46 protein-coding genes are annotated in these 48,898 nt (G+C 45.9%); 12 read left to right on the top strand and 34 right to left on the bottom strand.

All coding sequences use genetic code 11. The features are described from left to right. Positions 1-231: 231 nt before the first annotated feature. The 8 genes from fusA to fkpA all read right to left on the bottom strand — a co-directional run bounded on the left by fusA (position 232) and on the right by fkpA (position 6,207). Positions 232-2,331: an elongation factor G gene (gene fusA, locus R7P64_RS23095; RefSeq protein ID WP_213898835.1), complete on the bottom strand. Its 2,100-nt coding sequence runs from the start codon at positions 2,329-2,331 to the stop codon at positions 232-234. A gap of 75 nt (positions 2,332-2,406) precedes the next feature. Beyond that, positions 2,407-2,877, bottom strand: coding sequence for a 30S ribosomal protein S7 (rpsG, locus tag R7P64_RS23090; RefSeq protein WP_005382796.1), 471 nt, complete (start codon positions 2,875-2,877; stop codon positions 2,407-2,409). Between the two features lie 101 nt (positions 2,878-2,978). Then, complete coding sequence (rpsL, locus tag R7P64_RS23085; protein ID WP_004399892.1) at positions 2,979-3,353, bottom strand: 30S ribosomal protein S12; 375 nt, start codon at positions 3,351-3,353, stop codon at positions 2,979-2,981. A 177-nt stretch (positions 3,354-3,530) separates the two neighbouring features. After that, positions 3,531-3,806: a sulfurtransferase complex subunit TusB gene (gene tusB / locus R7P64_RS23080; protein WP_005382799.1), complete on the bottom strand. Its 276-nt coding sequence runs from the start codon at positions 3,804-3,806 to the stop codon at positions 3,531-3,533. 7 nt (positions 3,807-3,813) lie between these two features. Beyond that, positions 3,814-4,170: a sulfurtransferase complex subunit TusC gene (gene tusC, locus R7P64_RS23075; protein WP_213898832.1), complete on the bottom strand. Its 357-nt coding sequence runs from the start codon at positions 4,168-4,170 to the stop codon at positions 3,814-3,816. Continuing rightward, positions 4,167-4,562 (bottom strand): sulfurtransferase complex subunit TusD, encoded by a 396-nt coding sequence (gene tusD, locus R7P64_RS23070; protein WP_017821752.1) that lies wholly within the window; start codon positions 4,560-4,562, stop codon positions 4,167-4,169. The genes tusC and tusD overlap by 4 nt, the downstream gene beginning before the upstream one ends. Beyond that, positions 4,559-5,281: a transcriptional regulator gene (locus R7P64_RS23065; protein ID WP_005382804.1), complete on the bottom strand. Its 723-nt coding sequence runs from the start codon at positions 5,279-5,281 to the stop codon at positions 4,559-4,561. The genes tusD and R7P64_RS23065 overlap by 4 nt, the downstream gene beginning before the upstream one ends. Positions 5,282-5,424: 143 nt before the next feature. Further along, positions 5,425-6,207 (bottom strand): FKBP-type peptidyl-prolyl cis-trans isomerase, encoded by a 783-nt coding sequence (fkpA, locus tag R7P64_RS23060; RefSeq protein ID WP_017821751.1) that lies wholly within the window; start codon positions 6,205-6,207, stop codon positions 5,425-5,427. Positions 6,208-6,335: 128 nt separating this feature from the next. Between fkpA and R7P64_RS23055 the strand changes: the two genes are divergently transcribed. Next, on the top strand, positions 6,336-7,322 hold the full coding sequence (locus R7P64_RS23055; protein WP_318124012.1) for a hypothetical protein: 987 nt from the start codon (positions 6,336-6,338) through the stop codon (positions 7,320-7,322). Continuing rightward, positions 7,319-7,546: a SlyX family protein gene (locus R7P64_RS23050; protein WP_318124010.1), complete on the top strand. Its 228-nt coding sequence runs from the start codon at positions 7,319-7,321 to the stop codon at positions 7,544-7,546. The genes R7P64_RS23055 and R7P64_RS23050 overlap by 4 nt, the downstream gene beginning before the upstream one ends. 83 nt (positions 7,547-7,629) lie before the next feature. Here R7P64_RS23050 and R7P64_RS23045 read toward each other — a convergent pair whose 3' ends face one another. From R7P64_RS23045 to kefG, 5 genes are all read right to left on the bottom strand, one after another. Further along, on the bottom strand, positions 7,630-8,571 hold the full coding sequence (locus tag R7P64_RS23045; protein WP_085570109.1) for an isoaspartyl peptidase/L-asparaginase family protein: 942 nt from the start codon (positions 8,569-8,571) through the stop codon (positions 7,630-7,632). Between the two features lie 131 nt (positions 8,572-8,702). Then, positions 8,703-9,254, bottom strand: coding sequence for a peptidylprolyl isomerase (gene slyD, locus R7P64_RS23040; RefSeq protein ID WP_005381451.1), 552 nt, complete (start codon positions 9,252-9,254; stop codon positions 8,703-8,705). A 92-nt stretch (positions 9,255-9,346) separates the two neighbouring features. Further along, complete coding sequence (locus tag R7P64_RS23035; protein WP_005381449.1) at positions 9,347-9,547, bottom strand: YheV family putative zinc ribbon protein; 201 nt, start codon at positions 9,545-9,547, stop codon at positions 9,347-9,349. Between the two features lie 33 nt (positions 9,548-9,580). Then, positions 9,581-11,377 (bottom strand): glutathione-regulated potassium-efflux system protein KefB, encoded by a 1,797-nt coding sequence (gene kefB / locus R7P64_RS23030; protein ID WP_005382809.1) that lies wholly within the window; start codon positions 11,375-11,377, stop codon positions 9,581-9,583. Then, positions 11,361-11,954 (bottom strand): glutathione-regulated potassium-efflux system ancillary protein KefG, encoded by a 594-nt coding sequence (gene kefG / locus R7P64_RS23025; protein ID WP_005381444.1) that lies wholly within the window; start codon positions 11,952-11,954, stop codon positions 11,361-11,363. The genes kefB and kefG overlap by 17 nt, the downstream gene beginning before the upstream one ends. Before the next feature lie 210 nt (positions 11,955-12,164). Here kefG and R7P64_RS23020 point away from each other — a divergent pair, with 210 nt between their 5' ends. The 6 genes from R7P64_RS23020 (at position 12,165) to crp (ending at position 17,778) form a co-directional block, all read left to right on the top strand. Next, entirely contained in the window at positions 12,165-14,084 is a 1,920-nt protein-coding gene (locus tag R7P64_RS23020; protein ID WP_206954848.1) for an ABC transporter ATP-binding protein, read from the top strand. After that, positions 14,081-14,569, top strand: a complete 489-nt coding sequence (locus tag R7P64_RS23015) for a TIGR02444 family protein (protein ID WP_213964604.1) — start codon at positions 14,081-14,083, stop codon at positions 14,567-14,569. The genes R7P64_RS23020 and R7P64_RS23015 overlap by 4 nt, the downstream gene beginning before the upstream one ends. A gap of 87 nt (positions 14,570-14,656) precedes the next feature. Then, the gene (locus R7P64_RS23010) at positions 14,657-15,664 is read left to right on the top strand and encodes a hydrolase (protein ID WP_033907159.1); all 1,008 of its coding nucleotides are present in this window, start codon (positions 14,657-14,659) and stop codon (positions 15,662-15,664) included. Between the two features lie 33 nt (positions 15,665-15,697). After that, complete coding sequence (locus R7P64_RS23005; protein WP_005382815.1) at positions 15,698-15,910, top strand: YheU family protein; 213 nt, start codon at positions 15,698-15,700, stop codon at positions 15,908-15,910. Positions 15,911-16,035: 125 nt separating this feature from the next. Continuing rightward, on the top strand, positions 16,036-16,905 hold the full coding sequence (locus R7P64_RS23000; RefSeq protein WP_005381434.1) for a phosphoribulokinase: 870 nt from the start codon (positions 16,036-16,038) through the stop codon (positions 16,903-16,905). A gap of 240 nt (positions 16,906-17,145) precedes the next feature. Further along, complete coding sequence (crp, locus tag R7P64_RS22995; RefSeq protein ID WP_005381432.1) at positions 17,146-17,778, top strand: cAMP-activated global transcriptional regulator CRP; 633 nt, start codon at positions 17,146-17,148, stop codon at positions 17,776-17,778. 136 nt (positions 17,779-17,914) lie between these two features. On the opposite strand, the gene R7P64_RS22990 is transcribed toward crp, so the two are convergent. From R7P64_RS22990 to R7P64_RS22965, 6 genes are all read right to left on the bottom strand, one after another. After that, a complete protein-coding gene (locus R7P64_RS22990) occupies positions 17,915-18,706 on the bottom strand; it encodes a DUF1338 domain-containing protein (protein WP_136977021.1) in 792 nt (263 codons plus the stop codon). A 248-nt stretch (positions 18,707-18,954) separates the two neighbouring features. After that, positions 18,955-20,412, bottom strand: coding sequence for a succinylglutamate-semialdehyde dehydrogenase (gene astD, locus R7P64_RS22985; protein WP_025768787.1), 1,458 nt, complete (start codon positions 20,410-20,412; stop codon positions 18,955-18,957). Positions 20,413-20,440: 28 nt separating this feature from the next. After that, a complete protein-coding gene (gene astA, locus R7P64_RS22980; protein WP_005381422.1) occupies positions 20,441-21,460 on the bottom strand; it encodes an arginine N-succinyltransferase in 1,020 nt (339 codons plus the stop codon). Positions 21,461-21,569: 109 nt separating this feature from the next. After that, positions 21,570-22,781 (bottom strand): aspartate aminotransferase family protein, encoded by a 1,212-nt coding sequence (locus R7P64_RS22975; RefSeq protein WP_213973474.1) that lies wholly within the window; start codon positions 22,779-22,781, stop codon positions 21,570-21,572. 361 nt (positions 22,782-23,142) lie between these two features. Continuing rightward, positions 23,143-23,730 (bottom strand): aminodeoxychorismate/anthranilate synthase component II, encoded by a 588-nt coding sequence (locus R7P64_RS22970; RefSeq protein ID WP_213973489.1) that lies wholly within the window; start codon positions 23,728-23,730, stop codon positions 23,143-23,145. Between the two features lie 189 nt (positions 23,731-23,919). Next, complete coding sequence (locus R7P64_RS22965; RefSeq protein WP_062730815.1) at positions 23,920-26,874, bottom strand: ExeM/NucH family extracellular endonuclease; 2,955 nt, start codon at positions 26,872-26,874, stop codon at positions 23,920-23,922. Positions 26,875-27,417: 543 nt separating this feature from the next. On the opposite strand from R7P64_RS22965, the gene R7P64_RS22960 reads away from it, so the two are divergent. Continuing rightward, positions 27,418-27,792, top strand: a complete 375-nt coding sequence (locus tag R7P64_RS22960) for a hypothetical protein (protein WP_005381401.1) — start codon at positions 27,418-27,420, stop codon at positions 27,790-27,792. Between the two features lie 57 nt (positions 27,793-27,849). Here R7P64_RS22960 and trpS read toward each other — a convergent pair whose 3' ends face one another. The 5 genes from trpS to nsrR form a co-directional block, all read right to left on the bottom strand. After that, entirely contained in the window at positions 27,850-28,866 is a 1,017-nt protein-coding gene (gene trpS, locus R7P64_RS22955) for a tryptophan--tRNA ligase (RefSeq protein WP_005381398.1), read from the bottom strand. 116 nt (positions 28,867-28,982) lie between these two features. Then, positions 28,983-29,669, bottom strand: coding sequence for a phosphoglycolate phosphatase (locus R7P64_RS22950; protein WP_005382834.1), 687 nt, complete (start codon positions 29,667-29,669; stop codon positions 28,983-28,985). 110 nt (positions 29,670-29,779) lie between these two features. Further along, a complete protein-coding gene (gene rlmB / locus R7P64_RS22945) occupies positions 29,780-30,523 on the bottom strand; it encodes a 23S rRNA (guanosine(2251)-2'-O)-methyltransferase RlmB (RefSeq protein WP_047103967.1) in 744 nt (247 codons plus the stop codon). 67 nt (positions 30,524-30,590) lie between these two features. Then, the gene (gene rnr / locus R7P64_RS22940; protein ID WP_017821742.1) at positions 30,591-33,098 is read right to left on the bottom strand and encodes a ribonuclease R; all 2,508 of its coding nucleotides are present in this window, start codon (positions 33,096-33,098) and stop codon (positions 30,591-30,593) included. A gap of 115 nt (positions 33,099-33,213) precedes the next feature. Further along, a complete protein-coding gene (gene nsrR, locus R7P64_RS22935) occupies positions 33,214-33,639 on the bottom strand; it encodes a nitric oxide-sensing transcriptional repressor NsrR (protein ID WP_005381392.1) in 426 nt (141 codons plus the stop codon). A 157-nt stretch (positions 33,640-33,796) separates the two neighbouring features. Here nsrR and hmpA point away from each other — a divergent pair, with 157 nt between their 5' ends. Beyond that, positions 33,797-34,981: an NO-inducible flavohemoprotein gene (gene hmpA, locus R7P64_RS22930; protein ID WP_170894094.1), complete on the top strand. Its 1,185-nt coding sequence runs from the start codon at positions 33,797-33,799 to the stop codon at positions 34,979-34,981. 80 nt (positions 34,982-35,061) lie between these two features. On the opposite strand, the gene motX is transcribed toward hmpA, so the two are convergent. Next, positions 35,062-35,697, bottom strand: a complete 636-nt coding sequence (gene motX / locus R7P64_RS22925) for a flagellar protein MotX (protein WP_262654004.1) — start codon at positions 35,695-35,697, stop codon at positions 35,062-35,064. Positions 35,698-35,912: 215 nt separating this feature from the next. Next, entirely contained in the window at positions 35,913-37,229 is a 1,317-nt protein-coding gene (locus tag R7P64_RS22920; RefSeq protein ID WP_005381385.1) for an adenylosuccinate synthase, read from the bottom strand. 172 nt (positions 37,230-37,401) lie between these two features. Between R7P64_RS22920 and R7P64_RS22915 the strand changes: the two genes are divergently transcribed. Then, on the top strand, positions 37,402-37,587 hold the full coding sequence (locus R7P64_RS22915) for a DUF2065 domain-containing protein (RefSeq protein ID WP_005381383.1): 186 nt from the start codon (positions 37,402-37,404) through the stop codon (positions 37,585-37,587). A gap of 63 nt (positions 37,588-37,650) precedes the next feature. Here the strand turns inward: R7P64_RS22915 and hflC are convergent, their stop codons facing one another. The 8 genes from hflC to tsaE all read right to left on the bottom strand — a co-directional run bounded on the left by hflC (position 37,651) and on the right by tsaE (position 46,798). Beyond that, positions 37,651-38,631 carry a protease modulator HflC gene (hflC, locus tag R7P64_RS22910; RefSeq protein ID WP_005381382.1) on the bottom strand — a complete coding sequence of 327 codons (981 nt, stop codon included), beginning with the start codon at positions 38,629-38,631 and terminating at the stop codon, positions 37,651-37,653. Between the two features lie 2 nt (positions 38,632-38,633). Then, entirely contained in the window at positions 38,634-39,839 is a 1,206-nt protein-coding gene (gene hflK / locus R7P64_RS22905) for an FtsH protease activity modulator HflK (RefSeq protein WP_017633728.1), read from the bottom strand. A 45-nt stretch (positions 39,840-39,884) separates the two neighbouring features. Continuing rightward, positions 39,885-41,174 (bottom strand): ribosome rescue GTPase HflX, encoded by a 1,290-nt coding sequence (hflX, locus tag R7P64_RS22900; protein ID WP_005381380.1) that lies wholly within the window; start codon positions 41,172-41,174, stop codon positions 39,885-39,887. 38 nt (positions 41,175-41,212) lie between these two features. Next, positions 41,213-41,476 (bottom strand): RNA chaperone Hfq, encoded by a 264-nt coding sequence (gene hfq, locus R7P64_RS22895; protein WP_005381379.1) that lies wholly within the window; start codon positions 41,474-41,476, stop codon positions 41,213-41,215. Positions 41,477-41,670: 194 nt separating this feature from the next. Further along, a complete protein-coding gene (gene miaA / locus R7P64_RS22890) occupies positions 41,671-42,603 on the bottom strand; it encodes a tRNA (adenosine(37)-N6)-dimethylallyltransferase MiaA (RefSeq protein WP_047103958.1) in 933 nt (310 codons plus the stop codon). Next, complete coding sequence (gene mutL / locus R7P64_RS22885) at positions 42,600-44,612, bottom strand: DNA mismatch repair endonuclease MutL (protein ID WP_318119263.1); 2,013 nt, start codon at positions 44,610-44,612, stop codon at positions 42,600-42,602. Before mutL ends, miaA begins: the two co-directional genes overlap by 4 nt. A gap of 18 nt (positions 44,613-44,630) precedes the next feature. Continuing rightward, entirely contained in the window at positions 44,631-46,340 is a 1,710-nt protein-coding gene (locus R7P64_RS22880) for an N-acetylmuramoyl-L-alanine amidase (RefSeq protein ID WP_025768796.1), read from the bottom strand. Beyond that, complete coding sequence (gene tsaE / locus R7P64_RS22875) at positions 46,334-46,798, bottom strand: tRNA (adenosine(37)-N6)-threonylcarbamoyltransferase complex ATPase subunit type 1 TsaE (protein ID WP_005381372.1); 465 nt, start codon at positions 46,796-46,798, stop codon at positions 46,334-46,336. The genes R7P64_RS22880 and tsaE overlap by 7 nt, the downstream gene beginning before the upstream one ends. 276 nt (positions 46,799-47,074) lie before the next feature. On the opposite strand from tsaE, the gene queG reads away from it, so the two are divergent. Further along, positions 47,075-48,202 (top strand): tRNA epoxyqueuosine(34) reductase QueG, encoded by a 1,128-nt coding sequence (queG, locus tag R7P64_RS22870; RefSeq protein ID WP_318119262.1) that lies wholly within the window; start codon positions 47,075-47,077, stop codon positions 48,200-48,202. Positions 48,203-48,898 lie beyond the last annotated feature (696 nt).

Here is a 48,898-nt window from a genome sequence, read left to right as displayed (position 1 = left end):
TGTTTTACCGTGGTCAACGTGGCCGATAGTACCAACGTTAACGTGCGGTTTCGTACGTTCAAATTTTTCTTTAGACACGATCGTGTTCCTTCCTAGTTATGATTCGTCGTGATCATTATTGATCGACGACGCGCCAGAAATTGTTATTTTATGCGCCAACGCCCGTTAGCGCAATATTTGGACGCCCTGATCTCGCAAAAAGTCGTAAACTTTTTGCAGTTCAATCGTCAATTAGTAACCACGCTCTGCAATAATTTTATCTGCGAAGTTTTTCGGCACTTCAGCGTACTCGTGAAACTCCATAGAGTAAGACGCACGGCCTTGAGTTGCAGAACGTAGATCAGTTGCGTAACCGAACATTTCGGATAGTGGTACTTGAGCACGGATGATCTTAAGACCAGCCACACCTTCGTCCATGCCTTCAATGATACCGCGACGACGGTTTAGGTCACCAACAACGTCACCCATCCAGTCTTCCGGAGTGGTTACTTCGACATTCATCATAGGTTCTAGAATCACAGGTTGTGCTTCTAGTGCACCTTTCTTGAATGCCATCGAGCCAGCGATCTTAAACGCCATCTCGCTTGAGTCTACATCGTGGTAAGAACCATCAAATAGTGTAGCTTTAACATCTAGTACAGGGTAACCCGCTAGAACACCACTATTCATTTGCTCTTCGATACCTTTCGATACCGAACTGATGTATTCCTTAGGAATCACACCGCCCACGATTTCGTCTACGAATACGAAACCTTCACCAGGCTCAGAAGGCTCAAGTTTGACCCAAACATGACCGTATTGACCACGACCACCTGATTGACGAACAAACTTACCTTCAACTTCCGCTTTACCACGAATGGTTTCACGGTAAGCAACCTGAGGTTTACCAACGTTACAATCAACGCTGAATTCACGCTTCATACGATCAACGATAATGTCTAGGTGAAGTTCACCCATACCTGAGATCAGAGTCTGACCTGATTCGTCGTCCGTTTCCACGCGGAATGATGGATCTTCCGCGGCTAGTTTACCTAGCGCGATAGCCATTTTCTCTTGGTCTGCCTTAGAACGAGGCTCTACAGCAATCTGAATAACTGGTTCAGGGAACTCCATGCGTTCTAGAATCACTTTGTGGTTCTGATCACACAGTGTGTCACCTGTTGTTACGTCTTTCAGACCGATAGCAGCTGCAATATCACCAGCGCGAACTTCTTTCACTTCTTCACGCTTATTCGCATGCATCTGAACGATACGACCGAAACGCTCTTTCTTCTCTTTTACTGAGTTGTAAACAGCGTCACCCGAGTTTACAACACCGGAGTAAACACGCATGAAAGTTAGCGTGCCCACGAATGGGTCAGTCGCAATCTTAAACGCTAGCGCTGAGAAAGGTTCGTTGTCGTCAGCATGACGCTCAACTTCATTTTCTCTTTCGTCGACACCTTTAATTGCAGGTACGTCAACAGGCGATGGCAAGAACTCAACGACTGCATCCAGTACCGCTTGAACACCTTTGTTCTTAAACGCACTACCACAAGTAGCCAGTACGATTTCGTTATTTAGTGTGCGAGTACGTAGAGCTTGTTTGAGCTCAGCTTCAGTCAATTCACCTTCTTCAAGGTACTTGTCCATCAGCTCTTCGCTAGCTTCAGCAGCGGATTCAACCATGTGGTTGCGCCACTCTTCAGCAAGTTCAATCATGTCAGCTGGGATGTCTTCGTAAGTAAACGAAGTGCCTTGATCGGCATCATTCCAGTTGATCATTTTCATCTTGATAAGGTCGATGACACCTCTGAACTCATCTTCCGCACCAACGTTCAGCTGGATTGGAACAGGAGTCGCACCAAGACGATTCTTAATTTGGTTCACAACGCGTAGGAAGTCTGCGCCCGCACGGTCCATCTTGTTTACAAATACCAAACGTGGAACGTGGTATTTGTCTGCTTGACGCCATACAGTTTCAGACTGAGGTTCAACACCAGATGAGCCACAGAACACAACCACAGCACCATCAAGTACACGAAGAGAACGCTCTACTTCGATAGTAAAGTCAACGTGTCCAGGGGTATCAATGATGTTTACGCGATGCTCAGGGAACTGTGCTTCCATACCACGCCAGAATGTAGTAGTCGCAGCGGATGTGATAGTGATACCACGCTCCTGCTCCTGCTCCATCCAGTCCATGGTTGCTGCACCATCGTGAACTTCGCCGATTTTGTGAGAAAGGCCAGTGTAGAACAGAATACGCTCAGTTGTGGTTGTTTTTCCTGCATCTACGTGAGCACAGATACCGATATTACGGTATAGCTCAATAGGAGTTTTACGAGCCACGATTGTATCCTCTTACTAAGGTGTACCTTAGAGTATAGAAAAGTGCTGCGAGAGAACCTCGCAGCACAGAAGGTATTACCAACGGTAATGAGCGAACGCTTTGTTTGCGTCAGCCATGCGGTGAACGTCTTCACGTTTCTTAACCGCAGTACCTTTGTTCTCAGACGCGTCTAGCATTTCAGCAGCTAGGCGTTGAGCCATAGATTTTTCACCACGCTTGCGCGCAGCTTCAACCAACCAACGCATAGCAAGTGCGTTACGGCGAACCGGACGTACTTCTACAGGTACTTGGTAAGTTGAACCACCAACACGGCGAGATTTAACCTCTACCGCTGGGCGAACGTTTTCAAGAGCTTCTTCAAAAATAGCTAAGTGGTCTTTACCAGACTTTTCAGCCATAGCATCTAGTGCAGTGTAAACGATTTTCTCTGCAGTAGATTTTTTACCGTCAACCATTAGGATGTTAACGAATTTTGCCAGCAATTCAGATTTGAATTTTGGATCTGGAAGGATCTTACGCTGACCAATGACGCGACGACGTGGCATGGATTTATCTCCGTTGTCTTCTTCAGGTTTTATCCAAAACTTTTCAGTTTTTTCAAAAAATTAAAAATAATTTAGTGTTTGGCCTTACTTAACGGAATCCATTAAGACTTAGGACGCTTCACACCGTACTTAGAACGACCTTGTTTACGGTCATTTACGCCAGCACAGTCTAGTGCGCCGCGAACAGTGTGGTAACGCACACCTGGAAGGTCTTTAACACGACCACCACGGATTAGAACAACTGAGTGCTCTTGAAGGTTGTGACCTTCACCGCCGATGTACGATGTAACTTCGAAGCCGTTTGTCAGACGAACACGACAAACTTTACGAAGTGCTGAGTTAGGTTTTTTAGGTGTAGTAGTGTAAACACGAGTACATACACCACGTTTTTGTGGGCACGCTTCTAGTGCAGGCACGTTGCTTTTAACAACTTGCTTTGCACGTGGCTTACGTACCAACTGGTTAATAGTTGCCATTAACTAGCTCCTGATTTACTTGAAAGTAAGCTTTGTGAAAAATCTACCCCCAACTGCCAATGCAGTTAGGGACGCAAAATTCTATGCAGCAGTGAGAGGTGTGTCAAGAAATATACGGATCTTTTTTGTTCAATTAGAACAATTCATCCGTAAAGCTTTGTCGACAGCAAATCTTGTTCAATCCCAAGTTAGGGATTTATCCTGTTTTGCTGTTAGTTCAACGAAGCCTGAGTAATTCACAATCGTCAGCGATGGACTGATACGATTTGCAATACCGCGAGCTTGCGCATCGCTCTCTAACACAAATACGCTGCGGTTTTTTAGATGGGAAAATGCTTTATGTTGCGAGTTAGCAGCGTACACTGCATCTTCTATAAGTAAGATGTCATCCTGTTCACTGCATAAGGGCATGGCGTCTTCTAGAGCAGAGACTGTTTTTATGATGTGTAACATACCTTCCTCAAAAAGACAGTAGCTTGCCAGCGTGTTGTAACTTATCTTTGAGCTGTTCTGAGCTTAACGCTTGGGCTTCAATGACTAAATCCGCTTGCGCCAAACCTCGCTGGGTTAACGACTCTGAACACACAAAGACTTGTTCGATGTCGTATAAATCGAAAAGCTTTAACATCGGCGCGTAATCTTTACTCAAAATATTGTTGGGGTTTTGTCCGAGTAGAAGCTGGTATACCCCGTCACCCACGAAAATGACGCTGATATCTTCACAGTAAGCCGACGCGGCTAACAGTGCATCCACACCTTCACGACCAGCTGCACTGCCATGTGGCGCACTACGAAATAGATAAGTTAACTGACTCAAAACTGTACCACTCTGTCTTGGGTTAACATCGCTTCAGCTAGGCTACCTAAGCCTGCTTGTTCAAAACCATCGGCTAGATTGTTCTGAACCAAACCATGTTGATTCGCTTCTTCTTCACTTACAATCCCGCGACGCAAAGCGGCCGCGACACAAGTTTCTAGGCGAACACCATGCTCTTTAGCCAAAGACTGCCACGCCTTATTGAGATCAAATTCATCGTTAGCTGGCACACTCAAAGCAGTACCATTAGTCACACCATCTTGATAAAAGAAGACGCTCACTAGCTGATGGCCTTGCTCTATCACCGCTTTGGCGAACTGATAAGCACTGCGCGCTGACTGGCTGCCATAAACGGGACCATTCACCACTAACGTGTAAGTCAGTTTGCTCACCTTTCATCATCCTCGGTTTTACGTTGACGAATGTACAAGTAAACGGTGTGTTTTGAAATATTAAGGCGATCCGCGACACGGTTGATGGCATCTTTAATATCGAAGATACCTTTGTCGTACAACTCCATCACGATCTGGCGATTTTTGGTGTTGTTAGACACGGATTTATCCGCATTGATCTCTTCGATGGTGCGTTCAACAGTTTGGTCCACCAGCTCTTCTACGTCACTAGCAAAGTTGACCGAGGAAGCCGCTTCTTTCGCTTCTTGCGTCGGCATGAAAGACTGAAGGACTTGCGAGAAAGGCGCATCCAAGTTGACGTTGATACACAACAAACCAATCACGCGATTTTCGCCATTACGAATGGCGACAGTAATCGACTTCATCAACACGCCACCTTTTGCACGGGTAAAGTACGAACGTGAGAAGTTGCGCTCCGAGCCTTCGATGTCTTTTAGCATCTTAAGCGCTAAATCGGTGATTGGTGAGCCGACTTGGCGCCCCGTGTTTTCACCGTTAGCGATTTTAATTGCAGAGGTATTTAAGTCTTCTAGAGAGTGAAGAACGATTTCACAAAATGGACCTATCAGGCTGGCGATACCATCCACGACCGCCTCATAAGATCTTAAAATGATTTTGTCGTGCTCGGTAAACGGCATCACGTTAACGGATTCCATTTCGAGCAACATCTCCGCGTTTATTGTTTCTGTAGTTGTCATAAGCCTTCGAGCGAAAAATCAACAAATTGGTGTAAGTTTATCAGAAAATTTGAAAAGCAACCTAGCAAACTCACCAACTAGTGACCTAGAACAAAAAAGGCCCGTTAAACGGACCTTTTTCAATAACTTATCGCAGCTTATTGTTATTGCTCTGCGTTGTCGTTCTCAACTTTTAGCAGCTCAACTTCAAATACTAGCGTTGAGTTAGCAGGAATGCTTGGTGTGTCTTGGTCACCGTATGCTAGCTCTGGCGGGATAACGAATTTGAATTTAGAACCCACAGGCATTAGCTGAACACCCTCTGTCCAACCTGGGATTACACGGTTAAGTGGGAACGTTGCAGGTTCACCACGATCGTATGAGCTGTCGAACTGAGTACCGTCGATCAGAGTACCTTTGTAGTGTACTTGAACCGTATCAGTGTCTTTTGGCTTCTCACCTTCAGCTGGTGTCATTACTTGGTATAGAAGACCTGTATCTGTCTTCACTACGCCTTCTTGCTTCTCAAACTCAGCTCGGAAATCATCGCCAGCTTTTTTTGCTTCAGCTGCTTTCTCAGCCGCTTGTGCTTGCATCTTTTCTGCAACACGCTTGTCTAGAGATTCTAGTGCTGCACGTGTTTCTTCTTCATTCAATTCAGCATTGCCTTTGAAGACGTCTTCGATACCTTTTAGTACCAAATCTTTGTTAAGATTAATGCCGATTTCGCTTGGCTTGTCGATGCTTGTGCTTAGGTAGTTAGCAAATGAAACACCGATTGCGTATGCCGCTTTGTCGTCGTCGGTTTTAAAGTGAACCGCTTTACCGGTTTCTGCTTGAACTTGTTCTGCTTGAGGTGCGGTTTCTGTTTTAGTTTCTTCTTTCTGACAACCTACCGCTAGCATAACTGTTGCAGCAAGTAGCGACACTTTTAAAACTGATTTCATTAAATTCTCCCAATAATGGCTCTGCCATTGGTTGTTGTGCACAAATCTTCTATGAGACTAGTGAAGACAATCGTTATACCAATATACTAGCTATATGTCTTAAGACACAAACCGGATTATTAGATGTGATGCAAAGAATTTTTCATTTATTCCTATATTTAATTGTCATCACCACGTTAAATGGTTGCTTTTTCGCCGAGCGTGAAGTGCAGCGTTGGCCGATAGAACCTCAAGGTGCGACGAGCTTCGCACTTAGCAGAGATGGACGGTTTGCTCTGCTCTATTCTCAACAGCGTCATTTGATGTTGTGGGACCTAGAGCAAAATGAACAACTAGCCAACCTGGGTGAACTCGATGCCGATGCCAATGTGGTTTCCCATATCCGCATATCTGACAATGGTCGCTACGCAATTACAGCAAGCCAAATGAACTTCGCAGTTTGGGACCTAGGCTGGACGCAATCCGAAGGCCTTTGGTCTATTTCTGATGCGCTCATTCGCGACGTTGATATCACCAGTAATGGTGAACAAGTTCTGCTTGGGTTATCCAACGGTAAAGCAATTTATGTCAACTTAGTCACCGGGCGTCGCATGGAGTTCCTTGCGCATCGTGAAAAAGTCAATTCCGTGGCCATTTCTCCTAATGGGCGCTTCGCCCTAACCGGAGGTAATGACTATAAAGCGTATCTGTGGGATACCGAAACCGGACAAGTACTACGAACCTTCGAACATGAACAACGAATTGTTCGCGTGGCCCTGCAAAGAGATGGAAAATTAGCAATGACATCTGATGGCGGAAACCAAGCGATTGTTTGGAATTTAAAAACTGGACAAGAAGTCACACAGTTGAGCAGTTGGTCACGCCAATTAATTTTCTCTACCGCACGATTTTCTGACGACGGGACTCAACTAGTCACAGGAAGCCCTTCTGGCCGTGTGTCGATATGGGATACTCAAACCGGAAAACGAATGAGTGGATTTGAAGTGGAGCCCAAAAAATACACTCGCCCTCCCCGTGCGGTCGTGTATGATGCAGCCTTTGATTCAAAACAACGCGTAATTACTGCTACTTCAGCAGGTATTGCCCAAGCTTGGCAGTTAGAGAACGGATCATGACAGAAAAAATCATTCAGCAATTGGAAGCACGCATTAATGACTTAGAATGTCAGCTTGCGTTCCAAGAACAGACTATTGAAGATCTGAACGGAGCTTTATCGCAGCAACAACTGCAAATTACCAAGATGCTCGATCAGATGAAATATGTGGTAGGTAAAGTAAAAAATATGGACTCGTCGTATTTAGCCGATCCGTCAGAAGAAACCCCACCACCGCATTATTAAAATGCAGGCTCAAATAGCATAAAGCCCAGAACATGTTCTGGGCTTTGTTGTATTAATTACTTAAGAAGGTACTCAAGAGGAAGCTATTCGTCGGCGTAGATTTTAACGCTCAGCTCGCCTTGCGTATTAATGCCTGCTCGGTACATGCCAGAACTGTTCATCGCAAAGTGCATCTCACCTTTAGCATCAATGGCAATCAAACCGCCCTCTCCGCCCATCTGTTTGAGATCACCTTGGATAATGTGTTCACAAGCCGTATGAATATCTTCTTGTAAGTAACGCATACGTGCTGCAACGTCTTCCGCAACACGTTTACGAATAAAGAACTCGCCGACACCCGTAGTGGAAACTGCCACGACGCCATTTTCGGCCACCGTACCACAACCAATAAGAGCCGAATCTCCGACTCGGTTGTATTTCTTATTCGTCACGCCACCCGTACTGGTGGCAGCGGCTAAGTTGCCTTGTTGATCTAACGCTACCGCACCAACCGTACCGTGCTTACGGTCATCTGGGTAACGGGACTCGGAAAGAGCAAACAAGCCTTTCTCACGCATAGAAATCAGTTGTTCATAACGACGATCAGTGAAGAAGTAATCTTGCTCGGTATACTCATGGCCTTGCTCAAAAGCAAACTTCTCTGCGCCCTCACCCACCAACAGCACATGATTGCTGTTTCGCATCACGTCACGAGCGAGCTCAATTGGGTTTCTGATATGACGAACCCCAGCGACCGCGCCTGCTGCAAGGTTTCGCCCATCCATCACAGAAGCGTCCATTTCAACCATTTCGTTGTTGGTCAGCACTGAGCCTTTACCCGCATTAAAGTTAGGAGAGTCTTCCAATACTTTCACTGCCGCTACGACGGCATCTAAGGCTTCACCGCCCGTGTCTAGAATTTGATGTCCCGCTTTTACCGCAGCTTCTAAATCCGCCAAGATGGATTGTTGCAGCTCATCGCTCATCTGTTCACGCAAGATGGTGCCCGCACCACCATGAATGGCAATCGAGAAAGGTTTCGTCATCACTTTGTCCAACTGTTATTCCTTGTATGGTTGGCACTACACCTTAGATAAACAAAAAGCGCAAGTTGAAAACTCAACTTGCGCTTTTCAAAGCTTTGCTAGATAAGATTATCTAGTGAAGGAGCTTATGATTAGTGAGAACCACAGCTACCGCCGCCACAGCAGCCGCCTTCTTCTTCGTGATCGTGGTCATGATCGTGACCACCACAACAGCCACCACCTTGGTGGATGTGACCGTGTTCGATCTCTTCTGCTGTTGCTTCACGTGTAGACATAACTTCTACTTCGAAAGTTAGTGTTTGACCAGCTAACATATGGTTACCGTCAACAACCACTTCGTTGCCGTCAACTTCTGTTACTTCAACAGGGATTGGACCTTGGTCAGTGTCAGCTAGGAAGCGCATGCCCACTTCGATTTGCTCAACGCCTTGGAACACGTCCGCAGGAACGCGCTGTACTAGCGCATCGTTGTGCTCACCGTAAGCTTCTTCAGGAGCTACCGTTACTGAGAACTTGTCGCCAGCCACTTTACCTTCAAGTTCTTTTTCAAGACCTGTGATTAGGTTGTTGTGACCGTGAAGGTAATCTAGGGGTGCTTCTGCTGTTGATTGATCAACAACGACACCGTCTTCCATCATTACTTTGTATGCAAGGCTTGCAACAACGTTCTTTTCAATTTTCATACTAACTCCAGGGAGATTAATTGACTTAACCTGAATGGGGTTAAGTACTGAGATATCTGGGTGTATTATGGGGATCAATTATCGAAGTTCAATTACTCCGGCTTAAAAATTCCGATCATTTCCTGATCTGAGTGTTTATTTTTCTCTACAGATTGTGGTTTACGCTGCTCTGTAAACTCACACTCGACACACTCAACTAATTCGATGTTATTTTCAATCCACCAGCGCAGGGTATCTTGCTGGCTGCAATTTGGGCAGCTAGCGCCGGCAATAAAACGTTTCTTGATTTTCACGCTATTTCCTTAGCTTGAGTCTTGGCTCAAGTACTACTTCCAATGATTAGGTGACTGATGGTCGCTCTCCATTTCACGACCAAATATTTCTTCTAGCTCTTTGCGGGCCTCTTTCGCCCTTTGAGCTAATTTCTTATCTTCATTGTGTTGAGGCAATAAGTCCTTAAGCATAGCATTATCCAACTTGCGAAAATGTGCTTCTGCCCGCTTTGCTTGATAAGGATGCATACCCAGTTCTACGAGCGCTTGGCGACCGAGATCTAGCGCCCCTAAAAATGTTTCACGAGAGTAATTCTCTACACCATGACTCATTAACTGGTAAGCCTCGACACGGCTTCTTGCTCGAGCTAACAACTTAAGTTTCGGGAAGTGCACGCGACAAATGTCCACGATGGCCATCACCTCATCAGGTGAATCAGTACAAATAACCAATGCTTCCGCTTTATCAGCGCCAGCTGCCCTCAATAGGTCAATTTGTGTAGCATCGCCATAAAACACTTTGTAACCATACTTACGTAATAGGTGGATTTGGCTGGCATCACTTTCTAATACTGTCACTTTGATTTTATTGGCATACATTAAACGTCCGACGATCTGACCGAAACGTCCAAAGCCTGCAATGATAACGCGTGGTCGGCGATCCACGACTTTCGTGGTCATGCCCTCTTCTTCTTGATTCAGGGTATGAGCAAACCACTTCTTTTGTCCCATCAGCAAAAGAGGAGTCGTCACCATGGATAGACTGACCACCACCAACAGAAACGCCACTTGCTCTTTGGACAAAATGCCCTCTTGGCTCGCCGCGGTAAATATGACAAAGGCAAACTCACCGCCTTGGCTCAAAATTGCAGCCATACGGCTTCTCGCTTTGGCTCCGACACGGGCAGCTCTCGCCAATGCATACAAAACCAAACCCTTAACCACGACCAAAGCCACCACCGCACCGAGAATCTCTAAAGGGTGTAATGCCAATAACCCCAAGTTTACTGCCATGCCCACCGCAATAAAGAATAACCCCAACAACAGACCTTTAAATGGCTCGATAGCGATTTCCAACTCATGGCGATACTCACTCTCTGCCAGCAAAACGCCTGCTAAAAAAGTCCCCAATGCCATCGAAAGGCCGAGCTTTTGCATCACGACCGAAATGCCAAGCACGACTAAAAGTGCAGCAACGGTAAAGAGCTCACGAACGCCGCTCATCACGACAAAACGAAATAGCGGACGTAGTAAAAAGTGACCACCAATCAACAGTGCTACCACACTGCCTAAAATAGTGAAGACATCCAACCAACTTCCACCACTATGCCCGCCTGCTAGCAAGGGCAACATCGCCAGCATCGGGATCACTGCAATATCTTGAAAGAGCAGCACCGCAAAACCAGATTGCCCCGTTTCGGTACCATTAAGCCCTTGCTCTTCAATGACTTTAAGTGCAATCGCCGTCGAGGACAGCGCCAACCCCATCCCGATAACTAAACTCACTTGCATGCTTACGCCAAACATACTGACGACACTACCAATCACGGCGGTCGTGACCACAACCTGCGCACCGCCTAAACCTAAAATCGGCCCTCGCATCTGCCACAATTTTTTAGGGTTTAATTCCAGCCCTATCAAAAACAGTAACAACACAACCCCAAGCTCGGCAAAATGCAAAATGGCATCAACGTCACTAATTAAGCCAAGCCCCCATGGGCCAATCAACACACCAGCGAGTAAATAACCTAAAACCGAGCCAAGCCCAAGGCGCTGAGCAATCGGCACCGCAATAACCGCAGCCGAAAGAAAGACCACACTGCTTTGAAGAAACTCACTGGTGATCGCCATACTGACCTCCTCGATCTGCCGCTTGCCAGTTTTCAAGTGGGTTACTCAGCCATCCACGGTATAACTCGGCATGTTCGTAGCGTTCAATATCTGAAACATTTCTTGACCAATACAACACCAGTGGTTCAATCCAGTGCATTTGGCATAGGGCTGCCGTCAGTTCAAACGGTTGCAAGATTTGCTCAAGTGGGTATTTGTTGTACCCCTTCGCGCTGAAGGCTTCTTCTTTACCACCTGTTGTAATGACACTGCGCCAGTATTTTCCTTCTAGCGCCGCACCTCCGCCAAATGCAAAGCCTTTACCTAACACTCGGTCTAGCCACTCTTTTAATAGGGCTGGACATGAATACATATAAAGTGGGTGGTGAAATACGATCACATCGTGAGCGAGCAACAACTCATGTTCGTAATTCACATCAATAAAGAAATCAGGGTAAACACCGTAAAGATCGTGCACAGTGACGTGATCAAGCGACTGAGCTTTTTTTATCATCACTTGATTGGCAATCGAGTTATGTGGCTCTGGATGAGCATAAATGACCAGAACTTTTGGGAGAATAGACGGTGCAACAGCCAAATGGTCGTCCTTGTGGTTATTTTTATCCGTTATCAAATTGTTATACTTTTTTGTACAGCATAATGCAATTAAAGCGAATCAATCGACTTTTCCGGTCAATACCCCTACTATTCACCGCTAGATATATACCCAAGTGGCTTTAAAAACGATTGAAACCACTTCGCTATGTAACCAATGCAACGCGCACTGCGCAAAGTGAATGAAAACTTTATGATTACCTTCTCTGATATTCAGTTACTGCGTGGCGGTAAACCTCTTTTAGACCAAGCTTCTGCGACTATTCACCCTGGCGATAAAGTCGGTCTTGTGGGCAAAAACGGCTGCGGTAAATCAACGCTGTTTGCCCTACTGAAAGATGAACTGTCAATTGATGCAGGCTCATTTAGCCAACCTCAACATTGGGAGTTGGCCTGGGTCGCACAGGAAACGCCTGCGCTAGAGCGCACTGCACTGGAATACGTCATTGATGGTGATCGCGAATACCGCGCTCTCGAAAAGCAGTTAGCTGAAGCAGAAACACAAGACAACGGAACCCTAGTTGCCGAGATACACGGTAAAATTGAAACCATTGGTGGTTACAGCATTCACGCTCGCGCGGCAGAACTGCTCGATGGTTTAGGGTTCAGCCAAGAGCAAATGAGTTGGAGTTTGACCCAATTCTCGGGTGGTTGGCGTATGCGTCTTAACTTGGCTCAAGCGCTATTGTGTCGTTCTGACTTATTGCTACTCGATGAGCCAACCAACCACTTGGATTTGGACGCGGTAATGTGGTTAGAGCGTTGGCTACAAAACTACCCTGGCACGCTGATTCTGATCTCGCACGACCGAGACTTCCTTGATCCAATTGTTGGTCGCATCATTCACATCGAGAATCAGCAGCTGAACGAATACACGGGTAACTACTCGTCATTCGAAAACCAACGCGCACAAAAGATGGTGTTACAACAAGCGATGTTTGAAAAGCAACAGAAGCAGATGTCGCACATGCAAAGCTACATCGACCGCTTCCGTTACAAAGCATCAAAAGCACGCCAAGCCCAAAGCCGTATCAAAGCTTTGGAGCGCATGGAAAAAGTACTGCCAGCTCAATTCGATAACCCATTTAGCTTCCAATTCCGTGAGCCAGCTGCGCTGCCAAACCCAATCATGATGATGGATGAAGTATCTGCAGGTTACGGTGACAACCTCATCTTAGAGAAGATCCGCTTGAACTTGGTTCCTGGCAGTCGTATTGGTCTACTCGGCCGTAATGGTGCGGGTAAATCGACCTTAATCAAGCTGCTCTCTGGTGAACTTAACGCGCAAGGTGGTGACCTAACTTACTCACAAGGCGTGAAAATTGGTTACTTCGCTCAGCACCAGTTAGAAACGCTTCATCCTGAAGAAACGCCGCTGCAACACATGATGCAAATCGCACCCGATCAAACCGAACAGCAGCTACGTGATTACCTAGGTAGCTTTGGCTTCCAAGGTGACAAAGCACTAGAAAAAGTTGCGCCGTTTTCTGGTGGCGAAAAAGCCCGTTTAGTGCTGGCCTTAATTGTGTGGCAAAAGCCAAACCTGTTGCTACTTGATGAACCAACCAACCACTTGGATTTGGACATGCGTCAGGCATTGACGATGGCACTGCAAACATTCGAAGGTGCGATGGTGATTGTTTCGCACGACCGTTACCTATTGCGTGCTACGACCGATGACTTGTATTTAGTGCATGATCGACAAGTTGCTCCGTTCGATGGTGACTTAAACGACTACTACAAGTGGTTAACTGAGCAACAAAGAGCGGAACGCAAAGAAGCACAAGCCGCACAGCCAGCCAAAGATAGCGCCAACAGCGCGGCAGCGAAAAAAGAGCAGAAACGTCGCGATGCAGAGTTTCGAAAACAGACAGCGCCAATTCGCAAAACGCTGACACAATTAGAAAATAAAATGGATAAGTTAGGTGCTGCACTGGCCGAAGCTGAAGAACAATTGGCGGACAACTCACTGTATGCGGCCGAAAATAAAGCTAAACTTAACCAAGTGCTGGCACTTCAAGCTTCCAGTAAAGCTGAGCTCGAAGAAATTGAAATGGAATGGATGTCTGCTCAAGAAACGTTGGAGCAGATGGAGCTAGAGTTTAATCAATGAGTAATCAACACGCTGAATACACACTCACCCTAGAACACCTTTGGCAGTTTAGTCTGCAATTTTATGGTGTGCGAGAAGTGAAAGAGGCGTGTTTATCATTACAGAACAACTACCACGGTAACGTGAACCTACTCCTGCTGCTCAGATGGCTCGATGAGCAGCAACTCATTTTCCAAGAAAAAGACTGGCCCTTGGTGCAAGACTGTCTAGGTAGGAGCGAAACTTTACTTCACTCCTTTCGCGACCTTCGTCGCCACCTTAAGTCTCAAGTCAATGACGCTTTGTATCGTGAGACCTTGCAGTTTGAGCTGCAACTAGAAAAGCAGCAACAAGCGGATTTGGTGGACTGCATTAACTCACTTGCACTACTCAAAAATGATGGTGACCCACTGACGTTGAGATACTGTCGTCAACTCGGTGGGGAGCATTTGCAACAGGCCTTTGCTATTCCGGTGCCAAACATTCACCCACCAAAACGCCCATAAATCTGTAGAATACCTATAATCTTTATAAAGGATTATATTAATAAGTTCTTCAACGGACACCGAAGGACCGCATAAGAGCAGTTAGGTATGACACAATTTTTCGCAGCCGCCGGGATCAAAAACCCGCATCTCCAAACGCTTTTGCCGCGTTTTATTCGCAAAAAAGCGTTATTTACGCCGATTTGGCAAACCCTCGATACATCCGATGGCGACTTTCTCGATCTCGCGTGGAGCGAGGACCCAACCCAAGAGCCTGCACAAAAAAAGCCGATTTTTGTTTTATTTCATGGGTTAGAGGGGTGCTTCTATAGCCCTTATGCCAATGGGTTAATGAATGCATTTGCTCAATCTGGATGGCTGTCGGTGATGATGCATTTTCGTGGCTGCAGCGGTAAACCAAACAAAAAAGCACGAGCTTACCACTCGGGTGAAGTGACGGATGCTCGTTACTTCCTAGAGCACCTTGAACAACGTTTTCCTGATAATCCCAAAGTTGCAGTTGGTATTTCTCTTGGCGGTAACATGTTGGCGAATTATTTAGCCCAATATAAAGACCACCCTATTTTGAATGCAGCGACTATTATCTCAGCGCCTTTAGACCTAGCTGCGTGTGCAAACCGTATTGAACAAGGCTTTTCGAAAGTGTATCGCCGTTACCTGCTTTCTTCACTGAAACGTAACGCGTTACAAAAGCATCATCTACTGCACGGCGAGCTTGCGCTGTCCTACAACTCAATAAAACGTGTCACACGGCTGTATGAATTCGATGATTTGATCACCGCACCATTGCATGGCTTTAAAGACGCACAAGATTATTACGATCAATGTTCAGGCTTAAGTAAATTACAACAGATCACGCTACCGACACTGATCATTCACGCCAAAGACGATCCATTCATGACCGACGATGTGATCCCGAAATTTGTTCTGCCAGATAACATTGATTACCGTCTCTTTGAACACGGTGGCCATGTTGGCTTCCTGACAGGAACGGCGTTAAAACCTAAGTTTTGGTTGGAGGAAGCGCTGCCCGCGTATTACGAAAGTATCGCCGCAGATTACCTTTCTGCTGTATCCAAGCAACGAACGCAGTAAACTAGCCGCTCATCATAAAAGTTAGAGGTATTTATGATCATTCCATGGCAAGACATTGCGCCGGAAACATTGGAAAACTTAATTCGTGAATTCGTCTTACGCGAAGGAACGGATTACGGAACCGTCGAGGTTTCTTTGCAAGACAAAATTGATCAAGTTAAAGCTCAATTGGAAAAAGGTGAAGCGGTTATCGTGTTCTCTGAGCTACACGAAACCGTCGATATTCAGCATAAAACAAAATTTTAGACCCTTCACATTTTACCGTATCCCACTCGATGACAAGGTATTGTTACGTGCTATAGTGGGATATCGACCGTGCAGTAGTAACTCTACTGCACATTACAGGTAAGTAATTTTCGACAAGGTTTGTCATGTCAGCTAAACACCCAATTATTGCGGTTACTGGTTCGTCCGGTGCCGGCACGACCACTACATCTGAAGCCTTCCGTAAAATGTTCAATATGATGAACGTTAAACCCGCATGGGTTGAAGGCGATAGCTTCCATCGCTTTACTCGCCCAGAAATGGACATCGAAATTCGCAAAGCCCGCGAGCAAGGTCGACACATTAGCTACTTTGGCCCACAAGCTAATGACTTCCCGGGATTAGAAGAGTTTTTCCGTAAGTTCGGGCATGACGGCACTGGCAGCGTGCGCCGTTATCTGCACACGTTTGACGAAGCGGTTCCCTACAATCAAATGCCAGGCACGTTTACACCGTGGCAAGACTTACCCGAAAACAGCGACGTGCTGTTTTATGAAGGGTTACATGGTGGCGTGGTCGATGGCGATGTTAATGTTGCTCAACATGTGGATTTCTTAATTGGCATGGTGCCGATTGTGAACTTAGAGTGGATCCAAAAATTCGTACGTGACACTCGCGATCGCGGCCATTCGCGTGAAGCGGTAATGGACTCAATCGTGCGATCCATGGACGATTACCTCAACTATATCACTCCGCAGTTTTCTCGTACTCACATCAACTTCCAGCGCGTACCGACCGTTGATACTTCCAACCCACTTAATGCAAAAGGCATCCCTAGTTTGGATGAGAGTTTTGTGGTGATTCGCCTACGCGGTATCAAGAATGTCGACTTCCCATATCTGCTGGCCATGATTGATGGCTCATTCATGTCACGCCACAACACGATTGTCGTACCCGGCGGTAAGATGAGCTTTGCAATGGAGCTCATAGTTCGGCCTATCCTACAACAGCTCATCGAAACAGGGAAAATTGGCTAAAAACCTGCCTGCGAAGATGTTTACTTTTCATACCGTGATCATGTGCACAGTTTTGCTTACAAAATCTCAATCATGGCACGATTAAAATCAAGAAATCGTTTTCGAAAAAGGATACTATTTCTTACCGAAACACAAGAGAGCTTGCAGCATATAAAAAGTGCTCTTATTCTAGTAGGCCTAATTCAGGCTTAGCTAAAATATGGATAGCGCAAGCGTACCCTGCAGAGGAAGTGAGATATTATGGTTCTAGGTAAACCTCAAACCGACCCAACATTAGAGTGGTTTCTTTCACACTGTCATATTCATAAGTACCCTTCAAAGAGCACGCTAATTCACGCGGGCGAAAAGGCAGAAACTTTGTACTACATCGTTAAAGGTTCTGTTGCGGTTCTTATCAAAGACGAAGAAGGTAAGGAGATGATCCTTTCTTACCTAAACCAAGGAGACTTTATTGGTGAACTTGGTCTATTCGAGGAAGACCAAGAGCGCACAGCTTGGGTTCGTGCTAAATCTCCTTGTGAAGTTGCTGAAATTTCTTTCAAGAAGTTCCGTCAGCTTATCCAAGTAAACCCAGACATCCTAATGCGTCTTTCTGCGCAGATGGCTCGTCGTCTTCAAGTAACTAGCCAAAAAGTGGGTGACCTGGCGTTCCTAGACGTAACTGGTCGTATCGCTCAGACGCTTCTGAACCTTGCAAAACAACCAGACGCAATGACTCACCCAGACGGCATGCAAATCAAGATCACTCGTCAAGAAATCGGTCAAATTGTTGGCTGTTCTCGTGAGACAGTAGGTCGTATCTTGAAGATGCTAGAAGAGCAGAACCTAATCTCTGCTCACGGTAAAACCATCGTGGTTTACGGTACTCGTTAATCTCAAACTAGAGTGACACGAACAAAATTATAAAAGCCACCAATGGCAACATTGGTGGCTTTTTATTTGCTCATGACCAAATGAGATAGGGTGCAGCGAACACTAATGAGTAAGCTTAACAGGTTAACCCTAAAACTTAGCCATTCGTACTTTCAAAGATTTTGTCAGCTGAAGCGGCCACGAAACCTGGGTACAAATCACCATTTTCCATCGGATAGCGCTTAGCAAATTCATAAAACCCGCCAGGGATAATTTCAGTGCCTTCGCTAAAACGAACCGCTACTTTATCTGCCATGGTCGATGACTGCTCTAGCAACACCTCAGGAGTGCCCTTCACTTCACCACCATTTTCATTAATGGTAAACCCAGCGGTACGCAGATGATCGTTTACCTGCTTCACTTCTTCATATTCATTGAGCTGGTTAACGCTCACCGTGAAGTGGTTTGCTCCGTAACCATGCGCCGCAAGCCAAGATGCGTACTCACTTTCTTTAGCCAACGTTTGGTAATCAGCAAAGCTTAAATCCCACAAGCGTCCACCATGTAAGAATGCGCTATCGTTCAGCTTGTCAACATCGACTTGTGCCATCAAATTTTTCACAATCTCTTGTAGCTCAGGAGAGCACTCTTCAACTTTTAGCTCACTAATAAATACTTTAGGTTGCTTCGGATCTGGGTGCTCATAGTGCTTAGCAACCAACTTTTTGCTTTCGAAAACGTAATCACCACACGCCTTGTAACCGATAGCTACAAATGGCTTAGCTAGAGTTTCAATACCAAGAGGCGCGATATTGAAGGTACGTAAAGCTATATGATCATTAATCAGAGGCTCATCTTCTTGAAGCAGCTGATGCACTTTAGCCGCCGAAGGGCAAAGACGTTGAATGTAATCTTGCCATAGCGATTCAAATAACACATCGGGCGTCATAACGACTCCTTGTTACGAGATGTAGAGTTTAAAGGTAAGCGGAAGTTGGCTGCTCGTTCACAACAAAAGTTGTCCAGAATAATGAACGAGCAACCATCAACCTGTGACGGTAAATGCCAGTCAGTCAACACGCTTTTCCGAGTCTTTGCTCACTTTTCGTGTTCTGCCAACGATCACTACAACCCATACCTAAATGATGCGCCGGCAAGGTGAGCCGCAATGCATAGTTGCGACTCTATTATTAAAACTTATAGCACTACACCTGGACTCAATGTTGCAGGCAAGACAGTTTCTTGACCTTCCATTGATGCCATTGGGTACGCACAGTAATCTGCTGCGTAGTAAGCGCTTGGGCGCAAGTTACCCGACGCCCCCGGACCACCAAATGGCGCATCACCGCTTGCCCCAGTAAGCTGGCGGTTACGGTTCACGATTCCTGCACGAATGTGGTCAACGAAGTATTCCCATTCTTGGTCGTCGGTTGAAACCAAACCAGCAGATAAGCCAAAGCGCGTATCGTTTGCTAGCGCCACGGCTTTGTCTAATCCTTCGTAGCGCACCACTTGCAGAAGTGGGCCGAAGTACTCTTCATCTGGTAACTCAGCAATGTTCGTTACATCAATGATGCCTGGAGAAACAAACGCCGCCTCTCCTGCTTTCGCTTCAATCAAGCTTTCACCGCCAAGAGACTGTAGATTAGCTTGTGCATCAAGAATAAACTTGGCTGCCGCGACCGAAATTTGCGGTCCCATAAATGGCGCAGGTTCTGCAAATGGTTGGTCTACGCGAATATTGCGTGTCGCTTCAACGAGCTTGGTGATAAGCGCATCGCCTTTTTCACCCAATGGTACATACAAACGACGAGCACACGTACAACGCTGCCCAGCACTGATAAACGCTGACTGGATGATGGTATAAACCGTGGCATCCAAATCACCGTATTTATCAGAGATCACCATCGGGTTATTACCCCCCATTTCTAGTGCGAGCATCTTGCCCGGTTGACCCGCAAATTGACGGTGTAATACATGCCCCGTATTCGCGCTACCCGTAAACAGTACGCCATCAATGCCTTTAGCGTCAGCGAGGGCGATACCAGTTTCTTTCGCGCCTTGGACAAGGTTAATCACGCCTTTCGGCAGACCGGCTTCTTCCCATAGCTTCATTGCCAATTCACCCGTCCATGGCGTTTGCTCAGACGGTTTGAAGACTACCGTGTTACCAGCCAGTAGCGCAGGCACAATGTGACCATTTGGTAGGTGGCCTGGGAAGTTGTAAGGACCAAACACCGCCATCACGCCCAATGGGCGGTGGCGCAATACGATTTGGTTGCCTGCTGCTTCACGGCTCGCCTCACCAGTGCGGTCATGATAAGCGCGAATCGAAATGGCAATTTTACCTGCCATGGCTGCAGCTTCAGTGCGCGTTTCCCAAATTGGCTTACCAGTTTCTTTGGCAATGACTTCGGCGATTTTTTCGCTGTTCTCTTTTACTTTCTCCGCAAAAGCCAACACGATTGCCTCACGCTCTGAAAATGGGCGCTTTTTCCAGTCAATAAACGCTTCACGCGCTGCAGATACCGCCTGGTTCACCTGCTCTGCCGTTGCACCTTTGCCTTGCCAGATCACTTCTTGGTTGTACGGCGACAGAGACGTAAATGCTTCACCCTGACCTTGTACCCATTCACCTGCAATCCAATGTGTCATTGTTTCTATCCTTAAATTCTGTCGTCTGTTACTGCGGAAGAAGGCGAACGAAATCCCCTTCTTCAACCGAAAGTGCATCCGCAACGTCTGGTGCAATCATCACGCTTTGTGTTTCTGCGTCATACGCCGCTTTAGTGACTGTCGCACGGAAGTTCTCGAAAGATGAATTACACATCAAGAAGTCTTGTGTGCTGGAATGTTCAGAGATTTTGACTTGCGCACGGAATGAATGACGTACCGACTCAATATTACGCAGATCACACTCAACCGTTGGACCACCGTCGAAGATGTCGACGTAGCCTCGGTTGGTAAAACCTTCACGCTCAAGCAGCTTCAGCGCTGGACGCGTGTTGTCATGTACTTGACCAATCACGGCTTGCGCTTCTGGGCTGAGCAGGTTGATGTAAATAGGCAGTTTCGGCATCAAGTCGGCGATAAAGCCTTTCTTGCCGATGCCTGTCAGGTAATCTGCAAGCGTGAAATCGATAGAGAAGAAATGCTCTTGAAGCCATTGCCAGAATGGTGAATTACCCTCGTCGTCTGAAACGCCACGCATCTCCGCAAAGATCGTTTCAGAGAAGCGCTCTGGGTGCTCTGCCATCATTAGGAAACGACACTTCGACATTAGACGACCATTCAGACCTTGGCGGAATTTCTCACGCAAGAACAAGGTACAAATTTCGCTGTTACCCGTGTAGTTATTACCAAAAGTAAGCAGTTTAACGACGTTGTTAACGCCAAGCTTTGGCGACGAGTGCACAACTTTACTAATGTGATATGAGTAAAATGGGACATCCCAGCCGATAGATGCTTCGATTCCGGTGGTACCCGCAACCTCACCCGTTTCAGAGTCAAAGCCAACCATCAGGTAGCCTTCATCGCCTGGTTCTGCCACATCTGGCTTACCAAAGCTGTACTCTGAATGTTTGATTCGATTGGTTAACAGTTCTTCGTTAACCGGTAGAGATGTAAATCCGTGACCAGACTCCACCGCACAAGTGTGCAGTGCGTCGTAATCCGACATCGCGATAGGGCGAACTACTAGCATCAATACTCCCTCCAGATGCAAGAAGATCCTAACTATATTGTAGGAACAATTCCCCCATCAGAGATCCTTGACGGGGGTGTCTGCGTTGACGTTTAAACTGATATCGCGCTTAAACTAAAGTCGCGATCGCTTTATCCAGTTTCGCCAAGCCTTCTTCAATTTCTTGTTGTGTGATAACGAGTGATGGTGTGAAACGTACGACATTGGCACCCGCAACCAATACCATGAGACCTTGTTTACCTGCAGCAACCAGCACGTCACGCGCACGGCCTTGCCATTCTTCATTTAGTGCAGCGCCAAGTAATAGGCCTTGACCGCGCACTTCTGAGAAGATGTTGTACTTCGCGTTGATCTTCTCTAGACCTTCACGGAACATTGCTTCGCGTTCTAGCACACCAGCCAACACCTCGGGCTTAGTAACTTCATTTACAACCGCTTCTGCAACCGCACACGCTAGTGGGTTACCGCCATATGTAGAACCGTGAGTGCCCACTTTCATGTGCTCTGCCAATTTTGCTGTCGTTAGCATTGCACCGATTGGGAAACCGCCACCAAGTGATTTCGCAGTACTTAGAATATCTGGCGTGATACCTAAACCTTGGTAAGCGTAGAAGTTACCTGTACGGCCATTACCAGTTTGCACTTCATCGAAGATCAGTAAGGCGTTGTGTTTGTCACACAGCTCGCGAACCGCTTGAGCGAACTCAGGCGTTGGTGGCACGATGCCGCCTTCACCTTGTAGTGGCTCCATCATGACCGCACAAGTACGATCAGACATGTGCGCTTGTAAAGCTTCGATATCGTTGTAAGGAAGGTGTGTCACGTCGCCTGGCTTAGGACCGAAGCCGTCAGAGTATGCCGCTTGGCCACCAACCGTTACGGTAAAGAATGTACGACCGTGGAAACCTTGTTTGAATGCAATGATTTCAGATTTCTCAGTGCCATAAACGTCTGCTGCATAACGACGTGCCAGCTTCAAAGCGGCTTCGTTTGCTTCTGCGCCAGAGTTAGCAAAGAACACACGCTCAGCAAAACTCACTTCTGTTAGCTTTTTCGCCAGACGAAGGGCTGGTTCGTTCGTCATAACGTTACTTAAGTGCCAAAGCTTGTTAGCTTGCTCTGTTAGTGCGTTTACCATTACTGGATGACAATGGCCAAGACAGCTCACTGCAATACCACCAGCAAAGTCGATGTATTCATTACCTTCCTGATCCCAAACACGTGAACCTTCACCTTTAACAGGGATCATTTCCATCGGGTTATAGCAAGGTACCATTACCTCATCGAATAAACCGCGCTCTACTTTAATTTCCGTTGTCATTGCACATTCCTTCTTGATACCGCATGCGTAGCAGATAAGCGAATTTAACCGGCTCTCTTTGCCAGCAAATAATGTTTTGCATTTAAGCTATTGCGGCATTGTATTTACATTTAATTAACCATTTCAATAGTGATTTATTCTTTTCGTTCTCGAAAGCAACTTCCATTAATCACTGCTTATGACTATTTATGCATCAAGAAAGTAAAATAGAGAAGTGATTTTTTATAAATGTTATGTAATACAGGGGATAGAAGGTTTAAAAAGACATGAATAGACAAAGAGACTCGAGAGAATCGCATAGTTTTGCAATCCGCTCACCTCAGCAAAAAGATGAATGATTTGTTAAGAAAAGTGATCGCGATCAGATCGCTTTGCGTGCTAAAAAGTTCGCAAGCAACTCGTGACCTTGCTCAGTTTTGATTGATTCTGGGTGGAACTGCACCGCATCAATTGGCAAGGCTTTATGTTGGTAACCCATTATTTCATCCATGCTTCCGTCCGGCAGTTCTGTCCATGCAGTCAGTTCAAACACGTCGGGTAAAGTACCGTTTTTCACCACAAGAGAGTGATAACGGGTTACCGTGAGTGGGTTATTCAGATTTTTAAACACACTACGACCGTTATGACGAATCGGTGAGGTCTTACCGTGCATCACTTGTCGTGCACGTACCACTTCACCCCCAAACACTTGCGCTATCGCTTGATGGCCAAGGCAAACACCCAATATTGGAAGCTTACCAGCGAAGTGTTCTATCGCTTTCAGTGAAATACCTGCTTCGTTCGGCGTACATGGCCCTGGCGAGATCACCAAATGAGTTGGGTTGAGCGCCTCAATGCCTTGGATATTGATTTCATCGTTACGCACCACCTTTACGTCTGCACCAAGCTCGCAGAAGTATTGGTAAAGGTTGTAGGTAAAAGAGTCGTAGTTATCGATGATCAACAACATAAAGGGTCGGTTGCTCCAATCCGTTTTGGCAATGCTTACGTAGTGAATCGCCACGTTCGTGACAATCAAGGGCGGTATTTTGCTATACCAAGCAAGAAAGGCAAGTTTTTGCTGAATAAAAAGGCCAGCATAGGCTGGCCTTTGGTCTTTACAGTTATTTAGGAACTGTTTGTCAGGAAGTAAATTCGCTTAGCGGCGACGACGGAATAAGCCGAGACCTAGCAGCGCAAATAGCGCGCCAAAACCAAACGAACCACCATCTGAATCCTTCGACCCTTCTGTTCCAGTTTCAGTTTGCGTCATTGAAACATCACGAACAGAGCTAAACTTCACGATATTACCTGTCGAGTCAGTCACTTTCTCTTCTAACTGATAATTACCTTGCTCCGGCGTTTGTTCAAACTCAATATTCACGCTACGCGCATCAATATCAGCTTGAACTAAAGTTTGGCTAGCCGAGTAAGCTTTCGTATCGGTGCTTGCCGCAGCCGCTTGTGTGGATGGCGTTAAGTTCACCGTAACAATATCGCCCACAACCGCCGTTGGTGGTAAACGGACATCGACGGCTAAGTTGTCACCTGCTTTCGGTAAATCGATGTCATCATCTGGTAAATCAATCGCGATGATCACTGGATCGTGGTCAGAGGCAGAGAACGCATCTTTGTACTTCGGCATATCACCTGTGTACTTGCTGCTGTATTCGAACAAGTTACTCTCTAGTGAGTTGATGTGCCAATCTTCAATTGCTACCACTTTTTGCGCTAGGCTACTGCTTGCCAATGCGTGGTCCAAATTACCCAGCTCGCCCGAATAGGTGTAAGAAAACGTATCAGTGCCGTGCAGCAACGTGTTTAAGTTGTGCAGACCGTAACCTTTTTCAATTTTGGTCTTCTCTACTTGAAGTTCACCATCACCAATGGTTGTGTAAGCAGCAGTATAAATGTCACGGCCGTATTTCTCTTTCGAGTAATCAGTCAGTGTCAGAAGTGGGTCTTCCATGCCATAAGCATTGAGGTCGCCCATGAGCAATACATCGCCTTTCACCTCTTTCAACGCTTCACCCACTGCGTGCGCAGCAGAAACGCGGAAGTTGTTACAGTTGCCTTGCAGATCCGCTGGCTCAGAATCTTCTACACCGGCAATCCACTCTTCAATACACTCAGAGCCTTTCGACTTAAAGTGGTTTACGACAATAGACAAATCTTCACCCGTCTCTTTCACCGTAAAGGTCTGAAGTAGACTGTGGCGTTGGTACTTATCGTAAGCAGGGTTACTTTCTGTGCCCTCTTTACGAGTAATTGTGTTTTCTGCAATGTGCTGCTCTGGCGTGATGATCACTTTTGCAGCGTCTTTTGGCGTTACTGCGTTAGCACGATATAAAATCGCCACCATGATCGCATCACTGCCAAAGTATTCGTCTTGGTATTTGTCTTGCTCTTCGATTTCGACATACGTGTAATGATCTTCAGCGTCATCAATCTCAGCATTTAGGGCATCAACTAAGTTTTGGATAGCACTGCCATCACCAAAGCCGTTGTTTTCCACTTCCATCAAACCAATAACGTCTGCGTCCATCTTGTTCATCGCCGCAACGATTTTCGCTTGCTGGATCAGGAATTCGTCTAGATTAGTCGCACCGCGGTTTTGTCCGGTTGGGTTTTCATGACCACTGTCAGCCACGGAGTTGAAGTAGTTCAGTACGTTGAAGCTTGCAATACGCAAATCTGAGTCCGCAATCGCTGGGGCATCTTTACGAGCCACATCGAAGCCTTCACCTGAAGTCACAAAGTTGGTGTTATTGACTTCATTCGTCGCAATCAGGCGGTATTCGTTGTAGCTGTAAGCCACGACACCCTGTAGACCTTCTACTCGAGAACCAAGGCGAATGTGCTGCTCTGAAGAGCCATCTTGATCTGCATCTTTAGCAAAATCTGGGTAGTATGGGATTTGGCCGTTTGGTGCTTTGCCATCTGATTCTAGGTATACGCGGTTCGCTGCGTTGTCTTTTGCTAGCTCAACGGCTGCATCGCTCTCTGCCGCGTGTAATTGAGTCGGCTTTAACAATGGCGCTTCATGAGAGAGCATCATATTGTTACGACGTGAATCGTAGTCGTAAGAGAAGTTTCGAGTTACAAACAAGTCACTTGCCGAGGTCAACTCAACTTGCATGCCTTCATGACGCTCTAGCGCATCACGTAGTGTCTCACCTTCTTTGATAACAAGATCGGTAACTCGAGGGGTTTCAGAAGTGCCTGTTTTCACATAGCTGTTAGCATCAGAAGCAAGCTGAGTATTGCTGTAATACTCTTGAACTTTACCTTTCACACAAACAACGTCACCAGCTTTCAGCGCCGTGTCTGCCGCGTCAGTATGAATGAACAAGCCTTCTGAGGTCTTGTCGTTGTTGTCACTTTCTAGTGCTTGTAGGTAGAAACCTTTGGTTAAGCCTGTAGTAACAGCAGTCACGACACCCGTTACGAAATGATCTTCGTCAGTAATGTATGGGTAACCATCAATGAATGGAGACGTATCGCCTTCACCTTGAATATCTTGGATGGTAGTGAAGTTAGGTTGCTGACCGTCGACTTCACAAGCGAATGGTGCTGGTGGCTCAGTCGCATTCAGCTCACCAAGGCCGTCAATGTTGTCTTTCTCAAATGCCGTCCACTGAGATGCATCATAAGTAGCAGAAGGGGTTAGTGCATCACTGTTACGAACCAATGTGGTGTCTTTACCAAAATCTACGTCACCCATCACACCGATGATGTCGTGCACTTCACCATCTTTAAGCAACGCGATCGGGTCGTCACCATTAAAGTTCGCAACGCTTTTATCTGTGATATCCGCGATAGCTTTGATGGCATCGCTCGCGTCACCATGCGCCAGTACATACACTTGGTTAGCTTGTAGCGTCACTTGGCTAAGGTCGAATGTGCTGCCCCAAGTACCACCACCGTTTGATGATTTCGCCAACTCGTAGCCAGTGAGTGTCACCGCAGTATCACCCGTATTAGCGATCTCTACCGCTTTATTATAAGCGCCGCCTTCTACGTATTGGGAAATAATAATCTCTGCGTTCGCGTTTGCACTAAGTGCACTGGCGATGGTTAATGCGAGTATTGAGGGTTTGATTAACGTGTCCATTGTCATACCTGATATTTATGTAAATGCAAACTTAGCTCTGGTTAGAGCCTGCCATTTGCGTCTACTATCAGGTTTATTTATGAAATAAATAAGAATGAGTAATTAAAGCCGTGAAATGAATCACATGTGAATATAAGAAAATATGCCAGAGCATCCCATTCAAACATTTTTTGTAATAAATACAGAGCGCTATTGATAAACAAGTCAGAATTTAGATTGATTACTCAGTTTACTTTTTCACTTCATGTTAAGGAGTAGAAAATACATCACTTGTTGAGTTGCTTATTAACCCAACCGTTCCGTTACAAATAAAAAATATAATTAGTCACTAATTTAGAATGCTTTAATTTTCACTTGTATCACTGTTCAAGCCCAAGAATCTATTACTCGCTTCGTTCTCTCTTATACAGGCCCCTCATACTTCAAAGTTTTCATGATTTATTCAATAACTTTTCATTACTCACTAGCCAAAAACATACACAAAAGATATAACACCTGCGCGAGACAATAAGATCTCATTAGCTGTAAACCCAGGAACGACAAATGAAAAAAATTCAACGCAGTGTGCTAGCTCTCTCCCTACTTGGCTTGATAGCGGGGTGTCAGTTGACCGCCAGTGAGCCACTTCAACCTACGGCGAATCAAGACATCATCGAATCAGCCAAAAATGAACTGGATGGTATTGAAGAGCTAGAAGTCAGTGACGAGGGTGTTATTACCTTTACTCAGCGTCTAAGAACGCCAGGAACCTACTGGATTCCAGCGAGAATTAAAGAACTCAGCTACGATATATCATGCGTACAGCTTAGTTACTTCATTGATAGAGGCATGGTTGTGAAGTCTGCCTTTCTAGGGGCTCGAGGACGTGTTGAATATTACGACATGGAACGCTGTATGAAAGACACACCATTTCAGTAATACAGGCATAAAAAAAGCTCCACCAAAGTGGAGCTTTTTCGTATTCGTTCTTAGCAACTATGGGCGAGCTACAAAACCTACTGCTTCGTATGCTTTCTTAAGCGTTTCAGCCGCTCGTGCCGATGCTTTCTCAGCGCCTTGCTGCATTACCTCGTCCATGTAAGCACGATCAGCGCGAATACGGTGATATTCTGCTTGAATTGGCTCAAGCATTGCTACAACTGCCTCACCAACATCTTTCTTAAATGGGCCATACATTTCTACGCCTTGGTACTTCGCTTCAATCTCTTCAAAGCTCATGCCTGTCGCCGCGGAGTACAGACCCATTAGGTTAGCAATGCCCGCCTTGTTCTCGATATCATGACGGATACTTGGTGGCGTTTCGGTATCGGTTTGCGCTTTGTTGATCTTCTTAAGGATCGACTTAGGCTCTTCCAGCAGCGTGATAACGTTCTTACGGTTGTCATCAGATTTAGACATCTTCTTCGTTGCGTCTTGAAGGCTCATTACACGCGCATTTACTGTCGGAATGTAAGGCTCTGGAACTTGGAAGATTGGCTGCTCTGGCGAGTAAATATTGTTGAAACGCGTTGCGATATCGCGCGCTAATTCTAGATGTTGCTTCTGGTCACTGCCTACAGGTACTTGGTGTGCACCGTAAAGCAAAATGTCAGCCGCCATCAACACCGGGTAGTCAAATAGACCGACGTTTACGTCATTCGCGTAACGTGCCGATTTGTCTTTAAACTGAGTCATACGGCTCAGCTCACCCATTTGAGTGTAGCAGTTAAGAAGCCAACCTAATTGAGCATGCTCTGGTACATGTGACTGAACAAATAGCGTGCTCTTCTTCGGGTCAACACCAACTGCCAGACAAATTGCCAGTGCGTCTAGAGTTGCTTCATGCAGCGCTTTAGGGTCCTGACGAACCGTAATCGCGTGAAGGTCTACCACACAATATTGGCAATCATAATCGTCTTGCATCTGCTGCCATTGACGTAGAGCACCCAAGTAGTTACCGATACTTAGTTCACCTGAAGGTTGAACACCACTCAATACAATGGGTTTGCTCATTAGAATGATTCCTTTGACTTCTTAATCTAATTAAATGAAAAAAACCGTGCAGTAATAGGTGCACGGTTTACTCAGTGTACTCATTAACGAGTATTTTGGAAGCTCTTTTGTAGCCGTTATGCAGAAACCGCTACAACGTCCAATAATTCTGCCAAACTGTCAGCGACGAAATCTGGATTTGATGCTGAAATAGGTTCACCGTGGTTGTAACCATATGTCAGACCAAATGAGGCACAGCCTGCATTCTTTGCTGCGAGAATGTCGTTTTTCGAGTCGCCAACCATCAGCATTTCACTTGGTTGGATTTGGTGCTTTTCCATTAGCCAGTTCAATGCTACTGGGTTTGGTTTTTTCTCTGGGAATGCATCACCGCCAAGGACATCAACGAAGTATTTTGCGATGTCGTGCTTTTCCAAAACGTCAGGCACAAACTTTGAAGGTTTGTTAGTCACCAACGCCATAACAAAGCCCGCTTTGTGCAGCTCTGCTAGTGTCTCTTTTACCGTTGGGTATAGGTGACTGAGCTTGTGACCACTTTGCTCGTAGTAATCATCAAACAATACACGCGCTTTAGCACGAAGCTCTTCACTCAGCTCTGGGTTGATGGTCAGGCTTTGGCTTAATGAGCGACCAATAAGCACGTCTGCGCCGTTACCCACGTAATCACGAACTTGTTCTTCTGAAACCGATGGAAAGCCAAGCGCCTGTACTGCTTGGTCTGCCGCGACAGCTAGATCTGGCACGCTATCAAGCAAAGTACCATCTAGATCGAAGGCGATGAATTTAATGTCTTGTTGAGTCATAACTTCCCTGAGGATTTTTATTTATAAATCGGTGAAAACGACAAAGGATGGCACCCCATCCTTTGTTTTTATCATTATGTCTGATTCTACAGTAACTGTTTGTTTCGTCGTTACTTTGCAGCAATACGCTGACGCACTGCCTCAAACAAACAGATGCCGGATGCCACAGATACGTTCAAGCTTGAAACGCTACCAGCCATTGGGATCTTAATCAAATCGTCGCAGGTTTCACGAGTAAGACGACGCATACCGTCACCTTCTGCTCCCATTACGATAGCAAGGGGTCCAGTCAGTTTGGCTTGGTAGATGTCGTGCGTTGCTTCACCCGCAGTACCAACAAACCAGATGCCTTTCTCTTGCAATGTACGCATAGTACGAGCCAAGTTAGTCACTCGGATCAATGGTACGACTTCAGCTGCACCACAAGCGACTTTACTTACCGTCGCATTCATTGGCGCAGAACGATCTTTCGGTACGATGATCGCCGCAGCACCTGCCGCATCTGCGTTACGTAAACACGCACCAAGATTGTGTGGATCGGTCACGCCGTCTAACACTAAGAGCAGTGGTGATTCGTGCTTTGCAAGGATGTCATCAATATCGTTCTCATTCAGCTGCTTCGCTGGTTTCACACGAGCGATGATGCCTTGGTGATTTGCACCGCGTGCTTTGTCATCCAAGGTTTTACGTGTCATCTGCTGAATAGAAACACCACAAACCTGAAGATCATTTAGGATTGGCATTAGGCGATCATCTTGACGACCTTTTAAAACGTACGCCTCGATAAAACGCTCTGGTTCGCGCTCCAATACCGCCTTCACTGCGTGAATGCCGTAGATAAATTCGTTACTCATTGTTTAACCTGTTGTTCTGGTCGTATTGCCTGCGCCAACCGAGTTTGAACTAAGTTGGCGCTTCAACCTACTGCGCTTCTTTTTTAGTGCGCTTGGTTTTCTTCGGCTTACTGTGCGGCTTCTTTTTACGTGCTTTTTTCACTTTAGGCTTCTCGTTGCCTTCGGCGTCACCACGTTTTGGGCCATTACGCTTACTCGTTGCGCCCGTTTCTTCTGGGCGTTTAGTTGGCTCTATCGCAGGAACTGCACGAGCCGCGCCACCTTCTTTCGATGAAGAGCGAGTCGCAGCGCGTTTTTTATCTTTCGCTTTGCGTTTTGCTTCCGCTGCGCGTTTCTTCGCAGTCTTACCTTCGCCGCGTAGCTTACGACTTGTTTCGACCAATTCAAAGTCAATTTGCTTATCATCGAGGTTAACAGCCAGTACTTTTACTTTTACTGCATCACCTAAGCGGTAGATGTTACCGAAACTTTCACCAATAAGTCGTTGACCAATCGGGTCAAATTGATAGTAGTCGTTCGCAAGGGTAGAAATATGCACCAAACCATCGATGTGCAAATCCGTTAAACGTACAAAGAAGCCAAAGCTAGTGACATTAGCAATAACACCGTCTAGTTCGTCACCGACGTGGTCTTGCATATATTCACACTTCAGCCAATCCGCAACATCACGTGTTGCATCATCAGCACGGCGCTCTGTCATCGAACATTGTTCGCCGTAAAAATCCATGTCGTCAAACGAGTAATGATAGCCACCTGTTGGTGTCCAGCGATCTTGATTACGACCTTCTTCTTTAGCAATCAGATACTTGATTGCACGGTGAAGTAACAAGTCAGGGTAACGACGAATTGGCGACGTAAAGTGCGCATAGCGTTTCAATGCCAACCCAAAGTGCCCCGCGTTATCTGCGTTGTATACCGCTTGCTTCATTGAGCGTAGCAGCATGGTCTGAATCAACTCTTGATCTTGACGCCCGGAGATTTGACGTGCGAGATCAGCATAGTCCGTTGGTGAAGGCTCTAAACCACCTTTTAGCTCAAGACCAAGTTCACTTAAGAAGTCACGGAAACCTTGCAGGCGTAATTCACCTGGAGATTCGTGGATACGATAAAGCGCGGGCTCTTTCGCTTTTTCTACCAGCGATGCCGAAGCAATGTTGGCTAAAATCATACATTCTTCGATGATCTTATGCGCGTCATTACGAATTACTGGCTCAATACTTTCGATTTTTCGTTCCGCATTGAAAATAAATTTGGTTTCAACGGTTTCAAATTCGATTGCACCGCGTTGATCTCGTGCTTCTTTCAGCACTTTGTACATCTTGTGCAACTCTTCTAGATGAGAAACAAGCGGCTGGTAGCGCTCACGTAGTTCTTCATCCCCTTCTAGAATCGCGCTCACTTTGCTATATGTGAGACGAGCGTGCGAGTTCATCACCGCCTCGTAATGCTTGTAACCAGACAGCTTACCTGTATCGGAAATGGTCATTTCGCACACCATACACAAGCGATCTACTTGCGGGTTAAGCGAACATAGACCGTTCGACAGTACTTCTGGCAACATCGGCACAACTTGCGACGGGAAATATACTGAGTTACCACGATTGATCGCTTCTTTGTCCAACGCAGAGTCAGGACGAACGTAGTAACTGACGTCAGCAATCGCTACCCATAAACGCCAACCACCTTCTTTGTTCTTTTCACAGTAAACGGCATCATCAAAGTCTCGTGCGTCTTCGCCGTCAATGGTCACTAGTGGCAAATCACGTAGATCCACACGACCAACTTTCGCTTCTTCTGGTACTTCTTCGCCTAAGTTTTCGATTTGTTTATCGACGGCTTCTGGCCATTCGTGAGGGATTTGGTGTGTACGAATCGCAATTTGTGTTTCCATACCTGGTGCCATATTTTCACCAAGGACTTCAACCACTTTACCCATCATGCCGCGTGAGCGTGAGCCACGATCAGTAATTTCAATTACGACTACGTTACCCATGCGTGCACCCGCTTTGTGCTCATTTGGGATCAGGATATCTTGGCTGATACGCGAGTCATCTGGGACAACATAGGAGTATCCATATTCAAGGAAGAAACGACCAACGATTTGATCATTGCGCTCCTCTAGCACACGCACCAAACGTCCTTCACGGCGGCCGCGCTTGCTGTTGTCTGTCGGTTGCACTAAGACAAAATCACCGTGGATGATGTTCTTCATCTGATGGTGCGGTAACAGAATATCATCATCCTTGCCGACGCTGCCTTCTGGACGTACCCAACCATGGCCATCACGATGACCAATCACGTAACCTTTCACCATTTCAAGTTTTTCAGGCAATGCATAGCACTGACGGCGGGTAAACACCAGTTGGCCATCTCGCTCCATCGCACGTAGCCGACGACGCAACCCTTCGTATTGCTCTTCGCCCTCAAGCTTTAGTGCCTCAAACAAGTCGTTACGATTCATTGGAACGCCCGCTTGCTCTAGAAACTCGATGATAAACTCTCGGCTTGGAATTGGATTTTCGTAATTTTTGGATTCACGATCTGCAAAAGGATCGTTTGGAATATTGTCTGACATAGGCACGCCTATCTAGCAAGGAAGGTATATGGCTAGTATATCTGAGTCTCTCGATAAGCTACAGAATTGCTTTGAAAAAAGAATGATCGAGATCGACTCTAGGCATGCAAATGAGTTAAGGACGAGCCAGCAAGATCAAAAGTTCAGAATTGTCACTGAGCAAGGATTCAATCGTGCAGTCATCCAACTCCGCCAGGAAGGCACTTTTTGCTTTCGCCAATTTATCTTTGAGGCGGCAAGCAGGGGTAATATGGCAAAAATCCACACCACAGTTGACTAAATCTAACGGCTCTAAATCGCGCACAACACCACCGACTGTGATTTCAGACGCTGGCTTCATCAGCCGGATACCACCGTTTTTTCCGCGCACGGTATGGACATAACCCAACTGCCCTAACCGATTGATAACTTTAACCATATGGTTGCGTGACACACCAAATAAATCCGTCACTTCGGTAATGCTGGTTAACTCATCTTCCGGCAACGAAGCCAAGAAAATTAAGGTTCTCAACGCATAATCAGTGAAACTAGTTAACTGCATATTCTCTCCCAAAGTGCGACTCAATAGCCCGCTGGTGATGCTAAAACCCCAAACTTGAGCTATCGATAAAAGTGTAAATCTTTTCTTGATCGAAAGATACATTTGAGATACAACTTTAAACATGCATTATAAATACAACTTAAAGTAGGAAGCCCTTATGCTCAGCAATCAAACTATCGAGATCGTCAAAGCGACCGCACCACTCATCGCCGAAACAGGACCAAAACTGACCGCGCACTTTTACGAGCGTATGTTTACTCATAACCCTGAGTTGAAAGATATTTTTAACATGAGTAACCAGCGTAACGGCGATCAGCGTGAAGCATTATTCAACGCTATCTGTGCCTATGCTGCCAATATTGAAAATTTGCCAGCTCTGCTTGGCGCAGTAGAGAAAATTGCGCATAAGCACACGAGCTTTTTGATCACAGAAGATCAGTACCAAATCGTTGGTAAACATTTACTTGCGACAATCGATGAGCTTTTTAATCCAGGTCAAGAAGTGTTGGATGCTTGGGCTGAGGCTTACGGCGTACTTGCGAATGTATTTATTCAGCGCGAAGAACAAATTTACCAACAAAATGAAGCTTTGGAAGGCGGCTGGCGCGGTCTACGCGAATTTGAATTAGTCGATAGAAAGATTGAGAGCGAACACATTTGCAGCTTTGTATTCAAGCCAACCGATGGCCAAAAAGTGGCGTCGTATAAACCGGGGCAATACCTTGGCATCTACATCAACAGTGACCAGTTAGAAAACCAAGAAATTCGCCAATATAGCCTGTCTTCTGCGGTCCAAGAGAACACCTACCGTATCTCGGTAAAACGTGAAGAAGGTGGAAAAGTATCGAACTACCTGCACGATAACCTGAACATTGGCGAAAAAGTGCAGCTTGCGGCCCCTGCCGGTGATTTCTTTATGGATGCCGAACCACAAACACCCGTTGTTCTAATATCTGCTGGTGTGGGACTTACTCCAACGCTGTCAATGCTAGAAAGTCTCTCAGCACATCAAGCACCTGTAACTTGGGTTCATGCAACAGAAAATGGCCAACAGCATGCTTTCAAGCAACACGTAAACCAACTCGTTGCAGAAAAAGAAAATATGAACGCGCTCATTTGGTATAACCAACCAACGGCAGAAGACAAACTAGGTGAAGACTTCCACTTCACGGGCTTTGTCAATCTGCATGAAATTGAAGCTGCATTAAAGCAAGATAACGTGCAGGTGTACTTCTGTGGCCCTGTAGGATTTATGCAGCACATAGCGAAACAGCTATTAGAACTTGGCGTACCAGAAGAGCAATTCCATTACGAATGCTTCGGTCCACACAAAGTGGTTTAAGCGCTATCAGCTATCGGGAAAACAACAAAGCCCACGTGACGTGGGCTTTGTTGTATGAAGTAGTTTGCAATATTGAAGCGTTACCAAAAGGTGTCTCGCCGTTTAGCTCGAGCAATAACGTTTTGTGGCATGCGCTGTTCAAGGCCGTTTCTCAATACAGTTATGCGCTTATGCTGCCGCTTATCTGCTGTGACAGAGTTATATAACCAACGATACGCATCTTCGTAATCGAGTGGACTGCCATAATCACGTAAAAGCAACTCGGCCAGATGAATACGCGCGTTTAGGTTTCCCATTGACGCAGCTTCTCGCAAATATGGAATTGCACGTTCTTTATCTTGCTGTACTAAAGTGCCACGCGAATAGTATCGGCCAATCTGCTCTAGTGCAGCTGGTAACCCCTGATGCGCTGCATTTTCGATGTAGTAAAGACCCAGTTCGACATCTTGCCCGACACACACCCCCCAAGCCAACATATCTCCGTACAGAAATTCATAAGCGGGTAAGTTAATTCGAGTCGCACGAGCTACGATATCCTCCACCAGCTGGCAGTTATCAGCGCGCACACGTTGTAAGTGCTTATTTTGCTCAATAAGCTTTATCAGCTCTGCTTCGGTATAGATCGGAACTGGTGCCCCCACATCAGCAACATTAGCTTTCACTGTGGTAGCAACCAAGGTCAACAACAGTGAAGCAGCCACTGTTCGTAACTTCATAAACGTACCCTTAAGGTATCTAAGAAACCAAAGATCGGTGAAGGATCTCCTCTGCTTGATAACCTTATCGGCAAAAAACAGCTAAGCTTTAGACAATTTTTGCCTCTGATTTAGGCTCAGCGGCAAAAGCTTGCCATATGAGAGTCACGCTGTTTTTGTTCAGATACAAAAAGCCGACCATAAGGTCGGCTTTTGCAATCTTTAACGGCTATCAATTAAGCTTCGAATGGGTGAACTTTGATGATAGTTTCGTTACGGTCAGGACCTGTAGAGATGATGTCTACTGGAACGCCAGTTAGCTCTTCAATACGCTTGATGTAGTCAAGAGCTGCTTGTGGTAGAGCATCTAGTGACTTAGCACCAAATGTGTTCTCAGACCAACCAGGCATTGTTTCGTAGATTGGCGTTGCTTTTTCGAATGCTTCAGCAGCCATCGGAGAAACTTCTAGCACGGAGCCATCTTCCATCTTGTAACCAGTACAGATTTTTAGCTCTTCTAGACCATCTAGTACGTCTAGTTTAGTTAGACAGAAACCAGATACAGAGTTGATTTGGATTGCACGACGCATAGCAACAGCATCGAACCAACCTGTACGACGTAGACGACCAGTTGTCGCACCGAACTCGTGACCAACTTCACCTAAGTGCTTACCAATTGGATCTTGCTTATCTAAACCGTCGTATAGTTCAGTCGGGAATGGACCAGCACCAACGCGAGTACAGTACGCTTTCGCGATACCCAAGATGTAACCGATGTGACGAGGACCAAAACCAGAACCTGCAGCAACACCACCAGCAGTCGTGTTAGAAGACGTTACGTACGGGTAAGTACCGTGGTCGATATCAAGTAGTGTACCTTGTGCACCTTCGAACATGATCTTGTCGCCGCGCTTACGTGCTGCGTCTAGTTCGTCAGTTACGTCGATAACCATTGACGTTAGTAGTTCAGCGTAGCCTTTAGCTTGCTCAAGTACTTCTTCGTAGCTTACTGGCTCCGCTTTGTAGAAGTTAACTAGTTGGAAGTTATGGAACTCCATGACTTCTTTTAGCTTCTCTGCGAAAGTCGCCATATCGAATAGGTCGCCAACGCGTAGACCACGACGAGCAACTTTATCTTCGTATGCTGGACCGATACCACGACCAGTAGTACCGATAGCTTTTTTACCGCGAGCGATTTCGCGAGCTTGGTCCATTGCAACGTGGTAAGGAAGAATTAGCGGACATGCTTCAGAAATGAAAAGACGCTCGCGTACTGGAATACCGCGCTCTTCAAGAGGCTTCATTTCTTTAAGTAGAGCTTCAGGTGATAGTACAACACCGTTACCGATAACACATTTTACGTTATCGCGAAGGATACCTGATGGAATTAAGTGAAGAACGGTTTTTTCACCGTCAATTACGAGAGTGTGACCTGCGTTGTGACCGCCTTGGTAGCGTACCACGTATTTTGCATCTTCAGTTAAAAGGTCTACGATTTTACCTTTACCTTCGTCACCCCATTGGGTGCCTAGAACGACTACGTTATTTCCCATCTTTCCAAGTCTGATTGCTAGTTAAAAATGGATTCTAGCACCGAATCACGCTTCTTGCAGTCATTTTTTGTTCACAGAGTTGCTACCAGAATGTCATCTTGCCGCTTTGTTCATTTTGAAATCAGCATATCACTGATAGTATTTAGCTTTCTCTATTCGACTGGAAAGCGCTATGTCTGAATCCATATGGTTGGCGATTGGGCTCGTCTTGATCGTGGAAGGCATTGGGCCACTGATTGCTCCTAACGGTTGGCGGAATATGGTGGCTCAATTAAGTGAACAACCCAACAATCAGCTACGACGCATCGGTGGTTGCCTAGTAGTTGCTGGAGCCGTAATCGCCATCATGATGAGCTAGCACTTAGCATCAGATACAAAAAAGGCTCCCTAAGGAGCCTTTTATTTCAATGAGATGCGGAGATTATTTCTCCATGCTGCCCTTCGACTGGTTCATGTATTGGAAGAACTCACTCTTCGGATCAAGCACCAGAATATCGCTCTTAGAGCTGAAGGACTTCTCATACGCACGTAGCGAGCGTAGGAAGCTAAAGAACTCAGGGTCTTTGTTGTACGCTTCAGCATAAATCTTCGCAGCTTCAGCATCCGCCTCACCTCGTGTCACACGCGCAGTTTTATCAGCTTCAGCTAGAATAGTTGCTACTTCTAGTTCTGCTTGAGCACGAATAACTTCCGCTTTTTCACGACCTTGAGAACGGTGCTTACGAGCAACGGACTCACGCTCCGCACGCATACGACGGTAGATAGACTCACTGATTTCATCAGGCAGGTTGATTTTCTTCATTCGGAAATCAACGACACGAACACCCAAGTCTTTCATTGCGCTTTCACGCGTGTCTTTCAATACTTCAGACATGATTAGGTCGCGTTCACCATCAATCTCAAGCGCCTCACGAGCCGCTTCAGTTGCGACAACATCGGCACTTGCGTCTTCTGGTAGCACATCATCGTTACGTGGACCAGATACGATCTGTTTGATTTCACGAGCACCGATTTCAGAACGAAGCACGTCCGTCACTTTACGCTCAAGTAGTGCCTCTGCCGTTAGCGAGTTACCACCGCCAGTCGCGAGGTAGTAGCGACCAAAATCTTCAATACGCCACTTCACGTAGGTATCAATGATAACGTCTTTTTTCTCAGACGTTACGAAACGGTCTGCACGACCATCCATTGTTTGGATACGTGCATCAAGTTGTTTCACACGGTCAAACAAAGGCATCTTGAAATGCAGACCAGGCTCGTAAATTCGAGTGATGTCGTTATTGTCTTTCAAGACACGACCAAATCGAACCACGATACCGCGCTCACCTTCAGGAATCACAAACAAAGACATCAACATTAATGCCAGTGCGATTACCAGTACAGGGATCATTAACTTACGCATTCTTAGTATCTCCCTTGACGTGAACCTGTTGAACGAGACTGCGTGTTCGAAGTGTCTTCTTGTGTACGATCAGACTCAAGTTGAATTTGATCATAGGTTGAAGATGACTTCGATTTACGTTTGGTATCTGCTTTGCCCTCTTGTCCCGCCAACTTATCGATTGGAAGGTAAAGAAGATTGCCGCTTGATTCCGAGTCAATCAACACTTTCGAAGTGCTTGAGTACACCTCTTCCATTGCGTCGATGTACAGACGATCACGCGTTACACCAGGCGCTGCTTGGTATTCTGGTAGTAGTTTTTCGAACTGTGCTACCTGACCAAGAGCCTCGTTAGTGACACGCTCATTGTAACCTTGTGCTTCTTTCTTCAAACGCTCTGCACGACCCGTTGCCTTAGGCAAGATTTCGTTCTTGTATGCTTCAGCTTCACGAATGAAACGCTCTTCATCCTCACGTGCTGCGATTGCATCATCAAACGCATCTTTCACTTGCTCTGGTGGACGAGCAGACTGGAAGTTCACATCAACAAGTACCAGACCCATATCATAGCTATCAATGATTTGGTTCAGTGTTTCTTGCGTAGTTTGACGAATTTGCTGACGACCACTGGTTAGAATGCTATCCATCAATGAGTCACCAATTACTGCACGTAGTGCAGAATCCGTTGCTTGACGCAAGCTGTCGTCTGCATTGGTTACACGGTACAAGTATTTGTATGGGTCAGTCACTCGGTACTGAACATCCATCGCAACTGTTACAACGTTTTCATCTTTAGTCAGCATTAGACCAGATGCACGTAGTGAACGAATCGCTTGTACGTTTACCGCTTCGTACTCATCAATAAAGCGAGGACGCCAGTTAAGACCTGGGTCTACGATACGATCGTATTTACCTAAACGCAGTACAACACCACGCTCTGCTTCACCGATGGTGTAAAAACCAGCGAAGAACCAAACTGCAACAGCAATCAGAGCAATCACGCCAAAGCCAATTGCACTACCACCACCGCCGCCGATTGGAGAACCACCGCCGCCTTTTTTACCAAACTTGCCGCCCAGCTTTTGACTCAGTTTGTTGAACACTTCATCTAAATCTGGCGGACCTTGATCTCGGCCACCAGGACGCTGGCCACCACGATTATTATTACCCCAAGGGTCATTATCGCGGCCATTGTTGCCGTTGTTATTTCCAGGCTCATTCCACGCCATTAGAAAGCTCCATCATTTGATATGACGTTATACTGTAGCAGTCCTTTAAGTGACTATAAAGCCAGTCAAAACTGCCCCTTCTCTTTTTTCAAGTCTAGACCAATCTACTTGCTGCATTCGAATATCGATCAACAAGTTACCATCCTGGTCATATTCCTCACGTTGAATACACTTCATTTGGAAGAAGGTACTACGGAATCGTCCTTGATACTGTGGAGGAATTCGCAACTGATGCTCGACCATTTGTGACGCCAGACGTTCCGTCAGCGCCTCAAACAGGACATCAATGCCCAACCCATCCATTGCTGAAACCCAAACTGCGCGAGGTACGCCTTCCTCGTCTCGTTCTATACGTGGTTTCTGCGAATCTAGATTGTCGATTTTGTTCATGACAACCAGAGTCGGCACTTCATGCGCGTCGATCTCTTCTAGTACTTCATGAACAGCTTGAATATTCTCACGAAAACGCTCATCACTGGCATCAACAACATGTAACAAAATGTCAGCTTCTTGCGTTTCCTGCAAGGTTGCCTTGAAGGCCGCAACCAAGTCGTGTGGCAAATGTCGAATAAAACCAACCGTGTCTGCCAAGATGGCAGGACCAACATCTGCTAACTCTATCTTACGTAAAGTCGGGTCCAAAGTAGCAAATAATTGATCAGCCGCGTACACGCCAGCTTCTGTAATACGGTTGAAGAGTGTCGACTTACCCGCGTTGGTGTAACCCACAAGTGAAACCGTTGGGATTTCAGCTCGATTTCGGGCGCGGCGCCCTTGTTCACGCTGCTTCGCTACTTTGTCTAAGCGTCGCAGGATGGCTTTGATTCTGTCACGCAATAAGCGACGGTCGGTTTCCAGCTGGGTTTCACCCGGGCCACGTAAACCGATACCACCTTTCTGCCTTTCAAGGTGCGTCCAACCACGAATCAAACGAGTAGAGATATGACGAAGTTGAGCCAGCTCTACCTGTAGCTTACCTTCGTGTGTTCGAGCTCGTTGAGCAAAGATATCGAGAATAAGACCAGTGCGGTCGAGAACTCGACATTGGCACAGTGCTTCGAGGTTACGTTCTTGGGCAGGAGAGAGGGCGTGATTAAAAATCACAATTTCGGCACCCGTTGATTGTACCGCTGTAGCAATCTCTTGGGCCTTACCCTCTCCGACATAGTATTTCGGGTGTGGGGATTGACGACTACCAGTTACCACTTGTAGCGCCTCTACCCCAGCAGAAGAAACCAGCATTTCGAACTCAGCCAGATCTTCCCATTCACCTTCTTGCGTGAAGTTGATATGAACAAGTACGGCTCGCTCACCGGATTCATAACGGTCAAACAAGCAATCAACTCCTTATTTTAAAAATACTCGATGAAGAATTAATCTTCTGATTTCTCTTGTGGACGCTCACCTTGTGGACGTTCACCGCTGTGATGGCTCACTGGACGAGCCGGCACAACTGTTGAGATCGCGTGCTTGTACACCATTTGGTTAACAGTATTCTTCAGCAGGATCACAAATTGATCGAATGATTCGATCTGACCTTGTAGTTTAATACCATTCACAAGGTAGATAGATACCGGGATACGCTCACGACGTAGCGCGTTTAGAAATGGGTCTTGTAGAGATTGCCCCTTAGCCATTTTTATTTTCCTTATTTAATTTGTAGTTGTAATTATTTAGCTAGTGGTGCAATGCAAAAGATACGTCTTTTGCATCTGAGCTAAACGAATCAAAAATGCACTCTAAGTAATTAGCAGCATAGTATAAAAACCGCCAACAACAGATCCTTTGAGAGTGCGTTCACGCAAAAACGATCACATTATACACAGCTATGTCAATCAGATGCTATTGCTTCCGACATCGTTTCTAATGCCTGTTCAATGTTCTCGCTATCCAACCAAGTTAAATCATCCCAGCTGCGTAACCAGGTGATTTGACGCTTGGCCAATTGACGAGTCGCGCATACGCCACGAAATACCGCTTCGTCACGTGTACACTCCCCATCTAAATACTCCCACATCTGTCGGTAACCGACGCATCGTATGGAAGGAAGATCGGGGTGAAGATCTTTTCGCGAATATAACGCTTTCATTTCTTCTTCAAAGCCCGCTTCCATCATCTTCTCGAAACGGAGTTCAATCCGACGGTGAAGTTCTGCCCTATCCTTGGGAGCTATTGCAAACTGCTTGACTCGGTATGGTAGGCTTTCACCTTTCGTTTGAGTCAATTCAGTCAAAGTTTTACCTGAAATGCGAAAAACTTCCAATGCCCGAGATAAACGTTGGGGATCATTGGGATGGATTCTCGCGGCTGACACAGGATCAACCTCTTTGAGTTCATCGTGCAACACTGACCAACCTTTAGTCAATGCCTCTTGTTCAATTTGCTGACGAATTTCAGGATTTGCAGCAGGAAGTGGTGATAAACCTTCAAGTAACGCCTTGTAATACAGCATTGTTCCACCCACAAGAAGTGGAATTTTTCCTTCTGCAACAATATCATCCATCGCTTTCAATGCATCTCGACGAAAGTCGGCGACAGAGTAAGATTCACTTGGATCCAAAATATCTATCAAGCGATGAGGCGCCAAACTTAACTCTTTTTCATCCGGTTTCGCCGTACCGATATCCATCCCTTTGTAGATCAAAGCAGAATCAACACTGATGATCTCAATCGGAAATTTTTGACGAAGACGAATCGCCAGCTCAGTTTTGCCTGATGCAGTTGGCCCCATTAAAAATAGCGCCAAAGGTAGTTTATCTGTCATGGTTTTAATTTGGCTATCGTGGCAGAGAAATCAACAGCGGATACGAATTTTGTATCTTCTAATGGCAATTGACCATGTCTTAGCTGTTCAAGTTCCGCAATAATTTGAATGGCTTCAGAAAAAGTATAGTGACTCTTCACTGTCGTGACCTGTAATGCGAGCCAATCTATCAACTCAGACAGCATCTGAGCCGCTGCTATACCTTCGTTCACACAAGATTGCGCGTAAGATAACAGATCTGGTACTAAATTTTGTAAGTTTTGTTGACGCAGCGGAGCTGGGACGCCCATCACCATCAAGGCGTGCTCGTTTCTCGCTTTCAATTGAATACCAAGCAATGCCAAATCTTGTTGATAATCTTGGGCCAGTCTCACTAATTCGGCCTCTAACTTAATAGATAGAGGAACAAGCAGAGGTTGTGCCTTGAGTGCACCATCGCTTGGAGAAAGCTGGCCTTTTACACGATAAAATTCTGCTCTAGGTAACGAGACTAACGCCGCCCCACTGTCACTGCTCATCAAAACAAATTGTTCATCGACCACCATCAGCGCTTTGCCTAATGCAGTAATCGATGGCATTGATGTGTGCGAAGTTATCGTTTGGGGCGCTATTGGAGTGACTGCCTGAGCCTCAAACTCTGGCGTTTTCAGCAGCTCGTGATAAGCGCGTACTTCTTGTTTAGTTGGCGCTGGTTCTACGTGGCGCTCTTTACTGTGACTTGGCTTTGGTGCAGGTTTGGATTCCACCCAATCATTACGTTTGAATGACTCCACTACGCGCGCCTCTCGCACGGAGGTTTCACTAGGACCGCTATTACGAGGCTTCACTTCATAATCACTGCGTCCAGGATAAGCCGGTGTACTCTCTATCGCTTGATAAACCCGCTCTGGTACTGGTGAAGATGCTGGCTCTTGTACTTTTTCAGGCTCTGGCGAATGCTCAATCTCTTCGGATTCAGTCTGTTCCACGCGATGAAATGCCGATTCATTCACCTGTGGTTTATCAATCACAGCGCTTTGTGAAAGTGCATCCGTCAGAGCTTGATAGATGAAATCATGCACCAAACGAGCTTGGTGGAAACGCACTTCATGCTTAGCAGGGTGAACATTCACATCTACTTGGTGCGGATCTAGCTCAATAAAGAGCACATACGCAGCAAACTGATCTGGCTTTAAGCTCATTTCATAGCTTTGACGAATCGCGTGATTGATTAATTTGTCACGCATCATTCGGCCATTCACATAGCAATATTGTAAATCGCTTTGCTGCCTTGCTCCCTCTGGCGTGGTAATCCACCCATGTAGATTTAACCCTTGATGCTCAAGCTCGATTCTGAGCATGTGTCGAACAAACGCGTTACCGCAGACAGCTGCAATACGTTTTTCGGTTTGAAGCTGATTTTTCGCCGCACGATATTGACGAATGATCTTGCCGTTGTGGCGCACATTGATGGTGACATCAAAGCGGCTTAACGCAATGCGTTTCAATAACTCATCAATATGAGCAAATTCGGTTTTCTCCGTACGAAGAAACTTGCGACGCGCTGGAGTATTAAAAAATAAGTCCAACACTTCAACAGTCGTGCCAATCGGGTGCGCTGCTGGCTTAAGCTTCACCTGCATATCACGCCCTTCGGAGTAAGCACTCCAAGCTTCTTCTTGTGCCGCAGGACGCGACGTGAGCGTCAAACGCGAGACTGAGCTAATACTGGCTAACGCTTCACCGCGAAAACCTAGACTCATAATGGCTTCGAGATCATCTAAGGTATGTATCTTAGATGTCGCATGACGACTGAGCGCTAAGCCGAGTTCATCTTTCGCGATACCTTTTCCGTTATCACGAACACGAATCAGCTTTGCGCCTCCTTTCTCGATATCGATATCGATTCGAGTTGCGCCAGAATCAAGACTATTTTCAACCAGCTCTTTAATCACAGAAGCAGGTCTTTCGACCACTTCCCCTGCGGCGATTTGGTTTGCAAGTCTGGCTGGCAAAATTTTAATCGTCATAATGAGTTAGAAGCTCACCTACTTGTTTGGAATGATCAGGACTTGCCCAACCGCTAGCTGATCAGAGCGTAAGTTATTCGCTTTACGAATGCTCGATACGCTAACGCCGTATTTGGACGCTATTTTGCCAAGGAACTCACCCCGAGAAACCTTGTGCTTACGAATCGGTTTATCTTTTACCGCGACCGTTATCTTCAACTTTTGCCCTACCCACAAGGTATCTGACTTCAAGTTATTCTCTCGGCGGATATCTGAAACCTTCACTTTATAGTGATTCGCAATCTTACCTAAGAACTCACCAGACTTAACCTTGTGCGTAATGGTTTCTGTCTCAACAGTAATCGGTTTACTTGGCACTTTAATCGTACCAGCAGAAGGAATGTTGAGCTTCTGACCAATTGCCAAGCCTGTCGACTTCAAGTTGTTTGCCGACATCAGCGCTTTAGAGCTAAGCCCATATTTGTTCGCGATCACCGATAATGACTCGCCACGCTTTACAATATGTACCATTGGCTTCGCTGAAGGCGAGAACACCGTACCCTCTGGTGGGTTATCTTTTAAGTACTTGACGACCGCCTTAGTGATAGCCTGAGCTAACTTATCTTGGTGCGCTCGTTGAAACAGTAAACGCTCTTCTGTTGGGTTAGAAATAAAGCCCGTTTCCACTAGCACAGACGGAATCTGTGGAGAGCGTAAAACCGCAAGGCTGGTGTTGATCGGTTTGGTGTTATGCAGGTGCGCAACACGTCCCATCTCACCTAGGATTTCTGTTGCCAGCTTATAGCCTTCTTTTTGTGAATGACTAAACTGCAAGTCCAACAAAGTTTGGTTCACGTTACGATCTTTTGTCTTCGTGAAGAACGCATTACCCGAGCCGCCCAATAACTCAGACTGTTTCTCATGGTTCTCGACCCAACGAGCAATTTCGGTATTTGCACGACGAGTATTTAGTACGAAGACCGATCCACCGCGAGGCTTCGGTGAAGTAAACGCATCTGCGTGAATGGAAATCAGCAAGTGCGCATCATTTTCACGAGCAATCGCGACACGACGGTTTAAGTTTACAAAATAATCTCCCGTACGAGTCATGCGCGTTTTAATACCAGGAGTCGCATCGAGCTGAGCAGCAATTTTTCTTGAGATACTCAATACCGCATCTTTCTCGTACTTACGACGTGAAGGGCCAATAGAGCCAGGGTCTTCCCCACCGTGACCAGGGTCGATAACAATTAACACTTCTTGAGCTCGTTGAACTGAACTCATGTCTTTGCTGGCCGCCGCTGGCTTACTCGGTTTAGAGGTCGATGCCTTCTTACCGTGCGGTAAATCAATCACCAAGCGGTGACCATACTGCCCACCTGGTGTTGGGCTTAATTTAAATAATTCCGCTTGAACGCTCTTTTTTAGTTCAAACACCAAACGATAAGTGCCCTTCTCTGGAGGCGAGCTTTTTCGTACCAGTTTTAAAACAGGGCTATCCGTAACAGTAACAGGCAGTCTGGCCTGCATCGTCGTGCTTTTTAAATCCACGACAAGGCGATCCGGCCCTGATAAAGAGAAATAGGAATAGTCAGCTTCCGAGCCTAAATCGATGACAACACGCGTTTCATCAGGTGAAGGCCAAACTCGAAAACTCTTAACGACGTTAGCAAATGCTAAATTGGGGATGAGAAGGAGAAAAGTGGCGACAAACGTCGCCACTACTCTAAAATTTGAAAAACTCAACATAGCTCCAATCGACTGAGTAACTGCACACCATAATCATTATTAGCTGTTAGTTCGGCTACACGTTGCTCACCTTGGTAGCGAATGTTTACATCAAGATCCGGTTGTGGCAGTAAGCCATGCCCTTTTTCAGGCCATTCAACCAAGCAAATCGCATCGTCTGTGAAATAGTCTCGAATACCCATAAACTCAAGCTCTTCAGGATCCGCAAGACGATAAAGGTCGAAGTGATATACTTGCCACTGATCCAACTGGTACGGTTCGACTAGAGTATAAGTTGGACTTTTCACGTTACCTTGATGACCAAGAGCACGGACAAAACCACGACTAAAGGTTGTTTTACCTGCACCCAAATCACCATGCAGATAAATTGTGGTTTGCTGGGAACAAAGCTGAGCCAAAGCGGTGCCTAGTGCAACCGTTTCATGCTCATCTTTTAAATTGAATTGTTTCGTGCTCATTGATGCTTCTCTAACTAATGATCGTTGACTATATAAAAATCAAAAGAACAGGAATAGTAAACCGTGTTGGTTTTGAGAGACAAGCTTTCAAATGTCATATGTGCGAAAAAAGTATCCAATAAACGGTATCTTAATCATCTTAGTATCGACCTAGATTTAGAATATATGCAAATGACTTCAATAAGCAGTATTCACAACATCAAAAACGTACCTAACTGGGTAGCACCAAAGCCAGAGATCCGTTAAGATCCGCCCCCCTTTATTCCGGTGGTTAACATGAACTACGAACAACTCGCACAACAAATCAAAGTTTGGGGAAAAGAACTCGGCTTCCAAAAAGTTGGGATCTGCGACGTTGATCTGAGTGAACATGAAGCAGCACTACAAAAATGGCTTGATGCAGGCTATCACGGCTCAATGGATTGGATGGCTCGTCACGGTATGATGCGTGCTAGACCCCATGAGCTACTCCCGGGAACCGTTCGTGTTATCAGCGTCCGGATGGACTATCTGCCACCAGAGGCTCAATTCGCTTCGAACCTCGCGAATAAAAGTCATGCCTATATTAGCCGCTACGCACTAGGGCGCGATTATCACAAGCTCGTCAGAAAGCAGCTAAATAAGCTCGGCAAACTTATTGAACAAGAGGTTGGTCAATATGGTTACCGACCTTTCGTTGATTCCGCACCAATATTAGAGCGACCTCTCGCCCAAAAAGCGGGCTTAGGTTGGACCGGGAAACATTCCCTGATTTTAGATCAAGACAGTGGATCGTGGTTCTTTTTAGGTGAACTACTTATCGACTTACCACTACCCGTAGATGAGCCAAGCGTTGATCAGTGCGGTAAATGCAAAGCATGCATTACATCATGTCCAACACAAGCCATCGTTGAAGACAAAGTTGTCGATGCCAGGCGTTGTATCTCTTATCTCACCATCGAGTTCGATGGCGTGATTCCTGAAGAGTTTCGAAAGCCAATGGGTAACCGCATTTATGGTTGTGACGACTGTCAATTGGTTTGCCCATGGAACCGCTACGCCGACATAACGGAGCAAGATGATTTCCACCGTCGTGACAGTTTCAAAAACCCTGACCTCGTCGACATGTTTAACTGGGATGAAGCGACTTTTCTAAAAAATATGGAAGGCTCCGCTATCCGTCGTATTGGTCATATACAGTGGCTACGTAACATCGCTGTCGCACTTGGTAATGCAGAATATAGTCAGCGAATCATAGATGCGCTGGAAAGTCGGCAAGGTGAAAATAAATTACTTGATGAGCACATTAAATGGGCTTTGACAGAGCAACTGAATCAACTCCCCACTGAGAGTAATTCATCTATAGAGACGAAAAAGCAACGCTTAATAAGGATAGTCGAGAAGGGACTGCCGAGAGACGCATAGAGCGTAGTCTATATGCAAGAGATTGAAAGTACTTTTGCATGTTCAATTCATGACCTTGTTCTCAATTTTGTAATGTGGAAAAAAATTTGAGATTCAAGAAAAACAAGCTAGCAGAAAAAAGTTAAACACAGCTCGGAGAAATGACTAGGATCAAAAAAATACCAGTTAATGATCGTATTTTAACGTACTCGATCCGACAAAAAACTTATTTTTTCTTTATATAACAAAGATTTAATTGATATTTCTTTGTTGTTTCAACTTCACTTTAGAGAAAAGATCTTTCTTCCCCATCATAAAAAGTCAAGCTAAAAACACTTTATCAACCAACTTATCCACAGAACGACGTATGTGGATAACTCTGTTAATTAAAGTAGATAAAACACGCGAAGCCTCATCATACTTGTACGTCAGCCGATTCATATCGTGTTTTAAACACAAACGAAATCGTCCGACATCATATGATGCGGATAAAAGTTTAGCTTTTGGGGATTCATGCTTCGCAGCATTATGAAAAGAGCGATGTGATTGGTTGCGAGAAGCAGGCGTTGAATCAAGCGGCGCATCCGTAGACGACTTAACAATTGTATACTAAATAAGTACTCAATCTATCGTCTTGTATTTGGTTGCGGGGGCCGGATTTGAACCGACGACCTTCGGGTTATGAGCCCGACGAGCTACCAAGCTGCTCCACCCCGC

The sequence above is a fragment of the Vibrio sp. 2304 genome (assembly GCF_033339475.1).
Lineage (GTDB): Bacteria > Pseudomonadota > Gammaproteobacteria > Enterobacterales > Vibrionaceae > Vibrio > Vibrio alginolyticus.
The sequence above is the reverse complement of the archived record's forward strand: the minus strand, read 5'-3'. Positions and strand labels throughout refer to the sequence as shown.

Excerpts from the sequence above, each read along its gene's own strand:
- R7P64_RS22965 (WP_062730815.1), bottom strand. The coding sequence starts at position 26,874 with ATGGACACGTTAATCAAACCCTCAATACTCGCATTAACCATCGCCAGT.
- R7P64_RS23020 (WP_206954848.1), top strand. The coding sequence starts at position 12,165 with ATGATTACCTTCTCTGATATTCAGTTACTGCGTGGCGGTAAACCTCTT.
- slyD (WP_005381451.1), bottom strand. The coding sequence starts at position 9,254 with ATGAAAATTGAAAAGAACGTTGTTGCAAGCCTTGCATACAAAGTAATG.
- R7P64_RS23000 (WP_005381434.1), top strand. The coding sequence starts at position 16,036 with ATGTCAGCTAAACACCCAATTATTGCGGTTACTGGTTCGTCCGGTGCC.
- R7P64_RS22915 (WP_005381383.1), top strand. The coding sequence starts at position 37,402 with ATGTCTGAATCCATATGGTTGGCGATTGGGCTCGTCTTGATCGTGGAA.
- R7P64_RS22975 (WP_213973474.1), bottom strand. The coding sequence starts at position 22,781 with ATGACAACGGAAATTAAAGTAGAGCGCGGTTTATTCGATGAGGTAATG.
- R7P64_RS23045 (WP_085570109.1), bottom strand. The coding sequence starts at position 8,571 with ATGACGAAACCTTTCTCGATTGCCATTCATGGTGGTGCGGGCACCATC.
- crp (WP_005381432.1), top strand. The coding sequence starts at position 17,146 with ATGGTTCTAGGTAAACCTCAAACCGACCCAACATTAGAGTGGTTTCTT.
- astD (WP_025768787.1), bottom strand. The coding sequence starts at position 20,412 with ATGACACATTGGATTGCAGGTGAATGGGTACAAGGTCAGGGTGAAGCA.
- trpS (WP_005381398.1), bottom strand. The coding sequence starts at position 28,866 with ATGAGCAAACCCATTGTATTGAGTGGTGTTCAACCTTCAGGTGAACTA.
- R7P64_RS23010 (WP_033907159.1), top strand. The coding sequence starts at position 14,657 with ATGACACAATTTTTCGCAGCCGCCGGGATCAAAAACCCGCATCTCCAA.
- R7P64_RS22920 (WP_005381385.1), bottom strand. The coding sequence starts at position 37,229 with ATGGGAAATAACGTAGTCGTTCTAGGCACCCAATGGGGTGACGAAGGT.
- motX (WP_262654004.1), bottom strand. The coding sequence starts at position 35,697 with ATGAAGTTACGAACAGTGGCTGCTTCACTGTTGTTGACCTTGGTTGCT.
- R7P64_RS22990 (WP_136977021.1), bottom strand. The coding sequence starts at position 18,706 with ATGACGCCCGATGTGTTATTTGAATCGCTATGGCAAGATTACATTCAA.
- R7P64_RS23050 (WP_318124010.1), top strand. The coding sequence starts at position 7,319 with ATGACAGAAAAAATCATTCAGCAATTGGAAGCACGCATTAATGACTTA.
- tsaE (WP_005381372.1), bottom strand. The coding sequence starts at position 46,798 with ATGAGCACGAAACAATTCAATTTAAAAGATGAGCATGAAACGGTTGCA.
- R7P64_RS23015 (WP_213964604.1), top strand. The coding sequence starts at position 14,081 with ATGAGTAATCAACACGCTGAATACACACTCACCCTAGAACACCTTTGG.
- R7P64_RS22880 (WP_025768796.1), bottom strand. The coding sequence starts at position 46,340 with ATGTTGAGTTTTTCAAATTTTAGAGTAGTGGCGACGTTTGTCGCCACT.
- rlmB (WP_047103967.1), bottom strand. The coding sequence starts at position 30,523 with ATGAGTAACGAATTTATCTACGGCATTCACGCAGTGAAGGCGGTATTG.
- R7P64_RS22970 (WP_213973489.1), bottom strand. The coding sequence starts at position 23,730 with ATGTTGTTGATCATCGATAACTACGACTCTTTTACCTACAACCTTTAC.
- rpsL (WP_004399892.1), bottom strand. The coding sequence starts at position 3,353 with ATGGCAACTATTAACCAGTTGGTACGTAAGCCACGTGCAAAGCAAGTT.
- astA (WP_005381422.1), bottom strand. The coding sequence starts at position 21,460 with ATGCTAGTAGTTCGCCCTATCGCGATGTCGGATTACGACGCACTGCAC.
- tusB (WP_005382799.1), bottom strand. The coding sequence starts at position 3,806 with ATGTTACACATCATAAAAACAGTCTCTGCTCTAGAAGACGCCATGCCC.
- miaA (WP_047103958.1), bottom strand. The coding sequence starts at position 42,603 with ATGACAGATAAACTACCTTTGGCGCTATTTTTAATGGGGCCAACTGCA.
- queG (WP_318119262.1), top strand. The coding sequence starts at position 47,075 with ATGAACTACGAACAACTCGCACAACAAATCAAAGTTTGGGGAAAAGAA.
- R7P64_RS22950 (WP_005382834.1), bottom strand. The coding sequence starts at position 29,669 with ATGACTCAACAAGACATTAAATTCATCGCCTTCGATCTAGATGGTACT.
- R7P64_RS23055 (WP_318124012.1), top strand. The coding sequence starts at position 6,336 with ATGCAAAGAATTTTTCATTTATTCCTATATTTAATTGTCATCACCACG.
- nsrR (WP_005381392.1), bottom strand. The coding sequence starts at position 33,639 with ATGCAGTTAACTAGTTTCACTGATTATGCGTTGAGAACCTTAATTTTC.
- R7P64_RS22960 (WP_005381401.1), top strand. The coding sequence starts at position 27,418 with ATGAAAAAAATTCAACGCAGTGTGCTAGCTCTCTCCCTACTTGGCTTG.
- kefB (WP_005382809.1), bottom strand. The coding sequence starts at position 11,377 with ATGGCGATCACCAGTGAGTTTCTTCAAAGCAGTGTGGTCTTTCTTTCG.
- R7P64_RS23065 (WP_005382804.1), bottom strand. The coding sequence starts at position 5,281 with ATGACAACTACAGAAACAATAAACGCGGAGATGTTGCTCGAAATGGAA.
- hflK (WP_017633728.1), bottom strand. The coding sequence starts at position 39,839 with ATGGCGTGGAATGAGCCTGGAAATAACAACGGCAACAATGGCCGCGAT.
- rnr (WP_017821742.1), bottom strand. The coding sequence starts at position 33,098 with ATGTCAGACAATATTCCAAACGATCCTTTTGCAGATCGTGAATCCAAA.
- R7P64_RS23005 (WP_005382815.1), top strand. The coding sequence starts at position 15,698 with ATGATCATTCCATGGCAAGACATTGCGCCGGAAACATTGGAAAACTTA.
- fkpA (WP_017821751.1), bottom strand. The coding sequence starts at position 6,207 with ATGAAATCAGTTTTAAAAGTGTCGCTACTTGCTGCAACAGTTATGCTA.
- hfq (WP_005381379.1), bottom strand. The coding sequence starts at position 41,476 with ATGGCTAAGGGGCAATCTCTACAAGACCCATTTCTAAACGCGCTACGT.
- mutL (WP_318119263.1), bottom strand. The coding sequence starts at position 44,612 with ATGACGATTAAAATTTTGCCAGCCAGACTTGCAAACCAAATCGCCGCA.
- rpsG (WP_005382796.1), bottom strand. The coding sequence starts at position 2,877 with ATGCCACGTCGTCGCGTCATTGGTCAGCGTAAGATCCTTCCAGATCCA.
- hmpA (WP_170894094.1), top strand. The coding sequence starts at position 33,797 with ATGCTCAGCAATCAAACTATCGAGATCGTCAAAGCGACCGCACCACTC.
- hflC (WP_005381382.1), bottom strand. The coding sequence starts at position 38,631 with ATGCGTAAGTTAATGATCCCTGTACTGGTAATCGCACTGGCATTAATG.